Genomic DNA, 55,606 nt, shown 5'->3' with positions numbered 1-55,606 from the left:
CTTGAATGTCCACAGGTAGGTCTCGCGAAACCGCTGCGCGTCGACGAAGCGCATGGCCTGCGTCATCAGCTGACGCCCGACGCCCGACCCGCGCAACGCCTCGTTCACGATGAACCATCGCAGGTGTGCGACGCCGGTCGCCGTGTCTGCGTCGATCGCGAGCGACGCGAGCGTCCGTCCGTCCTCCTGACAGAGCCAGAGCGCCTTGCCGTCGGCCGGCAGCGCCGCTGCGAATTCGGCAAGCTCGGTTGCCACCCGCTTTTCGAAAAAGGCGCCGAATCCCCAGTGCTCCGAATAAAAGCGTGCGTGCAGGCTGGCGATATCGCCAATGCAGCCCGGCTGGTAGCCTTCGCGGATCGGCAGCGGGGCGCCGGGTACGGCGGCGGGCGCCTTGGCGGCGTTGTCTTGCGCGAGCGCATCGGCATAGAGCGCGAGAGAACGGAGCAGCGCCTGCTGGTCGGCGGGAATCATGCGGCGCAGCGCATTCGACACCTGATCCGTCGCGAACGTGTCGATTCTTTTCTGGAGCTTTTTACCGGCGGCGGTCAGGTACAGCTCGGTCGCGCGCGCATCGTCGCTCGACACGCGCCGTTCCACGACACCGGCTGCTTCGAGCCGCGAGAGTTGCCGGCTCGTGTTCGATTTGTCCAGCCGCAGGATGTTGCCCAGATCGCGGGCGTTGATGCCGGGCGCCATCCCGATCTCGAGGATCGCGTGAACGGCCGAAGGCGCCCAGTCGCTGTCGGCCAGCGTCGCGCGCATGAAGCCGAGCTCGCGAACCAGTTTGCGGGAGAAGTCGCGCAGCTCGAGGATGGTTGCGTCGCGAGGCTTGGCGGGAGCATCGATGAGGTCCATGGTCGGCCCGGAAAGGTTGCGTATCGCAATCAATAATAGTTGCGGGTCGCAACTTGATCAAGGCGGATTTTTCCGGCGAACCGGTTGCCCTGGTATCGCTTCCGGGGCCGACGTTGAAGCGGATCCGGGGGCCAGAAAAAGGTTCATCGCAGATTGCCGGGGAACGCGGGGAGGGCCGTCGGCATTCGGCCAGGAAGCGTCATTGGTTTGCGTCGACGGCGAGACGTTGAGGCGTCCCGGGTGGCTCAGGGAGCGGACACCCAGTCATGCTATGCGACTTTTTCGATCGGCCGTGGCCGACTGTTGGTTGGATAGATCGGAAAATGCAGCGCCTTCTCACCCCACGAAAGATCCGCGTTGGGGCAGGTCCCAACGCGAGCTGGCGGTTGGATTTCGCCGCTGTGTCTGCACAAGCCTACGGCCTGGACTCGTCTATCGACGCTGGTAGACAACGCCCTGAATCGAGACCTGATCTGGCTCCGGCTCCTCGTCAAAACGTTTATGCGCCTCAGCAATGGCGACTTGATTCTCGCTCGCCCAGTTGACCAACGCCATGACAGGCTTCAACAGCGTTCTTCCCATGTCAGTGAGTTCGTAATCGACGCGCGGAGGAATCGTTGGATACATCGTTCGCGTTATCAGTCCGTCGCGTTCCAGTCCGCGCAAGGTCAGTGTCAGCATCCGCTGGGAAATGCCGTCGATGCCGCGCTTCAATTCGTTGAAGCGCCGCGGGCCATTGGCCAGCATAGCGACAATGTAGAGGCTCCACTTGTCGCCGATGCGATCCAGGATTTCACGAGTTGCCAGGCAGCCGCCAGCGTCAGGTGCAGGCATATCGGCAGGTAGCTCGGGGTGACTAAGTGACATGCGTGTGCCTTCTTGTGGGGAAACGGCAGGAACCATACCATCCTTTGTATGAATTGGTAAGTAAGGGTCAACATCTTACTTAGTTCTCTTTTTATACCTTGGAGCCGCCGTGAGCCACACCCTACTTGTCACTTCCAGCCCGCGCGGGGCTGACAGCCTTTCCACCCGCTTTGCCACCGAAATCACCGATGGCATCCAGGCCCGCTCGGGCGGCCCGCTGACCGTGCGCGACCTTGCCGCGAATCCTCCGCCCCATATCGCACCGGCCTACATCCAGGGCCGGATCACGTCGCCCGGAGATCGCACGCCGGAACAGGTCGAGGCGGTGAAGGTCGCGCAAGAGTTGGTCGATGAGTTGAAGGTCGCCGATGTGATCGTGCTCGGTTCGGGCATGATCAACTTCGGTCTGCCCTCGCAGCTAAAGGCTTGGTTCGATCACGTCACCTGGCCGGGCGTCACCTTCGGCTACGGCGATACTGGGCCGAAGGGGCTGCTGACCGGCAAGAAGGTCTATCTCGTTACCGCTACCGGCGGCGTGTTCTCGGAAGGTGCTTGGGCACCGTTCGACTTTCAGACCAACTATTTGCTGCACCTGCTCGGTTTCATCGGCCTGACCGACGTTGAAGCGGTGCGTGTCGAAGGCACGGTCCTCGGCCCCGATGCGGCGAAGGCCGCAATCGCCAACACCGAAACGGCCATCAAAGCCTTGTTGGCGAAGGCTGCGTGACCTCATGGCCGGGAAAAAAACCATCGCGCTGTTCGGTGCGACCGGGCCGACCGGAACGCACATCATCGAGGAAGCCTTGAAGCAGGGCTACAACCTGTCGGTCTATACGCGTGACGCAAAGAAACTCGCGTCGTTCGCGGGAAGGGTCGAAATCGTTGTCGGCGACCTGCAAGACCAAAGCGCCATTGCGAAGTGCGTACAAGGTGCCGATGCGGTCATTAGCGCCCTTGGTCCCAACAGTCTCAAGGTGCAAGGCGATAAGCCGATCATGCACGGCTTGACCAACATCATCGCCGCGATGAAGCACGCAGGTGTGCGCCGTCTTATCCAGATTTCTACGGCTGCCTATCGTGATCCCAAGGATAGCTTTGCCTTCAAAACCCATGCGTTCGCGCTGTTGTTCAAGGTTATCGCGCGCAAGGGGTATGAGGACATCAAGGCGACTGGCGAATTGATCGCCAATTCGGACTTCGACTGGACACTGGTACGCATTCCTAACCTCGAGGATGGCCCCGCCGATGGCAGCGTGGATGTGGGTTGGTATGGAAAGACCAAACTCAGCATGAAGCTCTCCAGAGGCAATCTTGCGAAGTTCTTGGTTGACCAAGTGACCGACAAGAAGTTCGTGCGTGCCGCGCCAGGCATCGCTAACCATTGACCCAGGAACGTCTCGACAAGGTTCACGCCATGAGCGGATTCACCAATGCTGATGTACCCGATCAATCGGGAAAGACCTTTATCGTCACCGGCGCCAACACCGGCATAGGCTTTGAAATAGCGAGTACGTTGGCAACGCGGCGAGCCAGGGTGCTTCTCGCGTGCCGTGACGAGCGGAAAGCGGAAGCAGCTATTAGCCGGATTCGTCTGAAGACATCTGAAGCGAATCTCGCATTCTTGCCGCTTGACCTCGCAGATCTGACGAGCGTGCGGAGCGCAGCAAAACTGGCCGAAAAGGAACCGCGCATCGACGCGCTCATCAATAATGCGGGCGTGCAAGGGCCGAAGCTCAAGCACACGGTGCAAGGCTTCGAGCTGACATTCGGCGTCAATCATCTTGGTTGCTTTGCGTTCACCGCGCTCATGTTGCCCAAGCTCACGGAAACATCCGGGTCGCGCATCGTTGTCACGAGCAGCGGTCTGCACAGGGACGCGAAGATCGAGTGGGACGATCTTAATGCGGAGAAGAGTTACAAGTGGATGCCTCGCTATGCAGCCAGCAAGCTTGCGAATCTGCTTTTTATCTTTGAGTTGGATCGGCGACTGCGAGCGGCGGGTACACCTGTTACGGCAGTGGCCTGCCATCCGGGCCTTGCTGGAACCAACCTTGCGCGCGATAGCTGGTGGGGCAACATCGCAATGTCATTGATCGGCCCGTTTTTCAACACGCCGGCTCAGGGCGCGTGGGGTGCATTGCAAGCGGCGACCGGACAAATAAAGTCCGGCGGCTATTACGGGCCGACGAAAACTTCCGAATTGCGAGGCCCCTCTGGCGAATGCACTCCGTCTCAGGACGCGCGGAATCCAGAACTCGCAAGACGACTGTGGGACGTATCGGTTCAACTGACCGGAATCGATGCCGAACTACCTTCAAATTCATAGCGCGAAGATCAGATCGCCGGAACATGGTCATGCAAATAGACCTCCATACTGAAATCACATGCCCGTGGTGCATCGTCGGGCATCACCGTCTCGATAAAGTGCTGGCGGAGCGTTTCCCCAACCTGGCTGTTGACATTCGGCAGCATCCAGTCCTGCTACTGCCAGATGCGCCGGCAGGCGGCCTCTACATTCCTGATTTGCTGCGCTCGCGCTACGGCATAACCGATCCAAAAATCGCCTTTGCTCGCCCTGAAGGAGAAGCCCGCGCTTCGGGCTTCGACTTGGATCTTGGCCGCCAGCTCTGGACCTATCCGACTCAAGCTGCTCATGCCGTGATTCTGGCAGCCGCTGGGCTTGACACGCAGCACAGGCTCGCAGTTGCAATCACCCATGCTTATTTCATCGCAGCGAAGAACATCGCCGACGCGGACGTGCTGGCCGACATTGCCATCGACTACGGTTTTGACCGCGATCAGGCGCGCGCCATCGCTCTTGATCCTGAACAGCACCATCGCGTCGAAGCGGAAGCGTTCAAGTCGGCCAATGCCGGTGTCCGTTCGGTTCCTCACTTCGTCTTTGGGGGAAGCATTGCCATCAATGGGGGGCGCAGCGAAGACGAGATTGCCGCGGCAATACAAGCAGCTTCCGGCGCAATCTCTCTCTGACGCGGCTTCCTCAAATCCAATGACTCGGAAGTCGGCGTACGCCAAGTCGATAAGGTTCTGCGGAGCTGTTGACTGTGTTGGCCGATGCCCGACCAAAAAGACCGGCCGTCGGATGACCGCAGTACTTCAAGAAGCGACGAAGGGACCGCGATCTTACGACCGACCGCAATGGGTTGCGGATTCAACCCGTCGATGCAACACACTTGAGGCTGCATAGCAGCAAGGAGTGTTGCCATGAAACAGAGACGGCGGATCTACTATACAGACACCCAGAGGGCGTTAATGTGGGAGCGCTGGCGCAAGGGCGAGTCGCTGCCAACATACCGCTCAGAACTCGCGCTAGCTTTGTCGGTCTCGAGCGCGCTCAAGCTCGCGCATCAACTTATGCATTTCATGTTGTCGCCCGAGATGCCAGTCGGTCACGATGTTGAAGATTCCTCGCGTCCACGAAAACGGTGCCCACCGGAACGGGGCGACGATGCGCGGTTGGCGGGCTCGCAGCCCTTTTATGACGGCCTTGGCGACGTCATCCGGTTGTATCGGTCGCCGCAACGGTGCAGGAAACCCTTTTTCAATCAATTTCGTCGCTAGCGCATTTCCGCCAAAGCCGATCTTGGCAATTGCTGTAGCCACCCAACCCGGATAGAGCACGCTCGCGGTGGACCCGGTGCCCCCTAGCTCGGCGCGCAGTGAGCGCGCGAGCATCTCGACTCCGGCTTTGGACGCTGCGTAAGGCGCGTTGACCATGCCGTTCACGAACGCATAGACCGAAGCGGTGACCAGGACCTGGCCTCGATTGCGCACGATCTCCGGCAATGCAGCCTTGATCGTGCGCCAAACACCGAGCAGGTCGACCTCGACGATTCGCTCGAACTCCTGTTCATCGCAGCTGTACACGGTGGCGGGCGCATCGTGCCATGAGATGCCAGCATTGGCGAACGCAATGTCGAGGCGCCCGAATCTATCGACGGCGTGTTGCACGACCGCCTTGGTGGCGGCAGCATCGGTGACATCTAGCGCCAAGGCGAGCGTGCGCTCGGAGTCAAATTCCGCGGCGAGGCGGTCCACTGAAGCCTGCGTCACATCGGTTAGAACGAGTCGTGCTCCACATGCATGCAACGCACGCGCGGTCGCAGCGCCAATGCCGCCTGCAGCACCCGTGATAAGCACGACTTTTCCCTGAAGATCGTAAGCCACTTTGTACTGCTCCTCTGCTATTGGATTTCCATTGCTGCGCAAACAGGGGGCGATGGATGCCGGGCCATCGGCTCCGCTGATCACGCGAAGCCGATCGGTTCCTGCGACCACCGGATGCCATTCATTTCGCTGGAGCGTACGCAGCCGAGTCGTTCCAGCCAGTTGCCGACGCCAGACTGATGGCGCGTTCAATGTCCTCGCTGCGAAAGCCAGCGCGTTCGACGAAGCGCCTGAAGAAGCCGGGTGCCTTGGCCACGATGGTGTTGATCTTTGGTACGACGATCATGTCCGCGCGCCGCTCAATGCCTGCCACGATATCCCGCACGACCTGCTCTCGCGGGATCATCTTCCAGAAGCCTCGATCGTTGCCTCGCCACAATGCCCGGCCGGCAGGATCGGCAACGACATCGTCCATCAGGGGCGTCGGGAAGAACGTCGGATGCGCGCTGCCGACCCCGATTCCCAGATGACGAAGCTCCAGACGGATGCTGTCGCACATCGCCCAGACGCCCGCCTTGCTGGCCGTATAGGACGCCTGTAGCGGCGAATGCACAAACGCGGCCATTGACGAAATCGCCAGCATGTACCCGCGCTGTTGCTGGACGTATGGCAAGCCGGCTCGGAACGTACGCCACACGCCGTTGAGGTTGATGTCGATGACACGATCAAACGCGGCCGGGTCGATGGTGGCCATTGGGGCCATGGTGTCAATGCCCGCGTTTGCGATGACCACATCGATTTGACCGAAGTGATCCGCCGCATTCGCCATTGCGGCTTCCAGGCTTTCGAAATCGCGGACGTCGGCGGTCCAGCCAAGAACGTCAGAAGGGTGGCCGAAGCTGCGAGTTTGCGCCGTGAGCCTGTCTGCCTCGAGATCGAAAAGTGCGAGGCGCGCCCCCCGTGCGTGCAGCGCTTCGGCCAAGGCCGATCCCAGGCCTCCGGTGGAACCGGTAATGGCCACCACCTTGTTCGCCAGCTTATAAGTTGACATGCGCGCCTCCTTGCTTCGTTGGAACGTGACGGTGGAGAAATGCCAGCTGGTCGGCGACCACCTGTTCGAAGTCCTTGCCCACATAGATGTCGAAGTGGCCGGCCCGATACACGCGCACTTCCCCTTTGGGCGCGCGCCTGGCATACCGTTTCGTCGGCCCCGCCGGAGCGACGGAGTCGGCTTCGCAAACGCAAAACAGAATCGGACAGGAAATGTCGCCTGCTTTGCGACCGGGGCGGTGCCGAACGATGTTCAGGCCGAAGCGTGCCGCGACCTGATTGCGAAATGCGGTACCGTCAGGCACAAGCGCGAGATAACCGTCCAGCGCATCGCGCGCGGTCATCAATGCGGCAGAACCGGGCGGACCTGCTGTCGCCAACATCACCGGCGCCATGCCGACGAGGGATAGCAGTACATCGCATAGAGCGAGCGCGGTAACCTTGAGCGCGCTACGCCAGTTCAACGCGAACAACGACGCGACCCCGTCCGTGAACGGGCATTGCGCGATGGCAGCGGCGATAGTCCGGTCGCGTGCTGCGGAGAAAATCACATGACCGCCGCCGAAGGATGTTCCCCACAAGACCACTTGATCCGGACGCAGGTTGCGGTTCTCGCGTGCAAAAGCAATCGCACTCGACCAGTCCTCCAATTGACGATTGATATCGAGTAATTGACGAGGGGAGCCGTCGCTCGTGCCGAAATGTCGATAGTCAAACACGAGGCACGCGTAGCCGCCCGCGCAAAAACGCTGCGCATAGGCGTCGAGCCGCATCTCCTTGATCCCGCCCAGGCCGTGCGCCATCACGATGACGGGAAACGGGCCAGTCCCGGGAGGCTCGTACAGCCAGCCACGGCAACGTTCACCGCGATCGCCCGCCACGAACTCCACGTTTGTTCGTCCCGCCATGTGTCCCTCCAAGGTGTGAGAGAATGGATTTAAATCCATTGTTGTAACGCATTCTATATTTGGAATGCATTCCATTTTATGAGGGAAAACCCCGCATGGAATCGAGAACTCAGCGCCGGACAGCCGCGACCCGGCTGGCGATCCTGCAAGCCGCCGAGGCTTTGCTGATGGAGGGCGGGCTGGCCGCGGTCACGCCTGAAGCGGTTGCGACCCGGGCGGATGTCGCGGTGCAGACGCTCTACAACCGTGTAGGTGGCCGTTCCGCGTTGCTCATTGCCGTAGCGGAGCGCGCATTGGAAGAGAACCGCCAGTACATGGACGCCGCCTATGCATCCGATGGTGATGTGGAGAAGAAGCTACGTTGTGTGGCAGTTGCTTATGCGAGGTTCGCCAAGGAGCGCCCTCATCAATTCCGTATTCTTATCGAACCACCTGATGAGCCGGAGGCGCTCACGCGCATTGCTGCCTTGATCAGGCAACAAAACGCCAAATTGGCAGTCTTGCTCAGACGAGGCATCGACGAAGGATGGGTGCATGCCGACGTTGAACCGGAACATGCCTCAACGGCGCTGTGGGCGATGATGAATGGCGTTATCAGCCTGATGTGGCGCCCCGACAGCCTTCGACTGGATGTCGATCACATCGACGATCTACTGCGTACCGCGATCTCTTTGTTGACCGGCGGTATTAAGAGGCGGGGCGATTGACGCTTTGGGCCCAGGGAACTCTGGCGACTGCAAAAGCGTCAAGCAGTTCTCAACTGGTCTGCCGTCAGGCGGCCTTCCAAGGTGCCCGCACGCCAAGGGCTTCGGCTCGGAAGTTGGGGAATTATCACGAACGCGTGAACCGCAGGTAAGGACCCAACTTCCGCCGGTGTGGACGATGGCGGAAATAGCCGGTGTACCGCGCAAGCCGCCGTTGATTCAGGCGGCGTCGAAGGGCTGCAGTGGGTCGGCAAGCGACCTCCACGGAATCCACGAAGAACCCAAAAAAGGCCGGCGGGATCTGCCCGTGAGGGGGGCCGGTGAGCGGTATTGGCGCGGATGGCGGAGCGCGGTGACGTGGACGCATACTTGGCGTATCCGGCCGACCTGCGTGCAGTGACGTCGGCCGATCATCGATCCAGGTCCACGGATCACGGAGACCACCATGAACAGGCTGTTGCCGATGACGATCGCGTTGCTTGCCGGGTGCGGCATCAGCACGGGACCGCTCTACGCTGCCGGCAGCATGGATGCGCCGCCCTGCAGCGCGGCGCATGCGGCGGACCAGGGCGGCAACGCCGCGATGCCGGGCATGTCGGTCCGCAGCTTCTCGACCGCCGGTTGCTCGGGCGCGGTGCTGCAGGGCGAACGGGCCACCGCGACGGTCAACGGCGACCGGGTCGAACTGCGGGACGGCGTCGTCTATGTGAACGGCCGGTCGTATGGCGCCGTCACGCCGGCGCAGACGGTCGAATACGAGGCCGCGCACGACAGGCGCACGCTGAAGGTCGACGGAAAAATCCGCACGCCGCTGCGCTGACAAATACCGACGAATACCGACGAATACCGATGAGTACCGATTCCGGCACGTGGCAGCCGCGGCGCGCCGCGCCTACTCGACCAGCGTCAGCCGGCCGTCGCTGAGCCGCACTTCGCGCCCGATCCACGCCGCATCGACGCGCGGCAGCACGGCCGACGGCTTGCGCAATTCGCGCAGCAGCGTCGCGCCGTGCGACAGCCGGCCGCCCATGCGGGCGATCACGGCGCGCGCGGCCTGGTACTGCGCATGCCGGCCCGGGTCGAGCGTGTCTTCCAGCAGGATGTCGTGGCCGAGCACGCCCTGCGTGTGGCCCGGATAGATCATGAAGCCGGTCGCCTCGTCGGTGCCTTCGCTGCCGTCCTGCCAGAAGCTGCCGTTGCGTTCGCGGCGCTCGGGATGGGGCGCGAACCACGCGTCGCGGTCGGCGGCCGGCATCGCATGATGCAGGCGGAAGAACACGCGCATCAGGTTGTCGCGATACCACTCGCGTACCTGCAGATACCAGCCGCGCATGCCGGGCGCGCCGAGCGTGTGGAGCACGCGGATCGGCAGCGGCCAGTCGGGAAACGCCTGCAGCGGCAGGTCCGTGGCCGCGGGTCGCACGGTGCCCGGATCGGTTTCCCACGGCAAGCGGTGCGGGCTGTCGTCGAGCCGGCCGTACACGGTCGGCGGACGCCCCCATAGTGCGCCGCCGCTGCTGGCCAGCGAGGCCGCGATGCACAGGTTGCCCTGCACGACGAACACGTAGAAGCGCGTGAACCAGTCGGCCAATTGCCGGCCGTCGGCGCGCTGTTCGACGAGCGTCGCGAGTTCCCGGTCGAAGCGCTGCAAGCCGCGCTCGAGCGTCGTCAGGTGAGCGCGCGCGACCCGCAGCATGCGCCAGAACACCGGCAGCGAACGCAGCAGCCGCAGCGGGCGCCAGCGCAGCGGCGGCGTCGCGCCGCCGATCTCGCCGCTGTAGTTGCCGGCCGATACGCCCCAGTCGGCCAGACGGGCCAGGAACAGGTCGTTGTTGATGTACGACGCGCCGCCGTACAGCGCGGTGAACGGTTCGTTATCCCGCAGCACGCGCGCATCCCAGCGCGCCATGATGGCCGGGATGCTGCCGGCCGCGCGCCGTTGCGCATACTCGACCAGCCGGCTGGGTTGCGGCGGCAGGATCTCGGCGATGTTCGCGGCGGTCAGGTGCCGGTGCCAGCCGTAGCTGCTGATCGGGCGGTACTGCAGCAGCCATAGCCGGTGGCCGTCCCACGCCCATTCGACATCGCCCGGCACGTAATGGAACGCGCGCAGCACGCGTTGCAGGAAGGTCCACAGCTGCTGCGCGGTCAGGCCGTGCGCGGCCGGGAACGTGCCGCTCTGCCAGGGCTCGCCGAGCCGCGACAGGATCGCGCGTTGCGGGCTCGCCTGACCGTCGGCGAGCGTTTCGAGGTGGCCCTGCACCCATTCGACTTCGACCGCGAGATGCCGCACGAACGCGATGCCGGACAGCACGGGCGTGATGAAGCGCTGCACGACCGCCTCCTCGAGGCCGCCATCGAGCAGCTCGGCCACGCGCGCGGCCGCCTGCGACGCCGGCTCGCGCAGGAACGTGGTGTGCAGGCCGGCATTGGCCGCATCGGCCTGGTCTTCACCGTGGCTCGACGAGCGGATCGCCCACACGGCGTCCGGCTGGCTCGCGAGGAAGCCGGGCAGGCGCGGATCGTCGGCGCGGGTCAGCGACAGCGCGGGCGGCACGGGCAGCCCGGCCATCGCGGCCAGCGCCAGGCGCCCGCCTTTCGTGTGCGCGACGAAGCCGGCGTCGCCTGCCTCGAGCCACTGCGCGAAAGTTGCAGGCGCATCGATCCACGGATAGTGCCCCCAGCCGGCCTGCAGCGTGACCGTGAGATCGGCGCGCGCGAGGATCGCCGACCACGCGGCGGCCTGGCGCACGCCGAGCACGTTGTCCTGGTCGCCCCATACGAGTTCGATGCGATCGGTGACCCACTCGAGCAGCGGCAGCGCGGTATCGGCGCGCACGAGATCCCAGTGCGGCAGGAACGCGCGGCAGCGCGCATAGCCGGCGCCCATGCGGCGGTATTGCGCGCGCGTCCAGGTCAGGTTCGAGAACTTGCGGGCGAACAGCGCCGGGTAGTGCACGAGCAGCCAGTGGATGGTCTTGCGCAGCGGCTTCGGCGCCATCAGCTTCGGCAGGCGCCGTTCCCACAGGAACGCGCCGACCGGTGCGAGCAGCACGCTGCGGGCGAAGTGGCTGGGGCGCCGCTGCAACGCGTGCAGCACCAGCAGCGCATTCACGCCGACCGCCATGATCGCGTGGCCCGGTTCGGTCGCGTCCAGCAGCGCTTGCGCGTATGTGGCGAGGTCTTCGCAGGGCGGCGCGGGATTGTCGCCGAAGCCCGGCAGTTCCAGCGGCACGGGTTGGTAGTGCCGGAAGTGGGGCAACGCATCGTCCCACCAGTCGGCCGCGCTGCCGTTGCCGGCGAGGAGGTACAGGATCGGTTTGCTCATGGATGCTTCGTCGGTCGACGTTCGCCCGGCCAGGCGACGACGTCAGCAACTGCCACGGTTACCGATTTTTTGCGCTGCGTCGTCGCAAGTCGTATCGACTGTGTCGGCAGACGCCTCTCGAATGGAGAGTGGAATCGGCAAGCGGCCGCGGCCCTGTTCTGGTTGATTTGATGCGGGCATTCTACGCGAGTCGATTCGCATGCATGATGCGCAAGCGAAGAACATAGAATCATGCGACCGGATTTCCCCGGCGAAACTCAACAGAAACGGGTCATGGACCACGTGTGCAAGAAGTCGTGATGCCGATTGCACACCGTCCGGGAACGCGGCCCGCTCCCCGGACAGGTCCGGCACCTGGCGCGTGAGCCGTCGCGCCCTCGTGTCAATGCATGGCGGCCGTGGCGACCGTATCGGCAGGACTGCCGGGCGGCTGGCCCGTTTGCCGGCGCGAGCGGCCCGAGCTCAGGTAGGCGGCGATCGAGTCTTGCGTGATCTCGCCGAGCCAGATGCCGTCGGGATCGAGCACGGGCATCCACGACGCACTGTACTGATACATCTTCGACAGCACGATGCGCAGGTTGTCGTCCGCCGCGACGCCGGCCGGGAAGGGCGTCACGCGCTCGCCGCACACGCCGCCGCCGGTGCGGGCCGCCCGGCGCGTCACGTAGCCGAGCGCCCGGCCCGCGTCGTCGAGCACGGTCAGGTAGCGGCAGTCGGCTTCGTCCATCACCGCGAACGCATGCGCGAGCGGCGTATCGACCCGCGCCGTTTCGGGTTGCGTGGCGGCGTCGCCGGCCTTCACGAGCAGGAGGCGCTTGAGCGTGCTGTCCTGGCCCACGAACTGCGCGACGAATTCGTCGCGCGGGCGCGCGAGCAGCGTATCGGGGTGATCGTATTGAACGAGCTGGCCGCGCCGGAACACGGCGATGCGATCGCCCAGCTTGATCGCTTCGTCGATATCGTGGCTCACCATGATCACGGTTTTATTCAGTTGCCGCTGCATCTGGAAAAACTCGTTCTGGATCGATTCGCGATTGATCGGATCGACCGCGCCGAACGGCTCGTCCATCAGCAGCACGGGCGGATCGGCGGCCAGCGCGCGAATCACGCCGATGCGCTGCTGCTGCCCGCCCGAGAGCTCGCGCGGATAGCGTTTCAGGTACAGCTTCGGATCGAGCGCGACCATCGACATCAGGTCGCGCGCGCGCTCGGCGCAGCGCTTCTTGTCCCAGCCCAGCAGGCGCGGCACGACGGTGATGTTCTCTTCGATCGTCATGTTCGGGAACAGCCCGATCTGCTGGATCACGTAGCCGATATGGCGCCGCAGGTCGACCGCATCGAGCTGCGCCGTATCCTCGCCGTTGATGAGCACGCGGCCCGAGGTGGCGGCGATGAGCCGGTTGATCATCTTCAGCGTGGTGGTCTTGCCGCAGCCCGACGGGCCGAGGAACACGCAGATTTCCCCCTCGGCCACCGACAGGCTCACGGAGTCGACGGCGCGCACGGCCTGGCCGTCCTTGCGCGTGAAGGTCTTGGTCAGTTTGTCGAGTTCGATCATGTCTTCTGCACTCCCTTCGGTGTCAATGCACGCTGCAGCATCTGCAGGAGCTGGTCGGCGACGATCGCGAGCAGGCTCACGAGCGCGGCGCCCACCAGCAGTTTCATCATGCTGCTCTGCCCGATGGCGCGCAGGATCAGCGTGCCGAGGCCGCCTGCGCCGATCACGGCGGCGATCGTCATCACGCCGATGTTCATCACGACCGCGGTGCGCACGCCCGCGAGAATCACGGGCACCGCCAGCGGCAATTCGACGAGACGCAGGCGCTGCCACGAGGTCATGCCGATGCCGGTGCCGGCTTCCCTGATTCCCGCATCCACGTTGTGCAGCGCCAGGTAGGTGTTGCGCATGATCGGCAGCAGCGAATAGAGGAACACGGCCGTGATCGCGGGCGCCGCGCCGATGCCCTGGCCGAAGCGCGAGAAGAACGGGATCATCAGGCCGAACAGCGCGATGGACGGCAGCGTGAGCACGATGGTGGCGACGCCGAGCAGCGGCCCGGCGAGCCAGTCATGGCGATTGATGAGGATGCCGAGCGGCACGCCCGCCACGATCGCGCAGCCCACGGCGATGCCGACCAGCCATACGTGCTGCAGCGTGAGCTGCAGCAGTTCGGGCCAGCTCGATGCGAGATAGTCGAATACGTTCATCGGTTCTCCTTCAGGGCAGCGGGTGCGTGCGCAGGAATGCGTCGGCGACGTCGCGCGGCGATTTGCCGTCGAGGTCGACCGCCTTGGCCATGGCCTGCATCACGTCGTTGTCGAGCGCGGCCGACAACGCGTTGAGCTGCGTCGCGAGCTTCGGATTGCGCGCGAGCGCGTCCTTGCGCACCACGGGCGTCGCGTTGTACGGCGGGAAGAAGTGCTTGTCGTCCTCGAGCGGCACGATGCCGAAGCCCTTCACGCGCCCGTCGGTCGTATAGACCAGGCCGATCTTCAGCTGGTTGTTGTGCAGTGCCGTGTAGACGAGCCCCGGATCCATCTGCTTCATCTGCGCGCGGCTGAACTGCATGTCGTAGGCAGCGAGCAGCGGCTTGAGGCCATCGGGGCGATTCGCGAATTCCGCGTCCATGCCGAACATGTAGTGCTTCGCGGCCGGATCGGTCTTCAGGTGCTCGGCGAGCTGCGACACGGTGCGGATGCCGGTGGCCTGCGCGAACTGGCTGGGCAGGCCGATCGCGTAAGTGTCGTTGAGCGGCGACGCATCGAGCCACACGAGCCCGCGCGGCACGTCGAGCGCCTTGACGCGCCGGTACATCTCTTCGGGCGAGAGCTTGTCGTGGATCTTGTTGTAGACGAGCGCCGCCGTTCCCGTGTAATCCCACATCAGGTCGAACTGGCCGTTCTCCAGCGCGCTGCGCGCGAGCGTACTGCCGAGCCCGGAGCGGACTTCCACGTCATAGCCGCGCGAACGCAGGTATTGCGAGGTGACTTCCGCCAGCACGTATTGCTCGGTGAAGTTCTTCGCGCCCAGCACGAGCTTCGCGGCGAATGCCGGTGTGCCGGCCGCCATGCACAACGCGCCGGCGGCGCACAGGCGTGCGAGCGATCGAATGGTGCGGTGGAGCATCATGCGGTTCCCCCGTGGCGTGCGAGCCAGTGGCGGCTGCCGGCCGCGACGATGCCGTCCAGCACGAGCGCGAGTATCGCGGTGAGCGACGCGCCGAGCAGCAGCAGCGGCTGGTTGTCGAGGTAGATGCCGGGGAAGATCAGCGAGCCGAGACTGTCGGCGCCGATCAGGTACGCGAGCGGTGCCGTCCCGACGTTGATCGCGAGCGCGGTGCGCACGCCGCCGACGATGATCGGCAGCGCATCGGGCAACTCCACGCGCGCGAGCGATTGCCAGCCCGTCATGCCGATGCCCTTGGCGGCTTCGCGCAGCGCGGCCGGCACGTTTTTCATGCCTTCATAGGTGTTGCGCGTGATGGGCAGCAACGACGCGAGAAACAGCGCGACGATGGCCGGCACGTTGCCGATGCCGAAGATGCCGAGCGCGATGGCAAGCACGGCGAGCGAGGGGATCGTGTTGCCGATGTTGAAGAGCTGCATGAAGCGCTCGGCCTGATGCTGAAATCGCGGCCGGCTCAGCAGCACGCCGGACGGCACGCCCACGACGATCGCGAGTGTCATCGAATAGACGACCAGCAGCATGTGCTGGCCCGCGTAGTAGGCGAGATCGTCCGCGCGCTGATTGAACGTGTCGGCGCTGATGCCGCGCGCCAATGCCCATCCGACGACGATGATTGCCACCAGGCTGCCCATCAGCTGGACAGTGCGTCGAGTCATGAAGATACGCCTCCTCAATCCCAATGCGGCACGCGCGCAGGCACGCGCCGCGATGACGCCGGATGGCGTCGCGATGGAAGTTCGTGATCCCGGCATGGCCGCGATTGAACTGACGAAAACAGTTCTGCCGGCCACAACGATATGCGGCTGGCGGTCGGGTGAACGCAACGATGCGTTCGTCTGATTGTCATGTTCAGCCCGGCGGCGCCGTAACGGCGAGGCGCGTTCGAGCAGGGCACCGTCCTGCGAAGACGGCATGGATGCGGATGGCTCGGAGCCGACCGCTGGGGCCGGTGGCCCCTTTTGACGTGGCGAAACGGATGCATGCGCAACGAAGTGCGAAATTGCATCACGTTGCGCACGAGATCATGCATTTTGTGATGAAGTTGGGCCGAGTATAGAGCAATCGACGGATCGCGTCTACCTTGGGGCGGCCGCGACAATGCATCGTCGATCGTGCGGCGGCGGCGCAGGCGATCAGGCCCTCGTCGTGCGGAAAAATGCTTCGAATTCCGAATCGGTCGGCGTGGCCGCCGTTTCGAAGCGGATTGCGTGAGCGGTTTTGCCGCAGGTGTCGTGGAAGCGCCAGCGTTCGGCAGGCGCTTCACCGCACGCGATATTTGCAGCGTCATGCGTCATGCGCCGCACGCTCGTCGACAGCATGACGAGCGCGTCGATCGATGCGGCCGGCCTCGCGTTCGTGCCGGTCGACACGATCCCGCCGCGCCGTAGCGTGTCCGGCTTATGCGTCGACGTCCGGGTCGGCGCGCGGCGTCCTGCCGGTCCAGCGCCGGTACGCGTGACGGAAGCTGCGCGGCTCGCTGTAGCCGAGACGTTCGGCGATCGCCGCGACCGTCAGCGTGTGATCGTCGAGCATCCGCACCGCCTCGTCGCGCCGCACCTCGTCGAGCAGCGACTGAAACGTGATGCCGTCCTTGTCGAGCCGCCTGCGCAGCGTGCGCTCCGTCAGGTGCAGCGCGTTCGCGAGCGATGTCATCGACTTGAAGCGCGCGAGGTCGCGCGCCATCAGCTCCTTCGCGCGATCGGCGAAGCGCGTGCCGACCGACGCGGCCCACTGCCGTTCGAGCGCCTCGCACTGGCCGTGCAGCGCGTTGAAGCTGACTTCGTTCGCGAGGCGCGGCGCTTCCGTGCCGTTCACGGACGCGAACACGAGACGGTTGTCGCCCGCATTGAACGCGACCTGGCAGCCGAAGTGGCGCGCGTAGTCGGCCGCGTTGCGCGGCGTGCGGCGCGCGAGCTGCAACTGCTGGGGCCAGACCGGCTTGCCGACGAGATCGGACACGATCAGGCGCAGGCTCGACAGGCACATGTCGACCTGGAACACCTCGAGATCGGGCTCGCCGTTGTAGCGGCTGATGGTTACGCTCATGCCGCCGGCGTGCGCGTCGATGCGCACGTCGAAATACAGCCCCATGAACAACGGAAACTGGCTCATGCACCGGAATGCCTGCATCACGGAGCCGCTGATCAGCATCGCGTAGCCGGCGAGGCCGAGCGTCGACACGTGCAGCCGCGCGCCGATCGACAGCCCGATCGACGGCACGCCGCTGCAGTGCAGCAGGTTGCGGAAGCAACGTTGCTCCTGAGCGCGATTCACGTGCAGGTTCGGCGACGCGACTTCGTCCGCGCCGAGCCCGGTGCCTTCGAGCAGCGCGACGCCGTCGATGTGCCGCACGCGGCACTCGTCCAGCGCGACCGCGATCGCGTGGACGGTGGCGGGAATGTCCTCCTGGCGTCCGGCCGGACGCGCGAGTCCGAGCGACGAACGCAGGCTGTGCTCGGCCCGGCTCTGGTTTCGATGGGAGCGGCTGTCCATGGTGCTGATGCGGCGACGGGGTCGCGTAGAACATAGCCGGAATGTCCGGAAAACGCCAGTGCGGCACAGCACCATTCACGGCCGGTCGTCGCGATGCGCGGCGGTATGTCCGGAAATATCCCCCGATTACGTCCGCTTTTCTCATTCGTCCTCGATTTTTTGACGCACCACACTTTCTTCCAATCGTGCCCCGCCGGCAGCGCCGGGCGAACGAGTGTTGAAGTCATGGACGCCACCCACGTGAGGACAGCATGGACAACGACAGGCCAGGTCGAACCGCATCAGCCGCCGCGACGCATGACTTCGGGCCGCACGCGCATCGAGGCGACGCGGACGAACGCCGCAAGCCGCACCTGCTCGGACTCTCGACGCTGGTGATCTTCGGCCTCGCGTACATGCTGCCGATGACGGTGTTCACGACCTACGGGCTCGTCACGAGCGAGACGAACGGGCACCTGACGGCCGCGTATGCGGTCACGCTGGTCGCGATGCTGTTCACCGCGCGCAGCTACGGCCACATGGCGCGGCTGATGCCGAGCGCCGGGTCGGCCTATACGTTCGCGAGCCGCAATTTCGGCACGTCGGCCGGCTTCATGGTCGGCTGGGCGTTGCTGATGGACTACCTGTTCATCCCGATGATCAGCTACCTCGCGATCGGCATCTACATGAAACAGATTTTTCCGGCGGTGCCGGCCAGCGTGTGGATCGTCGGCAGCATCGCGCTGGTCACCGGGCTGAACATCGTCGGCATCCGGCTCGTCAATCGCGTGAACCTGATCCTGATCGCGAGCCAGCTCGTGTTCATCGCGATCTTCGTCATCGCATCGGCGCAGGTCGCGGCCGGCGAAGGGCTGTCGATGGCCGTCGCGCTGCCGTCGTCGGGCGATGCGCGCGCGATCTTCGCCGGCTCCGCGATCCTGTGCCTGTCGTTCCTCGGCTTCGATGCAGTCACCACGCTGTCGGAGGAAACGCGCGAGCCGCGGCGCACGGTACCGCTCGCGATCCTGCTCTGCACGCTCGCGAGCGGCCTGCTGTTCATGCTGATCGCGTACGCCGGGCAAGTGGTGTTTCCCGACTGGCGCGCGTTCAGGGATCTCGATTCGGCCAGCCTCGAACTGATGCGGCGCATCGGCGGCGGCACGCTGTCGGCATTCTTCGTCGCGGTGTACGTGGCCGGCTGCTTCGCGAGCGCGATGGCCGGGCAGGCGAGCGTGACGCGCGTGCTGTTCGCGATGGGCCGCGACCGGGTGCTGCCCGAGCGCGTATTCGGCCACCTGCATGCGCGGCTGCGCACGCCGGTGCGCGCGACGCTCGCGGTCGGCGTCGTGTCGCTGTCCGCGCTGTTCATCACGCTCGATCTCGCGTCGACGATGATCAGCTTCGGCGCGCTCGTCGCGTTCGCGATCGTGAACCTGTGCGTGATGCGCAGCTACCTGAGCCGGCCCGAGCATCGTCATGCCGCCGGCTGGATCGCGTTCGGCGTGATGCCGGCGCTCGGCTTCGCGATGAACGTGTGGCTCTGGTCGGGGCTGTCGCGCCAGACGTTCTACGTCGGCATCGGCTGGCTCGTGCTCGGACTCTGCCAGCTCGTGTGGCTGACGCGCGGCTTCACGCGTCCGGCGCCGACGCTGTCGATCAACTGAATGACCGGCTGCGCGTTGCCGGCTTTGAAACCCTGAAGGAGGAGTGACCCATGAACGCTGTTGACGTCAATCTCGATGTGGACCTGCAGGCGCTCGGCAAGCGCCACCTGCTGATGCACTTCACGCATGCCGACGCATACCGCGAGAACGCGCTGACCGTGTTCGATCGCGGCGAAGGCTGCTGGCTCGTCGACCGCAACGGCAAGCGCTATTTCGATGCGCTGGCCGGGCTGTACTGCGTGCAGGTCGGCTACAGCCACGGCGCGGAAATCGGCGATGCGATCCGCGAGCAGATGGTGCGGCTGCCGTTCGCGACCAACTGGGGCTATGGCCACGAACCGGCGATCCGGCTCGCGCACCAGCTCGCGGCGCTCGCGCCGGACGGCCTGAACCGCGTGTTCTTCACGTCGAGCGGCTCGGAGTCGAACGAGGCGGCGATCAAGCTGGTGCGCCAGTACCACCAGTCGCGCGGCGAACCGCAGCGGCGCAAGTTCATCGCGCGGCGCGTCGCGTATCACGGCACATCGTTCGGCGCGCTCGCGCTGAACGGGATGACGAACTTCCGCAAGCATTTCGAGCCGCTGATGTCGGGCGTGCGGCACGTGGGCAACACGAAGCGCTACGGCCGCCCGGCGGGCGAGACGGAAGCGCAGTTCACGCGCCACCTGCTCGACGAGATCGAATCGCTGATCGTGCAGGAAGGGCCGGACACCGTCGCCGCGATCGTCGTCGAGCCGCTGCAGAACGCGGGCGGCAGCCTGACGCCGCCGGCCGGCTACGCGGCCGGGTTGCGCGACATCTGCGACCGGCACGGCGTGCTGCTCGTCGCGGACGAGGTGATTTGCGGGTTCGGTCGGCTCGGCGAATATTTCGGGTCGGCGCGCTACGGGCTGAAGCCGGACATCATCACGTTCGCGAAAGGCATCGCGTCGGGCTATGTGCCGCTCGGCGGCGTGATCGCGAGCGACGCGGTCGTCGAGTCGGTGCTCGACGGGCCGCAGCAGATGTTCCTGCACGGCGCGACCTACGGCGGCCACCCGGTCGCGTGCACGGCCGCGCTCGCGAACCTCGCGATCATGGAACGCGAAGGCGTGCTCGCGAACGTCCGCGACAACGAAGCGGTGTTCCGCCAGACGCTCGACGGCCTGCTCGAATTGCCGTGCGTCGGCGACGTGCGCGGCGACGGCTACCACTACTCGCTCGAACTCGTGACCGACAAGGCCGCGCGCCGCTGGGCGGCCGGGATCGGCGCGCAGGCATTCGTGTCGACGCTGCTCGCACCCGCGCTCTTCGACGCGGGGCTGCTGTGCCGCGCGGGCGTCGATCACGAAGGCACGCCGATCGTGCAGTTCTCGCCGCCGCTCGTGATGTCGCGCGACGAGATCGTGTGGTTCGTCGCGCAGATCCGCGACATCCTCGTCGATACCTATGCGCGTGCGACGCGCTGAGCGCGGCATCCTTCATTTCAGGAGCATTCGATGCGAACGTCACAACAGTCCCATATCGACGGCCAGTGGCTCGATCCGGCCGATGCGCGATCGATCGACGTGATCGACCCGGCCACCGCGCGGCCGTATGCGCAGCTCAGGATCGGCGGCACGGCCGACGTCGACCGTGCGGTCGGCGCGGCGAAGCAGGCTTTCGACACCTACTCGCGCTGGCCGGTCGACGAACGTGTCGCGCTGCTGCGACGCGTGCTCGAGATCTACCAGCGCCGCTACGAAGAAGTCGCGCAGACGATCAGCCGGGAGATGGGCGCGCCGATCGCGTTCGCGCGCGCGATGCAGGCCGCGGTCGGCACCGCGCACCTCGAACAGACGATCCGCGCGCTGCAGTCGTTCCGGTTCAGCACGCAGACCGATTCGCTGCTGGTGTCGCACGAGCCGATCGGCGTGTGCGCGCTGATCACGCCGTGGAACTGGCCGATCAACCAGATCGTGTGCAAGGTCGCGCCGGCGCTCGCGGCCGGCTGCACGATGGTGCTCAAGCCGAGCGAGATCGCGCCGTTCAGCGCGATCCTGTTCGCGGAGATCCTGCACGAGGCCGGCGTGCCGCCCGGCGTGTTCAACCTCGTGCACGGCTACGGGCATGAAGTGGGCGACGCGCTGTCGCGGCACCCGGATGTCGACATGGTGTCGTTCACGGGCTCGACGCGCGCGGGCGTCGAGGTCGCGAAGGCGGCTGCCGACACGGTGAAGCGCGTGCACCAGGAGCTCGGCAGCAAGAGCCCGAACCTGATCCTGCCCGACGCCGACATCGAGGATGCGGTCACGCGCGGCGTGCGCAGCTGTTTCAGCAACAGCGGCCAGTCGTGCAATGCGCCGACCCGCATGCTCGTGCATGCCGATCATCTGGCGCTGGCCGAACAGGCCGCGCGCCGCGAGGCGGAACGCACCGTCGTCGGCGATCCGCGATCGCCGGAAACCGGCATCGGGCCGGTGGTCAGCCGCACGCAGTTCGACCGCATCCAGCATTTCATCCGGCTCGGGATCGACGAAGGCGCGACGCTCGTCGCCGGCGGCCCCGGGCGGCCGGACGGGCTCGGCGACGGCTTCTACGTGCGGCCGACGGTGTTCTCGAATGTCACGCCCGGCATGACGATTGCACGCGAGGAGATCTTCGGGCCGGTGCTGTCGATCATGACCTACCGGACCGAGGACGAGGCCGTCGCGCTCGCGAACGATTCGGTCTACGGGCTCGCGGCCTACGTGCAGTCGAAGGATCTCGAGCGTGCTCGCAGGGTTGCGGCGCGGCTGCGGGTCGGCAACGTCCACATCAACTACCCGGCGTGGAACCCGGCCGCGCCGTTCGGCGGCTACAAGCGCTCGGGCAACGGACGCGAGTACGCGGAGTTCGGCCTCGTCGAGTATCTGGAGACGAAGGGCACGACGGGGTACGCTTGAGCGGTGCGCGATGAAGGTCCTGGCGGCCCGGGTGACCCAGGAGACGAATCCGTGTTCGCCGGTGCCGACGCCGCTCGCGGCGTTCGGCCGCAGCGGCCGGCCCGGGGCGTCACCGGCATCCGTGGCGCGGTAGTGGCATTCAGGCGCCGCGAAGCAGGCGGCGTCGAGCCGCCGCCGCGTTTGCCGACAATCAGCGCTCTTCGGGATCCGTCGCGGCCGCATCGGTGCCCGCAACGGGCGCGGCGGCTCGCCTGCGGATCTCGGAGTCGAGGATCAAACGCCCGCGCAGCTTGCCTTTCATCCGCTTCACATGCTTGGGCGCCTCGGTCATGTGCTCGACCATCAGCGCACGGACGCGCTCGGCATCGCGCTCGCGCGCGGCCTGCAGGATCGCCTTGTGGATCGACACGTTCGCTTCGCCGAAGCGCTTGTGCTCCACGAGCGGCGTATCGTTCCGGAACTCGATCAACTGCCGGATCATCTCGTTGATCAGCTCGCAGCTGAATCGCAGGAAGGGGTTCGGGTTCGCGGCCGCGAGGATGTCGTGGAACGTCGTGTCCTCCTGCCGCTGGCGCAGCATGTGGCCGCGGTCGTGCACGCCCGACGCGCCGTCGCAGCACGCGATGTTCGCCTCCAGTGCAGCGAAGTCGCGCTCGGTCAGGTGCGGCACGGCACCCGCCGCCAGCTCGGGTTCGAGCATCTGTCGCACCGTGTAGATGTCGTCGATCGTCACGTCCTTGAAGAACAGGTAGTTCTGCAGGAGCTGCAGCGTGCGGTCGAGCGGCACCTCGACGACCATCCCGCCACCCGACGGCCCCGTCGTGACCTTGATGAGCCCCTGCACCTCGAGCGACTTCAGCGCCTCGCGGATCGTGCTCTTGCTCACCGCATAGAGCTGCTGCAGCTCGGCTTCGCGCGGCAGGCGGTCGCCCGGCTTCAGGTCCTTCTCGGTGATCAGCCGCTTGATCTCCTCGGCGACGAGGTCGCCTCGCTTCGGCTGCTTGATTTCGACCGCGAGGCCCGCCCTGGCTCGGTCCATGACCATCTTCAAGACTCCTTTGTCTGACTGCGCGCCGCGTCATCGTCGACGATCCGTTCCGGCGCGGGTACGGAATTTTGCCTGATTGACACCAATTTTGATCAACTCTAGCATCATGTTCATTCTATTTATCATGATAAATAGGATAAACCGGCGGCGCGCATCCTGCAGGGCGTGGGCACGGTTTGGCAGTCGGTCGCATCGCGTGTGTCCCCCCTTTATCAGGAGCGTCAACTTGAATCGCCGAGAACTGTTGAAACTGGCCGCGCTGTCGGCCGTGCCGGGTGCGATCGGCAGCATGTCGTCCCGTGCCGCGTTCGCGCAGGGTTCATCCATCCAGCTGGCGTGCCCGGTGCCGATGTCGGGGCCGTTCGCCGCCAACGGCAAGTACGCCGATCTCGGCATGCAGCTCGTCGTCCAGCAATACGGCAAGGTGCTCGGCGCGCCGCTCGCCTATACGGCGCTCGACACCGAGGGCAAGCCCGCGACCGCCGTGCGGCGCGTGCAGGAGATCGCACAGCAGAAGGGCGTGCGCTTCTTCGCGGGCGGCATCCTGTCGTCCGAATCGCTTGCGATGGGCAAGGAAGTCCAGAAGGCGGGCGGCGTGTTCATCACGACGGCCGGCGCGGACGAGATCACCGGCAAGGATTGCAATGCGGCGACGTTCCGCTGGTCGGTGCCGACCTTCGGCGCGATCGAGCAGACGGTGCGCCCGTTGACCCGGATGCTGCCGAAGGCGAAGCGCTGGTACACGATCACGCCGCAATACGTGTTCGGCGAGGGCCTGCTGTCGGCCGCGAAGGCGGTCTTCAAGGAGAAGGGCATCGAGCATGTCGGCAACAGCTACCACTCGCTCGCCGAGAAGGAGTTCAGCGGCTACCTGACGAACGCGGCGGCTGCGCAGCCGGATGTGCTGCTGATCCTGAACTTCGGCTCGCAATCGTCGGACACGCTGCGCCAGGCCGTCAGCTTCGGGATGAAGCGCAACTGCACGATCCTGCTCGCGTGGGCCTCGGGCCTCGAGCAGTTCGAGGCGCTCGGGCCCGACATCTGCGACGGCGTGTATTTCGGCGCGCAGTACTGGCACGGCATCGATTCGCCGCTGAACCGCGATCTGGTGAAGCGCGCGAACGCCGCGTTCAAGGCGAACCCGAACTACAGCCTCGCGGGTTCGTACATCTGCTCGAAGATCCTGATCGACGCGATGGTGAAGGCCGGCAGCGCCGATCCGAAGAAGGTCGTCGCGGCGATGGAAGGCATGAAGTACGACGGCCTCACGGGCCCGGAGGAAATCCGCAAGGGCGACCACCAGGTACTGAAGAACTACTACCTGCTGAAGGGCAAGCCGAAGAGCCGGATGAAGAACGCGGACGACTATGCCGACATCGTCAGCTCGGGCCAGTCGTTCCTGCCGGTCGACAAGACGAGCTGCAAGCTCGCGTGACGCTGTGCACGCGTCCGCGGCCGTCGTGCGCCGCGGACCTTCGTTACCTTCCTTTCTGACACGGAAGCCATGAACGTCTATCTGCTGCAGATCGTCAACGGCATTGGCGTGGGCATGCTGTACTTCCTGCTCGCCGTCGGCTTGTCGATCGTGTTCGGCCTGCTGCGCTTCGTGAATTTCGCTCACGGCGCGTTCTACCTGCTCGGCGCGTATCTCTGCTACCAGGCGCTGCAATGGTCGGCGAATTTCTGGGTCGCGCTCGCGGTCGTGCCGCTCGTCGTCGGTGCGTTCGCGTGGGGCGTCGAAAAGCTCGTGCTGCGTCATGTGTACGCGCAGCAGCATGAATTCCACATCCTGGCGACGGTCGGGCTCGCGCTCGTGCTGCAGGAGTGCGCGATCCTCGCATGGGGCCCGCTCGGGGACAACGTGCCGCCGCCCGACGCGCTGAACGGCGTCGTGATCTGGGGCGGCTTCGTCTACCCGAAATACCGGCTGTTCGTGATTGCGTTCACGGCCGTGCTCGCCGCATTGCTGTGGTGGGTGCTCGAAGGCACGCGGCTTGGCAGTACGGTGCGCGCGGGCAGCGAATCGGCGGAGATGGTATCGCTGCTGGGCATCAACGTGACGCGCGTGTTCAGCCTCGTGTTCGCGCTCGGCGCGGCCACGGCTGCGCTCGCGGGCGTGCTCGCCGCGCCGATCCGCGGCGTCGATCCGTTCATGGGCATCGAGGCGCTCGGCGTCGCGTTCGTCGTGGTCGTCGTCGGCGGGATGGGGAATTTTCTCGGGGCGCTCGTCGGCGGGCTGCTGGTCGGCATCGTGCAGAGCCTGATGAGCACGCTGTGGCCGGAAGGCGCGCGATTGATGATCTATGTCGCGATGGCGGCCGTGCTGCTGCTGCGTCCGAACGGGTTGCTGGGGAGGGCTGCATGATCGAATCGTCGAAACCGCTGCCGCCGGGGACGGCGGCCCCGCAACGCCCGCATTTGTGGCGTCGCGCGCTGCAGCGGCCGGAAGGCTGGCTCGCGGTGGCCGTCGTGTGCGTGCTGCCGGTCGCGCTGAGCTCGGGCTCGCTCGCGACCGAAGTGCTGGTGTTCGCGCTCGCCGCGCTCGGCTGCAACCTGTTGCTTGGGCTTACGGGGCTGCTGTCGTTCGGGCAGGGCATCTTCTTCGGGCTCGGCAGCTACGCGGCGGGGCTGGTGCTCACGCACGGCGTCGCGTCGGTGAGCGCCGCGCTGGTCGCGGCCGCCGTGCTCGGTGCCGTCGCGGCCGCGCTCGTCGGCTGGTTCTCGATCCGGCAGCGCGGCACCTATTTCGTGATGCTGACGCTGGCGTTCGGGCAGCTCTTCTACTTTCTCGCCTATACGACGCCGGACGTCACGGGCGGTGACAACGGGCTACTCGACATCCCGCGCCCCGTGCTGTCCGCGTTCGGGCATCCGCTCGTCTCGCTCGATTCGCCGTGGCGCTACTACGGCTTCGTCGCGGTGCTGTTCGTCGCGGTGTTCTGGCTGCTGTTGCGTGTGTCGCGCTCGGTGTTCGGCCGTACGTTGCTTGCGATCCGCGACAACGAGGCGCGCGCGGCGGCGGCCGGCTACGACGTGAAGCGCTTCAAGCTCGCGGTGTTCGTGATCTCGGGCGCGGTCACGGGCCTCGCGGGTGCACTGCACGCGTTGATGACGGGCATCGCGCCGCTATCGAACATCGACTATCACACGAGCGAGATGATCCTCGTGATGACGGTGATCGGCGGCACGGGCAACCTGTTCGCGTCGGTGCTCGGCGCGGCGTTCTACGTGCTGTTCGCGGACTGGCTGTCGACGCTTTGGCCGCGCTGGCTGCTGCTGCTCGGTCTCGTGCTGATCGCGGTCAGCCTGTTCATGCAGCGCGGGTTGTGGGGATTGGGTGAACGCGTCGTGGCGTCGCTGCGGCGCGCCGGCCGCACGGCGGCCACGGCCGAGGAGCAGCAATGAGCGAAGCGATTCTCGAGGCGCGCGGCGTCGTCAAGCGCTACGGCAAGTTCACGGCGCTGGGCGGCGTCGATCTGCGGATCATGCCGCGCACCGTTCATTCGGTGATCGGGCCGAACGGTGCGGGCAAGACGACGCTGTTCCATACGCTGACGGGCACGTTGCCGATCACGTCGGGCTCGATCCTGTTCGACGGTCACGACGTGTCGCGCGAACCCGATCACAAACGCGTGCGGCGCGGTATCGCACGCTCGTTCCAGGTGACGAGCCTGTTTCCGAACCTGAGTGTGCGCGAGAACCTGCGTGTTGCCGCGCAGGGCGTCGAATCGCGGCGCGCGCTGAATCCGTGGACGCCGCCGCGCGGCGCGCTCGCGCACGCCGGCATCGTCGACGATGTGCTCGAGCGGCTCGGCCTGCAGCGCTTCGCCGACACGGCGGCCGGCGTGCTGTCGCACGGCCAGCAGCGCCGGCTCGAGGTCGGGATGGCGCTTGCGGCGCGGCCGCGCGCGATCTTTCTCGATGAGCCGACGTCGGGCATGGGGATCGACGATCTCGGCGACATGAAGGCGCTGATCCGCGGCCTGCGCGACGACTACACGGTCGTGCTGATCGAACACAACATGGGAATCGTGATGGACATCTCGGACACGATCACGGTGATGCAGCAAGGGCGCGTTCTGGTCGAAGGCAAGCCTGATGCGATTCGCGGCGACGAGCGCGTGCGCAGCGCGTATCTCGGCAACATGATCACGGGAGGCCGCGCATGATGCTCGACGTGAAGGAGGTCCATGCCTGCTACGGCAAGAGCCATATCCTGCAGGGCATCTCGCTGAACGTGAATGAAGGCGAGACGGTGACGCTGCTCGGCCGCAACGGCGCGGGCAAGTCGACGACGCTCAAGACGATCGCGGGCGTCGTCGCGCCGACCGGCGGCACGGTGACGTTCGCGGGCCGGCCGGTGTCCGGGCAGCCCGCGCACCGGATCGCCGCGCGCGGCCTGTGCTTCGTGCCCGAGCATCGCGGGATTTTCCGGCTGCTGTCGGTCGAGGAAAACCTGCGGCTCGGTGCGCGCCGCGATTCGCCGTGGCAGCTCGACGACATCTACCGGATCTTTCCGCGCCTGAAGGAGCGCCGCCGCAACGGCGGCGCGCAGCTGTCGGGCGGCGAGCAGCAGATGCTCGCGATCGGCCGCGCGCTGATGAACCACCCGCGGCTGCTGATGCTCGACGAGCCGGTCGAAGGGCTCGCACCGGTGATCGTCGAGGAGATCGTCGAGCAGCTGAAGCAGATCAAGGCGGCCGGCGTCGCGATCCTGCTCGTCGAACAGAACCTCGAAGTGTGCACGCAGATCGCCGACCGCCACTTCGTGATCGAACAGGGCGTGATCGTCTACGAAGGCAGCAACGCGGCGTTCGCGGCCGATCACGAGGTGAAGGACCGTTACCTGGGCGTCGGCGTCGCGTAAGCGCCGAGTCCTTTCATTGCGAGGAATTCCATCGATGCAAGTTCAGGATTCGACACCGGGCGTCGCGGCGTCCGGCTTGCGCGTCGACGGCGCGCGGCTGTGGGACAGCCTGATGCGTCTCGCGCGGATCGGCGCGACCGACAAAGGAGGCGTGTGTCGCCTCGCGCTCACCGAGCTCGATCGCGAAGCACGCGACCTGTTCACCGCCTGGGCGAAGGAAATCGGCTGCACGGTGCGGGTCGACGCGATCGGCAACATCTTCGCGCGGCGCGCGGGCGAACGTGACGACCTGCCGCCCGTGACGACGGGCAGCCATATCGACACGCAGCCGACCGGCGGCAAGTTCGACGGCAACTACGGCGTGCTCGCGGGCCTCGAAGTGCTGCGCACGCTCGACGATGCGGGCGTGCGCACGCGTGCACCGCTGGAGGTCGCGGTCTGGACCAACGAGGAAGGCTCGCGCTTCGTGCCCGTGATGATGGGCTCCGGCGTGTTCGCCGGCGCGTTCACGCTCGACCATGCGCTCGCGCAGTGCGACCGCGACGGCGTGTCGGTGCACGACGCGCTGGCCGCGATCGGCTATGCGGGCGATGCGCGCGACGCGCATCCGGTCGGTGCGTATTTCGAAGCGCATATCGAGCAGGGGCCGGTGCTGGAAGCGCACGACACGACGATCGGCGTGGTCGAGGGCGCGCTCGGGCAGCGCTGGTATGACGTGACCGTACACGGGATGGAGGCGCACGCCGGCCCGACGCCGATGGAGTTGCGACGCGACGCGCTGCTGGTCGCGGCCGATCTCGTGCGCGCGGTGAACGGCATCGCGTGCGCGCATCCGCCGCACGGACGCGGCACGGTCGGCTGGGTCGACGTACACCCGAATTCGCGCAACGTGATTCCGGGCCGCGTGACGCTGACCGTCGACCTGCGCGCGGCCGACGATGCGACGCTCGCGGCGATGGATGCGGAATTGCGCGCGGCATGCGCCGACCTCGGCGCATCGGCCGGCATGCGGATCGACGTCGAGCAGGTCGTGTACTTTCCGCCGCAGCCGTTCGACGCGACGCTGATCGAGCAGGTTCGCGCAGGCGCGAGCGCGCTCGGGCTGTCGTCGATGAACGTGATCAGCGGCGCGGGCCACGACGCCGTGTATCTCGCGCGCGTTGCGCCGACCGCGATGATCTTCGTGCCGTGCAAGGACGGGATCAGCCACAACGAGATCGAGGATGCCGATCCCGCGCATCTGGAGGCCGGCTGCAACGTGTTGCTGCAGGCGATGCTCGGTGCGGCCGCGCTCGCGGAGGGCCGCGCGCGATGAAGATCCTGATTGCCCGGATGAACCACGAGACCAACACGTTCTCGCCGGTGCCGACGCCGCTCGCCGCGTTCGGCCGCAACGGCCCCGACTGGGGCGACGACGCGTATCGCGCGAATCGCGGGATGCGCACCGCGATGGCCGCGTTCATCGACGCGGCCGCGCGCGAAGGCGCTGAAATCGTGACGCCCGTGTCGGCGGCCGCGAACCCGAGCGGGCCCGTCGCGGCGGACGCGTATGCGGCGATCTGCGACGCGATCGTTGCGGCCGCGCCCGGCTGCGATGCGGTGATGCTCGACCTGCATGGCGCGATGGTCGCCGAGCAGAGCGCGGACGGCGAAGGCGACCTGCTCGAGCGCGTGCGTGCGGCGCTGCCCGATGCGCCGATCGCGGTCGCGCTCGACCTGCACGCGAACGTCACGCAGAAGATGATCGACCACGCGGACGTGATCGTCAGTTTCAAGACTTATCCGCACGTGGACATGGTTGAGACGGGCGAGCATGCGGCGCGCGTGCTGCTCGACCGGCTTCACGGCCGCGCCCGGCCGGTGCTCGCGTGGCGGCAGCCGCCGCTGATGGCGTCGACGCTGCGCAGCGCGAGCGCCGAAGGCGCGATGCGGCGCGCGGTGGAGGCCGCGCGCGCGGCCGAGGCCGACGGGATGCTCGCGGTATCGGTATTGCCCGGCTTCTCGCTCGCGGATATTCCCGCGCCGTGCATCAGCGTCGTGGTAGTCGCCGACGGCGACCGTGCCGCGGCCGACGAGGTGGCCGAGCGTATCGCGCGGCAGATCTGGGACGCGCGCGACGATTTCGTTTATCGCAGCGCGCCGCTCGCCGAATCGGTCGCGCAGGCCGCGGCGCTCGCGCGCGGCGCGGACCGCCCGGTGCTGATGCTCGATCACGGCGACAACTGCATGTCGGGCGGCCCGTGCGACACGATGGATTTGCTCGAGGCCGCGCTCGCGCACGGGCTGGACGGGATCGTCAGCGGGCCGTTGTGCGACCCCGAAGCCGTCGCGGCGCTGATCGACGCGGGCGTCGGCGCAACCGTCACGGTGCCGGTCGGCAACCGGATGCCGTCGCACGGCGGCGTGCGGCGCGAGCCGTTTCGCGCGACGGGCGTCGTGCGCGCGCTCACCGACGGCGAATACGTGATCACGGGGCCGACGTACACAGGCCAGCGCGCGTACATGGGCCGCGCGGCCGTGCTCGACATCGGCACGGCGACGCTGGTCGTCACCGAACGCACGCAGGAGCCGTGGGATCTCGGCGTGTTCGAGAGCGTCGGCGTCGATCCGCGCCGCGCGCGCTTCCTGCTGCTGAAGTCGCGGATGTATTGCCGGCCGGTGTTCGTGCCGATCGCGGCCGCGCTGGTCGAATGCGACAGCCGCGGCGTGACGGGTTCGGACTACGGGCTGTTTCGCTACGAGCGGCTCGCGCGGCCGGTGTATCCGCTCGATGACGTCAAGCGGTGGGAGCGGGGCGCGTGACGGACGGCCGGACGGAAACGGGTGCCTGACGCCGGATTCGCGCGCTTTCGGGCATCATGCGATGGCATCGGCCCGTCGAGCAGCAGGGTCGTGCCAAGCATTCATTGCGTCCGCAACCGATCCGGAGAACCGACCGCCATGCATTCGAATCCTTTCCGCCCGCGCAGCGCGCGCCTGCTCGCCGCGCTGACCCTCGCCACGACGGCTGTCGCCGCGCACGCCGCCGACTGGATCGTGTCCGGCAACGACGGCAAGTACCAGCGCGTCGAGGGCCGCGACACCTTCCCGGCCTCGCCGCCCGCCGACACGCTGACGCTGCTCGACGCCAGTACGTTTCCGCCGAAGGTCGCGCTGCAGGTCGATGTCGAGAACGGCATCCAGGGGCCGCCGCAGGCCGTCGCGATCACGCCCGACGCAAAGCTCGCGCTCGTCGGCGCGCCGACGCGCTACGACACGGCCGCGAAGCAGCTCGTGTTCGACACGTTCCTGCAGGTCGTGAATCTCGATACCGCGCCGCCCGCGATCGCGCGCATCGAGCTCGGCGCGCATCCGCAAGGGATCGCGATCGATCGTTCGGGCCGGCTCGCGCTCGTCGCGAACGTCGACGGCAGCGTGTCGATCCTGCGCATCGACGGCACGCACGTGACGCTCGACGGCAACCTGAAGATCGGCAAGAAGCGGCTCGCGGGGATCAGCTTCACGCACGACGGCAAGCATGCGCTCGTGTCGCTGCGCGACGAGCAGGGCGTCGCGGTGCTGAACGTCGACGACGGCAAGGTGACCGACAGCGGCACGCGCCTGAGCACGGGCGTCGCGCCTTACACGATCGACGTGTCGAGCGACAACCGCTGGGCCGTCGTCAGCAACGTCGGGCTTGCGGGGCTGCCGGGCTATACGGGCACGCTCGCGGGCGACGCCGATTCGGTCGCGCTGATCGACGTGTCGCGCGTGCCGTTCCGCACGGTCCAGTACCTGACGGTGCCGTCGCTGCCGGAAGGCGTCGCGATTTCGCCGAACGGGAAGTGGATCGCCGTGCAGGCGATGGACGGCTCGAACCTGACGCCCGACAATCCGGGCCGCCGCAAGCTCGGCAAGGTGCTGCTGTTCGAGATCCGCGACGGGCAGGCCGTCAAGACCAGCGAGGTGCCCGGCGGCGAAGCCGCGCAGGGCATCGTGTTTACCGCCGACAGCCGGCACGTGATCGTGCAGTTCAACGTCGAACGGCAGCTTGCGCTGTATGCGGTGGAAGGCGGCAAGCTGCGCGATACGGGCAAACGGATTGCGCTGACCGGCGGGCCGTCTTCGTTGAGGACGTTGCCGCGCTGACGCATGCATTGGCGCGTACGCCGGCCATTCGTTTGTATCCCTGAGTGAATGTGGCGCCCGGATCGACCGGGCGCCTGTTGATGCACGCCCTTCTCCGGCGCCGCTGCAACGCAACAAATCCCGGCAATTTGTACTCCGCGCCACTTAACTCCCGATTGTTTAGTGAAACAAACTGAAAATTCGGGAAACTTCTCGTAGTGAATAAACAGTCGTTGCGGCACTGTAAGCCCGTGGGAAGCATGTGACATTCCCGGTTGCAGGAGGAGGGTGGCAACGGTCGTCGCGGCAGCGATCGTCGCCGAACCATTCGTTTTAATTAACATTGCTAAACGAAAATGATAAATCCACGACTCTTGATCGTCGCTGCGATGGCTTGTGCAGTACTCGCCGCGTGTGGCGGCGACGACGTGAACAGCGTTCCGACGGTCAGCAATGACGCAGGAGACACACCGTCGACGCTGCCGCCGGCGGCTTCGGGGCCATCGCAACCTTCCCGGCCCGATCAACCGGCCCCGCCCAAGCGTAGCGACATGCAGCTGACGCAGTTCGTCAATCCGCTCATCGGCACGCAGGTCAACGCGGATTCAGGCTATGCGGGCAACGTGAGCCCGGGCGCGATGGTGCCGTTCGGCATGGTGAATTTCGGGCCGAACACGCCGCGCTACAACTTCAACGGTTCGGGTGGCTACCTGTCGTCGGGCGGGTCGGGCGGCACGATCGACTTCTTCAGCGTGACGCACCTGAGCGGCGTCGGCTGTCCGGGGCAGGGCACGGTCGCGATGCTGCCGAGCGACGCGGCGACGGCGGTTGCGTCGGGCGGTCGGCCGACCGGCATCGGGTACAACTATGCGGATGAAACGGCGCAACCCGGGTACTACAAGGTCCGCCTCGCGAACGGCATCGTGACGGAGCTGAGCGCGACCGCGCGCTCCGGCCTCGCGCGCTTCACGTACACGAACAAGGACAAGGGTTTCTTCTCGATCGATGCGAAGCTGAACGGCAACAGCGATTCGGGCAGCACGAAGGTCACCGCGAACAACGTCGCGCTGGCGCTCGCGAGCGACGGCAAGTCGATGAGCGGGCAGGCGGTGGCCCCGGCGTTCTGCACGCCGTACGGCACGGTGTGGAATGCGCCCGTGTATTTCTACGCGACCTTCGACAAGCCGCTGCGCAAGCAAACGGGCACGTCCGCGGTGAACACCGTCAGCAACGGCGCGGCGACGCTGCAGTTCGACCTGACCGATGCGGACCGGACCGTCACCGTGAAAGTCGGGATCTCCTCCGTCAGCATTCGGAATGCCCGGGCCAACCTGAAGGCCGAGGGCGAAAAGCTCGCGTTCGACGATGCGCGCACGAATGCCGCCGGCTTGTGGAACGACCGGCTCAACACGATCCAGATCGACCAGGCCGCGAATCCCGCATCGCTGGACGCGACGCAGAAGGCGAACCTCACGAAGTTCTACACCGCGCTGTACCGCGTGTTCGGCACGCCGACGCTCTACAGCGACACGAACGGTGAATTCCGCAGCATGCGCCAGCCCAGGAACGCGGACGGCAGCTATCCGAAGTCGGTCGACCAGACCGGCACCATCCCGCCGCGCGCGACGGCCAGGGTCGGCGACTACGCGTTCCGGCGCGCCGACGGCTCCGAGGGCGGTGCAGGCAATCACTACACGGGTTTCTCGCTGTGGGATACGTACCGGTCGCAGGCGCAGTTGCTGGCGATGCTCGCGCCGAAGGAATCGAGCGACATGATGCAGTCGCTCGTCGTCGACGGGCTGCAGTGCGGCGCATTCCCGCACTGGGTCGACGGCAGTGACGACTCGACGCCGATGGCGGGCGACAACGCATTGAACGTGATTGCCGGCGCCTACAAGTTCGGCGCGACCGATTTCGATCTGGTGTCGGCCGCGCGGTTGACGAAGCAGTCCGCGTTTGATCCGTCGAGCGCCTGCAACGACCGCACGAGCGCGGCGGGGCTCGCCAATTTCCTGACCGCTCACTACCTGTCGCAGAGCGACGACGGACACTCGTCGTCCGCGACCATCGAGCGCGTGCTGAGCGACCGCTCGGCGGCCGCGTTCCTGCAGGCGCTGCCCGCCAGCGTGCTGAGCGCGCCGTCGGTCGGCGTGACGCCGGACGACATCGGCACGCTGTACACGCGGGCGGGATGGTGGCGCAACATCTTCGACGACACGAACAAGGTGATCGCCGCGCGCAACGCGCCCCCGGCTGGTGCGGCGCCCGGCACGCTGGGCACGCTCGTGCCGGGTTCGTTCCATGAGTCGACGGAGCCGAACTACTTCTGGACCTTCGCGCAGGACTGGACCGCGCTGATCGATGCGATCGGCGGCAAGCAGGCGGCCGTCACGCGGCTGAATCAGCTGTTCTCGATCACGACGCCATACTCGACCGTGCCGACCTCCGGCAACCTGAACGGCGGCGAATCGTCCAATGGCCTCTACATCGGCAACGAACCGTCGTTCCAGTCGCCGTGGGGATACAACTGGGCCGGGCAGCCGAGCGGTGCGCAGTACATCCTGCCGATCATCATGTCGAAGGCGTTCACGACCGGCCGCGACGGGCTGCCGGGCAACGACGACATGGGCGCGACGTCGAGCTGGTACGTGTGGGCGACGCTCGGCATGTTCCCGGTCATTCCGTCGGAAGCCGGGCTCGCGTTGTCCACGCCGCAGTTCAGCGGGATCACCGTCCGGCTCGGCAACGGCAAGACGCTGCGGCTCGACAGCGACAAGCAGGTCGCGATGGACGGGGCGGGTCATCCGTCGTTCGCGTATATCCGGTCGCTGAAGGTCAACGGCGCGGACTACGCGGGTTCATGGCTGCCGCTGGGCAAGATCGCCAACGGCGGGACGATGCGCTACGCGCTGTCCGCAACGCCGACGCAATGGGCGGCCGCCGACAACCTGGCGCCGCCGTCCGGGCCGAACGCGGACTATACGCAGATGACGGCCGGCGTCTCGCCTTCCGCGATGCACATGCGCCAGGCCGGCGCGCGATAACCGAGCTTCGTGTGGCAGATGGACAGCCACGATCTCGACGCGCACTCGTCGTTCGTCGCGGTCCGGCACGGGTGCCGCCGCGTCAACGCGCGATGCGGCGAGCGGGCGATGCGCGCTTACGGACGCAGCAGATCGAACCCGCCGAAGACGACGACACCGCTCAATGCCATCATCGCGACGGAGTGCTGGCCGAAGTAGAGAATCGCGGCGGCAAGCCACGTCGTGATGCAGAAGGCGCCGATGCGGGCCATCGTGTGTACCTCGAATGTGTGATGAAGTGAGCGTGCGCCGCACGGCGTTCGCCGCTCGAACCGGCGAGCGGGGCACGAAGGCGGACGGAAAAGGCGACCCGCGAAGCCGCGACCGCGGCGTCGGCGCGCGTTGCGTGCCGCGCCCGAAACGGCGGGAGTCGAACCCGGCGGCGTTGCGCGATCGAGCCCGGAGGCCGTCGACGCACGAATGCGGCCGGCGAAGTTGCGATTTTACCAGCGTCGTCTCGCCGTCAATCTGTCCCTTTCGCGGCTAAAACACGCGATTTTCCGGGAAATCAGTCCGGCCCCGATACTCAAGTTTCGTGTGACGAATGCCGTAAACGAGTTGGAAGGCGAGCTGGAACGCATTTCCCGCCCCGTCACGATTCACTTACCGACACACGGACCGACACGATGCAGATCGATTTCTCCACGACCGCGCGAGCCCCGCTGGCGGACGGCAGCCTGACCGCGAACACGTCGCCGGGTGCTGCGGCGACATCGTCGGCCGCGCCCGCCGCGACGTCGTCCAGCGACAGTGCAACGGATACCACCGGCACGACCGGCACCACCGGCACGAAGGGTTCGAGCGGCGGCACCGGCGAAACGCTCGGTGCATCGGGCGCGTCGTCGGAAAGCCCGGCGGTCAGCCAGTTGAAGGCGCTGATCGAGCGGCTGCAGAAGCAGCTCGCGACGCTGGAGCGGCAGATGGCGAGTGCGGCCCAGCGCGCGAAGGACGACCCGTCCGCGGCGATCGAACAGCAATCGCTGAGCGCGGAAGCCAGCGCGATCTCCGCAGCGCTCGAGGCCGCGATCTCGCAGCTCGCACAGGCGATCGAGAAGACGGGCGGCTCGTCGTCGGGCGGGCTGGTGTCGACGCAGGCCTGACGGTTCACGGCCGCGTCGGCCGCACGCATTACAATCGCAAGCGCGTCTCCCTCGAAAGGACGGCAGAACGATGAATGCGGAAATCGACGACGACGATCTCGTGCGCTTCGACGCGCACGGCGGCACGCCGCTGCCGGCGGCCAATGCGCAAGGATGGCTGGAACACGACGGCGCGCGCATCTGGCACGCGTCGTTCGGCCACGGGCCGCCGGTCGTGCTGCTGCACGGCGGCCTCGGTCACGGCGGCAACTGGGGCAACCAGGTGCCGGCGCTGCTCGCGGCCGGCTACCGCGCGATCGTGATCGACAGCCGCGGCCACGGCCGCAGCACGCGCGACGATCAACCCTATTCCTACGAACGCATGGCGTCGGACGTGCTCGCCGTCCTCGACGCGCTGCATGTCGACCGTGCGCGCTTCGTCGGCTGGAGCGACGGCGCGTGCATCGCGCTCGTGCTGGCCGCCCGCGCGCCGGAACGCGCGGTCGGCGTGTTCTTCTTCGCATGCAACATGGACCCGGGCGGCACGAAGGAGATGGCGCCGAGCCCGCTGCTCGACCGCTGCTTCGCGCGGCACCGGAAGGACTACGCGCAATTGTCCGCGACGCCGGAGCAGTTCGACGCATTCGTCGCGGCCGTCGGCGAAATGATGCGCACGCAACCGGATTACAGCGCGCAGGATCTCGCGGCGATCGCCGTGCCGGTTGCGATCGTGCAGGGCGAGCACGACGAATTCATCCGGCCCGAGCATGCGGCGTATCTGGCGCGTACGATTCCGGGCGCGACGCTGACGATCCTGCCCGGCGTGAGCCATTTCGCGCCGCTGCAGCGGCCCGCGCGGTTCAACGCGGCGATGCTGGCCTTCCTCGACCGGCTGCCGGGATGAAGTTCGCGTGGGTCGCCCGGCGCGATGGTCCGCGCGCCTGTGATCCCGTGCCCGCTTTCGCGCTAGTTGCAGAGCGGCTTGTCGCTGCCGCCGGCGAGCAACGCGCGGCGTGCCGGCGTTCGCGGATCTGACAAGACTTGTCTATTTTCCATCGATCTTCGATGCGGCGTCATCCGGCGCTTCGCGTATCTCATTAGTTTTTCTTTAGGCTCGCGCAACATATCGTCGATTGTTGGCGGGCGGTTGACAGTGGATAGTCCTGCTTCGACAGGCCGGCCGCCGTGATCTTCGCGCGACGCGCCGAATCTGTTGTCCACGCAACCATACGAAATCAAAGGAACCGCAACCATGCGATTCAACGCGACACGCTTCGCCGCGACCCTGTTCGTCGCCGCGTGCGCTACCGCCACGGCCGGCCGCGCGGCCGCGGTCACGCAGGACGACATCCATGACACCGTGACCCGCCACGTCGCGCCGCTGATGAAGCAGTACGCGATTCCCGGCATGGCGATCGGCATCGTGGCCGACGGCAAGCCTTACGTGTTCGACTACGGCGTGATGTCGACGCAAACCGGCAAGCCCGTCACCGGCGACACGCTGTTCGAGATCGGCTCGGTCAGCAAGACGCTGACCGCGACGCTCGCGGCGGACGCGCAGGAAGGCGGCGAACTGTCGCTCGCGGATCCGGCGGCCAAGTACCTGCCCGCGTTGCAGGGCAAGCCGTTCGGCGTCGTCACGCTGCTCCAGCTCGGCACGCACACGCCCGGCGGGATGCCGCTGCAGGTACCGGACAGCATCCGCGACGACGCGGGCCTGATCCGCTATCTCGACGCGTGGCGGCCCGCATATGCGCCGGGCACGTACCGCACGTATTCGAACGTCGCGATCGGGATGCTCGGGTGGCTGACCGCGAAGGCGATGAACAAGGATTTCTCGGCGCTGATGGAGCAGCGGCTCTTTCCCTCGCTCGGGATGACGCACACGTACATCAACGTGCCCGGCGCGCGCCAGGCCGACTACGCGCAGGGCTATACGCAGGACGGCAAGCCGATCCGGATGACGGGCGGCATGTTGTGGCAGCCGGCGTACGGCGTGCGGACCACGGCGGCGGACCTGCTGCGTTTCGTGCAGGCGAACATGGGGCTGGTCGAAACCGCCCCGCGGCTGAAGCGCGCGATCGAACGCACGCACACCGGCTATTTCCGCGCGGGGCCGCTGACGCAGGACCTGATCTGGGAACAGTATCCGTATCCGGTCGCGCTGCCGACGCTGCTCGAAGGCAACTCGATGAAGATGCTGCGCGACGGGTTACCGGCCACCGCGATCAAGCCGCCGCTCGCGCCGAGCGCGGATACGTGGATCAACAAGACGGGCTCGACCAACGGCTTCAGTACCTATGTCGCGTTCGTCCCCTCGAAGCGGATCGCGATCGTGATGCTCGCGAATCGCAGCTATCCGAACGAGGACCGCGTGAAGGCCGCGTACCGGATTCTCGGGTCGCTCGGCGACGGGCGGTAATGTTTCCGCGCCGCCTGCCGGGACATGCTTATGATGAGCGGGCAATCCGGTGGGCGGCGAGCGAGACACCGGTCGACGAAGGAGAGCCGATTGAGCATCGCATGGGACGGAATCACGGGCGCCGACGTGCTCGGCGACGCGGAGGTCGCGAGCCGGCACGCATTGGCCGACGCCGCGCGGCAGGGCGAATGGGCGACGATGCTCGATCTCGTTGCAAAGCAACCTCGCCTCGTCAACGCGACGCGGCTCGGCGGCACGTCGCTTTTTGCGCCGCTGCATCAGGCGGCTTACGGCGGTGCGCCGCAGGAGGTCGTCGCAGAACTGCTGCGACTCGGTGCATGGCGGATGCTGCGCGATGCGAAACGCGAGCGCGCGATCGATATCGCCGTGCGGCGCGGGCATCGGCATCTGGTTGCGCTGTTGACGCCACAGCCGCGCCGCTTCGTGCCCGACGTCACACTGCTCGCCATCCAGCGCCATTTCCACAACATGATTGGCGGCCGCATCGCACACCTGCGTGTCGACGCACTGCGCCTGCCCGAACTCGAACCGCTGCTCGAACTCGACGCGTCGGCCGAACGCATGTGGTTCGCGGTGCCGGGCATGTACGGCGGGTTCGGCTATGCGCTGCGCACCGACGGCGACGCGGCCGTGCTCGTTGCCGCGAGCTGGAGCCGCGTGGTCGGCGGTTCGGGCCAGCGGCACGAGATCACGGCGAACGGCTGCACGCTGGTCGAAGAGGGCTTCGTGTGACGGGCACGCGCCCGAGCGTCGCCGCTCAGGCGACCGCGGGGTCCGTTGCCGCGATTGCGGCCGCGCCGCGCACGGCCGGAGCCGGCGCTGCCGCAGCGCTCGCCAGCCGCCGATACCGCGCGAGCGCCCACAGCGGGAAGTACGCGGTGTAGCCGTGATACTTCAGGTAGAAGATGCGCGGAAAGCCCGGCGCATTGTGCGAGCGGTGCCACCAGAAGCCGTCGTCCTGCTGCACCGACTGCAGATACGCGATGCCGCGCTTCACCGAATCGGATTCGCAGTCGCCGAACGCCATCTGCGCGAGCAGTGCCCACGCGGTGAAGTTCGACGTGCTCTCGCCGGCATTGGTGCCGGCCAGCTTCGGGTCGATGTAGCTGTCGTTCGTCTCGCCCCAGCCGCCGTCCGCATGCTGTCGTGCGCGGAGCCATTCGAGCGCGCGTGCGATATAGGGTTGCGACTTGTCCTCGCCGGCGAGCGCGAGGCCGGCCAGCACGCTCCACGTGCCGTAGATGTAGTTCGTGCCCCAGCGGCCCCACCAACTGCCGTCGGGTTGCTGCGTGCGCTTCACATAGTCGATGCAGCGCGCGAGCGACGCGTGGTCGTCCGCGCGTTTCGTCACGCCGAAGCACAGCAGCACGCGGCCCGACACGTCCTCGGTCGGCGGGTCGAGCAGCGCGCCGTGATCGGCGAACGGGATCGCGTTCAGGTACATGCGGTCGCAGTCGGCGTCGAACGCCGCGAAGCCGCCGTTGCGCGATTGCAGCCCGCGCATCCAGTCGAGTGCGCGCGCGACGCGCCGCGCATACGGGTGCGTGCCGTCCGCGTTGCGATGCGTACGGCCGCGGCGATCGAGCATCGCGGTGACGACCGCGGTGTCGTCGATGTCGGGGTAGTACGGGTTCGCGTACTGGAATGCCCATCCGCCCGGCGCCGTATCGGCCGGCGCGTTCTCGATCCAGTCGCCGCGCAGGTCGTTCACCTGGCGTTCGGCCAGCCAGTCGTACGCGCGCGCGATGCGTTCGTCGAGTTCGCGCCGCGCGCCGTCCGGCTCGCCGGCTTCCGGCGCCGCCACGCCGCGTGCCTGTTCGAGCGCCATCGTGCTCCATGCGGTATCCCACACCGGCGACAGGCACGGCTGGCAATACACGCTGCCGTCCGGCCGCGTGACCAGCAGCTTTTCCAGCGCGTTTTCGCAATCGCGCCGCAGCGGATGATCGTCCGGGTAGCCGAGCACGTCCATCATCTGATAGCTGTACACGATCGGCGGGAAGATGCCGCCGAGCCCGTCCTCGCCGTTCATGCGTTCCGCGCACCACGCCTCGGCATGCCGGATCGCGCGCTGCCGCAGGCGCTTCGGCATCAGCGGCTCGATATGACGGACCGTGCGGTCGAGCGCGAGGAAGAGCTTGCGCATGCCGCGCGCGGGCGGGAAGTAGCGGCGCTCCTCGTCCGGCGGCGTGACGAACAGCTCGCGGATCGAGATGTTGCGCGGATTGCGCGCGCGCGCCTTCAGCGAGCACAGCACGAGCAGCGGCACCATCGTCGTGCGCGCCCAGTACGCGACCTTGTACATCGAGATCGGCAACCACTTCGGGAACAGCACGAATTCGATCGGCATGAACGGTGCCGCGCGCCACGGCACCTGGCCGAACGTCGCGAGCAGGATGCGCGTGAACACGTTCGAGCGTGCCGCGCCGCCGAGCTTCAGGATCGCGTCGCGCGCGCGGACCATGTGCGGCGCGTGTTCGCTGTCGCCGGCCGCCTTCAGCGCGAAGTACGCCTTCACGCTGCACGACACGTCCGGATCGCCGTCGACGTACAGCGCCCATCCGCCATGCGTGTCGAGCCGCTGGTTCGCGCGCAGGTAACGCGCCATCTTCTCCTGGCGCACGTCGTCGATCCTGTCCATGAAATGCATCATCAGGATGTATTCCGCGGTGATCGTCGCGTCGGATTCGAGTTCGAAACACCAGCTGCCGTCGGGCTGCTGAAGGCGCACGAGCGCGTCGCGTCCACGGGCGATGGCGGTGTCGAGCGCGGACCAGGGGGAGGGGGCGGGTTTGTTCATGCGGCGGATCATACCATCCGGACGGAATGTTTATATCGAGACCCCCGGGTGCTACCATCCGCATCATGAAAAAACGCCTCGAACCTGCGCCGCACGATGTGTCCGCGCCTGTCGAACCGGCTGGAACGGCCGGTGCGCAGGCGCCTGAGGGATCACCGGCGCCGGCGGCTGCCACCGCCGGCGTGCGACGAAAAAAAGCGCCGGATCAGGTGCGCGCGCAGTTGCTGGCCGCCGCGTCGGAGATCGCGACGCATCACGGCGTGGCCGCGTTGACGCTCGATGCGGTGGCCGAGCGTGCCGGCGTGACGAAAGGCGCGCTGCAGTATCACTTCGCGAACAAGCAGGGGCTGCTGGATGCGCTGTTCGGGCAGGCGACCGAGCGGTTCGGCGCGCAGATGGCCGCGCGCATGGCGGCGGATTCCGGCGGCGACGGCGCGGCGGCGCGGGCCTACATGCACGCGGTGCTCGACGAGTCGCATCCGGCGGCGAGTACCGATGTGCTGCGCGTGCTGGTCGCGTCGATGATTACCGAGCAGGACACGCGCGCGCGATGGTCGGTGCCGATGCGCGAGTGGACGCGGGCCGATCCCGTGCCGCTCGGGCAGGCCGCGACGCTGATGATCTGCCGGCTCGCGGCCGACGGGCTGTGGATTTCGGAATTGCTCGACAGCGTCGAGGTATCGGCTGAGTTGCGCGCGGAGATTGTTCGGCAGCTCGATGCGATGAGCAAGGGCGTGTTTCCGGAGGGGCGCAACGGGGCCGCGTGACGCGTGCCGTCTCGAACCCGCTTGCTCACGATCGGGCGGTTGGTTATTCTGATGCGCATGAACCGATCGCAACCCCATTCGATGATTTGCGCCGCAATTTCGCCGGCGGGGTAGTCATCGACTGAATGCATGTCGTCACAACCCGCCCGGAAGGCGGGTTTTTGCTTTCTGGGCTATCGATGGAGAAACCTGGAAATGCAGACTGAGAAGTCGCTTCACACGACAGCATCGAACGACGCGGTATTGCTCCATATGGCATGCGGCAAAATCGCGTCCGGAAAATCGACGCTGGTCGCGCGGCTCGCAAGCGCCGCGCGAACCGTATCGATCAGCGAAGACGTCTGGCTCGCCCACCTCTATCCGGGCGAGATTCTGTCGATCGACGACTATGTCCGATGTGCAACGCGCATCAAGGATGTGATTGCCGATCACGCTCGTGCATTGCTGCAGGCCGGCGTGTCGGTGGTTCTCGATCTTCCGTTCAATACCGTCGCCGCGCGTGCGTGGGGGCGCGACGTTTCGCAGGCCGCCGGCTGCGACCATCGACTCCATTACCTTGACGTCGGCGATGCGGTTTGCAAGGCGCGTCTGCGCGTGCGCAATGCGCGAGGGGAGCATCCGTTCCACGCATCGGAAGCCGAGTTCGAGCAGATCACGCGCTACTTCGTCGCGCCGGATCCGGCGGAAGGATTAAATATCGTGGCCTATGACGAAGCAGGTTCCGTCAGGCTGGAGTCGTAACGGTGCGGCAGAGTGGAGAACATGGAATATCCGTCCGACACGCTTGAGATGCAAATGGTGCAGGTTCCCGCTGGAACGATTGCATTGAGGGACGACAGGATCGGCCGTACATGGAGCGTCAATCTGCAACGCTTTGCGATCGGCCGCTATCCGGTCACTCACGCGCAATATGCCGCGGTAACGGGGCAATGGCCGTCGTCGTGCGTCAGCGCGCAATGCCCGGTGGAGAACGTATCGTGGATGGACGCCATTCGGTTCTGCAACAGGTTGTCGACGGCTGGCGGTCTTCTCGCCTGTTACGAAATCCATGAGGACGGAACGGGCGCCTCCGCGGTTCCCGGCAGCAACGGCTACCGGCTGCCTACCGAAGCGGAATGGGAATACGCGTGCCGCGCCGGAACGAACGGCCCGAGGTATGGCGACCTCGATGCGATCGCGTGGTACCGGGAGAATTCCGGTGGCCGCACGCATGAGATCGGTCAGAAGCAACCGAATGACTGGGGGCTTCATGACACGCTGGGCAATGTGTGGGAGTGGTGCGCGGATCAATACGACCCGGAGGTCTACGGTGCGTATCGCGTGTTTCGCGGCGGGGGGTGGGCCGATGCCGAAAGAGGCTGCCTCGCCACGAATCGCCGGCGCAGTCACCCGACATTTGCAATCGACGATCTTGGTTTTCGCGTTGCCAGGTCGCTCGACGCCGGTCATGCGTGAGCGGATCGGCAATCGTCCCGCCCCGGCTGCAACCGCTGAGGGGCGGGACGGCAGGTGATTGCAGCCGACGTTTCGACGTCGGCGATCAGGTGAGTTCCCGGGTGATGAACTGCGCACGCCCCCGACCAAACGACCAGTCCGCGTCGCCGTTTTCGACGATGGACACGATTGCGTCGTCCGGAGAAATGCCGCATTTCGTTTGCAGGTTCTCGACGAGCAGACAATAGAACGCGATTTCCTGCGGCTCGGTGCGCTTGCGGCTCACTGCGGTCAGAAGCACGACGTCCCGGGACCGCGGATACCGGAGACCGGTATCTTCCACCACGCGCTCGCCGGGGCGATGCTCGGCCCTTTTGCGTCATCGACGAAAACAGATGGGCGGGATAGCGCACCGGAACTGTGTGTGTCGAAAGATGCGCTTTGTCTCTAGAATGGGCGTCGAGAAGATTGAGCTCCGGAAGACTTCATCGCACACGGCCGCCGACGGGCTTCCATACTTTGGGGAAAATACGATGCACCACCGTCCGAAAGCAGTCCCGACGCAGCAGGTATTGAACGAGCGCGTGATCGTCACCGAATGGCGATTTGCACCCGGTGCCGAGACCGGCTGGCATATCCATCAACATGACTATGTCGTCGTGCCGCAAACGGACGGTCAGCTTCTCCTCGAGACCAAGCAGGGCAACCGCGAGTCGCAACTGCGCGCCGGGAGCAGCTATGCGGGGTTGAAGGGCGTCGAACACAACGTCGTCAACGCGACTGACCGCGAAGTGGTGTTTGTCGAAGTGGAGATTCTCTGAGGCGTACGTTGAAAAAGAGCCGCGGGCAAATTTCATGGCTCGATCGAAATGCGCCGGCATCGTATTCGGGGCCGCCGTCCTGGTGCTCGCGATAGCCACGCGAGCAACGCTGTGTCAGGGAGTTGAATGATGAAAATGACCGACATCCCGTTTGGGACGACCGACTGGGACACGATAGAACCGACCGAATACAGCGGAGAACGCGGGGTTGCCCGCTGGCGCACGCTTCAATTCGGGGATATCCGGGTCAGGCATGTCGAGTATTCGGCCGATTACGTAGCCGATCACTGGTGCGTGAAAGGACATATCCTTTATTGCCTTGAAGGCGAATTGCTGACGGAGCTCGACGATGGGCGGCAGTTCACCCTTCGGCCGGGTATGAGCTACCAGGTCGCCGACAATGCGGAAGCGCACCGGTCGTCCACCCGGACAGGGGCGAAATTGTTCATCGTTGATTGAAGCGGCTGCCGCCGGACGCGGGCGACCGTTTGCAGACCTCCGGTGCCCGGAGGACAATACCCCGAAAATCTCTTCGGAGGCTGCCCGATATGGCCAAGTTCCAGCCTGATGGATGGCATACCGTCACGCCCCGGATTGTCGTACCGGATCCGGACGACCTGGGTCGACCTGGGGCGGTCCTTGCAGGCTGCCAAGATCTGTCGTTCATTGTTGTTGCGTGAGTTTACCGGCCCCCTTTTGCCTCACTCGAACTTGCCGAAATCGACTGCTTCCTTCACAAACTCCCCTGTCAACAGAAGCGCTCGCTCGATATCCGCGACGATGGCCGAGTTGTTGACTGACGCGGTGACGAACAATCCCCAGATATCGTCGTCTATTTCATAGTCACCCTGAGCATACGTCCAATAGCTGAAATATCGATCCTGAGACAATGCGACCTGCTGGTCATCAACGCCGTCCGGATGCGGCACGCGGACAGAATGCAGCGCACCCTGCAGGATCGCAGCGATGCTCGGAAATTCGACTGCACGATGGTCTTCAAGTATCTCGACCAGAAGATCGCTGCCGTGATATACCGGCCGAACCCGGAATCGAATCAGGTTTGTCATGGCTCGTTTTTCTGTTTCGAAAGCGCGCGGCAAGCATGCCGATTGACCGCCGATTCCTGCACGAACGCCGAAATCGCTTCCACCACGTCGTTTGCCAGAGGACGGCGCGGATCCGAATACGCGGCAAGGTTTTCGTCCCGAGCCTCCGTATGGACGGCTTTGAGGACATGATTGGCATTCGCGACAAGCGCCAGTTCAGCGCGAGGATTGGCATCCTTCAAAAGTTGCGCGTCCTGCAGGCCAACCTGAATATCCCGAGTGCCCTGAATGATCAGCACCGGCTTCGTATAACCCGCCAGGAGGGCCGCCGGATCGACGGTCAATTCGCTCATCAGAAACCGCTGAACCTGCGGCCTGAACAACGGCATCAGTGCAGGATCGATCCCGGCAGCGTCTACCGTCTTTCCGGCATCGAGCGATTCGAGTATCGACAGGGCGTTGCCCAGAACAGGGGCATTTGCCGGGTTCGACTGCAGTTGCTGCTTCAATACTTGCCCGAGCGGTCGTCCTGCCGTGGCCACCAGGATCAAACCGCAAATGTCGGCGGTTTGCCGTGCAGCCGACAACGCCACCCATCCTCCCTCGCTATGCCCCAGCACCCATACGCAGGACGCACCAGTCTGCCTCCGGATGGTCGTCACCCACGAGTGGACGTCCGCCGCATAGTCGTCGATCGTGACGTCATCCGCGTCCGCTATCGCCGACACGCTACCGTACATGCCGCGCTTGTCGATTCGAACCGACGCGATACCGTTATCAAGCAATCCTTCGGCTAGCAACCGGTAGGTCGATGCCTGAATGCCGTATGGATTGTTGCCATTCCGGTCGGTCGGACCCGATCCCGGCACGATCAGCACCACCGGAGCGTCGCCCGCAGCCGGAGATAACAGCGTGCCTCGCAGTGGGCCGGCCGGCCCCGGTGCTTCGATGTCTGTCTGCATCATGTGTAAAGGACTTCCCGAATGAAGGGCTGCCGCCATGGCGATACCTGCGAGAATCGTCATCGACATTCTCACGGACGGATGACTGTCCTGCGATGACCCTCAGCCACGGCATCAAGACGCCAACCCCCCGGCCTCGCCAAGCATCCATTCCGCAAACGCCTGCATCGGCGCCTCGCTCAATTCGATCGGCTCGGGAAGCACGAGGCAGAAGTTCTTGGTAATCGCTTTGCCATCGGGCCAGGGCGCGACCAAACGGCCTTGTTCAAGCTCTGCCCCAATATAAAGACGCGGCACCAGTGCCACACCCAGGCCGGCCAGCGCCGCCTCGATCAGCATGGCATGGAGATCGTATCGCGGGCCGACCGCCGAATTGGTCAGCACGATGCCCGACTCCTGCGCATAAATCTGCCACGCATCCGGATTCTGTCGCCGGTGAAGGCGCGGCAGCTCATCCAGCGACGGGTTCGCACCGACGCCCTCGAGGAGCGCCGGACTGCAGACGGGCACCAGCACCTCCTCCAGCAAGCGATGCAGATGCATGCCCGTCCATGCCGGATGCTCGAAATGAATGGCTGCGTCGAAACCGCTGCCCGCAAGGAGGAAGGGTTCCATCCGCTCGGCGATATGCACGGTGATGTTCGGGTGCCGATCCTGAAAGCGCTTCAGCCGGGGGATCAGCCAGCGGGTGGCGAAGGTCGGAATCGCGGCGATGTCGATGCTCGCGCCCTCGACGGGCTGCCCCATCAAATACAGGCTGTCCCGTTCCAGCCGATCCAGAATCTCGCGCACCTGCACCGCGTATCGCGTGCCGTTCGGTGCAAGCCGTACCCGGTTCCCGACGCGCTCGAACAGCGTCACACCCAGAAACGCCTCCAGCCGGCCAATCTGGCGACTGACGGCGCCCTCGGTGCGTGCCAGCTCGTCGGCGGCGCGCGCGAAGCTGCCGTGTCGGGCCGCCGCCTCGAAGGCCAGGAGCGCGGAATTGCTCGGAATCTTGCGTCGCATCGGAGTCTCGCCGGTCGGAATGCGTTCGACGTCAGCTTGATCAAATATCACTGAAGGCTGACTTTAAGTCGATATATACGCGGGAAACAGCAGATTAGCATTACGTCACTGCACTGAACATCAAGCGTTCGAAGAGCAGGATGCTCATCCGTCACGAAGGACAATCCGATGATCTACACCGTGGAATGCAGCTTCGCCGACCCTGGCAGCGAAGCCGAATGGAACGACTTCTACAGCCTTGAAAAGCTGCCGGCCCTCATCTCGGTGACGGGCTTTCACACGTCGCAGCGTTTCAGGTCGATAAGCGAGGGTTGCCCCGTTTATCTGGCCGTCCACACGATCGACGGTCTCGACGTGCTGACCGGGGAGGAATATCGGCGGAAAGGTGGCGGCAATTTCGCGAGGTGGCAGCAACACATCACCGACTGGCACCGCAATCTCTACAGCGATATCGGTCTTGCGCCGTCGGTCGAGTCCGACGAACTTCTCGTGCTCTGCGCAAGCGGCCCCGATGCGCTGATCGGGATCGGCTTGAAACCGCTGGCGATGCAGGCCGTTGCGCTGGAGAAGTTTCCGGAACGCCGTTGGCTCGCCGTGCTTCCGCGAAGCGACGCCCGGCTTGTCGAGAACGTTCCGGAAGGCGTTTACCTTTACTCGCCGATGACGGAACAACTGACAAAGTAGGCCTCCGATGCCGAACGTGACTTTCCATATCGATGCGGAGCACATGCCATCTGACGAGGGGCTCGTCGAGCTTTCCGGCGACTGCATCGAACTCTGTACGCATGTCCTTCAGGCAGAGCTCAAGAACGTCCACGTCATTTACGTGAGTGTTCGGCACGGACACGGGCATCCCGTTTTCGCGGAAGTCCAGTATCGCGTCGAGTCGTTTCGCCCGCCCGCGGTCATGAATGCGTTCATGGAGGCGTTGGATCACGCCATCGTTCGCCGCACCGGCCTGACGGCGCGCATCCGTTGCTTTGGTCATGTCGTGCCGAACATTCACGCCCGAAACTAGCCGGTCAGGAGAAAAACCGTGTCCACCGTTACCTTTCCAAGTCAGCAAGTCGGGGATTTCAAGATTACCGCGATAAGCGATGGCTACCTCACTGCCAGCCTCGACTTCCTGTCGAATATCGACGTATCCGAGGCATCCGGGATGCAGCGTGCGGCAGGGCAGAATGAGCCTTCTGCAGTCCATATCAACTGCTACGTGGTATGCGGAGCGGGCCGCACCATTCTCATCGACGCCGGGGCCGGCGGCATCAAGCAATGGGGCGGTCGCCTGAAAGCCAATTTACTGCTTGCCGGCATCGAACCTGCCGCGATCGACACCATCCTGCTTACGCACGCCCATCCCGACCACGTCGGCGGGCTGGTGAATGCTGCCGGACAAGCGGCGTTTCCGAATGTGGAGCTGGTTGCTCATCAGCGAGAGGTCAAATTTTGGCGGGACGATGGAAACCTGAGCCGTGCCAGCGAGCGGGCACGCGGCAACTTCCAGATCGCGCGTCAGGTGTTCGACGGCTATAGCGACGCGCTCCGGACTTTCGACGCAGGAGAGGTGCTTCCGGGAATCAGCGCAATGCCGCTACCGGGGCACACCGACGGACACACCGGGTATGTCCTCGAATCCGGCGATCAGGGCCTGCTTGTGTGGGGCGATATCGTTCATTTTCCGCACATCCAGATCAAACGGCCGGACGTATCGATTGCGTTCGATCAGGATTCGTCGCAGGCAGCGGTCACGCGATCCCGGCTGCTGGACAGGGTCAGCTCGGAAGGACTGTTGATCGCCGGCATGCATCTGGGAGAACCCGGTTTCGCGCGAATCCAGCGAACGAAGGGCGAATACGGCCTGATTTACGAGGCCGAGTCGTGAGACCGCGAGTGGAAACGTTCGTGGTCTGATACCGCGCGCTCGTTTGCAGACCTCCCGCGCCGGGTGACGGATGCGTGGGGAAACGTTTGGCAGATTGCCACGCACCAGCGCGACCTGTCGGCTGACGAGATTCGCTCCAGGCTCCGCGACAGCGCGTAGCCGCACGTCTTCCGCCAACCCCGTCTGTCGCAATCGTCAAGATTCGCGTCGCGTACAGATAAAACCCGCCCGTTCCTCCCGCCGTTAACCCGTTCGCAGCCCCCCGCGCCACGTGTTGCGACGTGGCGCTCGTCGTTCGTGATCCGGCATCCATATCCGCCGCTGGCCGAGCCCGGCCAGCGCAAGGGAACGTCATGCGAAAACAACTCACAATCCGCGGTGGACTCGTTGCGACCATCGCCGGCTATACCGTGCTGCTCGTGCTGGTGGTCGGTGCGTGCATCGCGGCCCTCTATGTGGGCAACGGTTCGCTCGAGGCGATGTACCGCGACGACACCGCGTCGCTGCTGCACCTGAAGACCAGCTCCGAGCGGATGCTCGTGCTGCGCGAACGCATGAGCGACGTCGCGCAGGTCATCAGCGCCGGCCAGTCGGGCAAGGAGGGAATCGCGCAACTCCACACGCTCCTCAAGCAGAGCAACGACGAACTGGACGCTTACACGCGCCTGCATGCGCGCGACGCCAGCGAGCAGGCGCTGTTCGACACGCTGCAGAACCGCCGCCGCGCACTGCTCGACCGCGTGTTCCTGAAGGCGCTGTCGCAGCTCGACGGCGACGACGCGTTCAACTTCCTCGACACGCAGCGCACGGCACCGCCTGCGTTGTTTGCCGCCTACCAGGAGGCGATCGACGCGCTCGAAGCGTTTCAGGTCGCGCGCCAGAAGGCCCGCTACGATGCGGCCGGTGAGCATTTCCACCGCATCGTGTGGGGGATGGGGGCGGTCGCGGTGCTGGCGCTCGTCGTCGGTTTCTTTGCGCAGCGCCTGCTCGCGAAGGCGATCATCGAACCGATCAATCTCGCGGTCGGCCAGTTCGACAAAATCTCGAAAGGCGACCTGACCGGAACCGTCGTCATCCCGGGCAAAAACGAAATGGCCTATCTGCTGAATGCGCTGAAGCGAATGCAGGACGGCCTCGTCGATACCGTGAGCCAGGTACGCGCGAGCACCGAGACGATCGTCGGCGACGTGCGCACGATCGCGAGCGGCAACGTCGACCTGTCCGCGCGCACCGAGCAGCAGGCCGTGTCGCTGCAGCAGGCGGCCGCGAGCGTCGAGCAACTGACAGCGGCCGTGCGCCAGAACGCGGACAATGCGCGCGACGCACGCACTTACGTCGAGGGCGCGGCCGGCATCGCGTCGCGCGGTGGCGAGGCGATGCAGCGCGTCGTCGAGACGATGTCCGAGATCTCGCACAGCTCCGCGCGGATCTCCGGCATCGTCGGCGTGATCGAGAGCATCGCGTTTCAGACGAACATCCTCGCGTTGAACGCCGCGGTCGAGGCCGCGCGAGCAGGCGAGCAGGGGCGCGGCTTCGCGGTCGTCGCGACCGAGGTTCGCGGGCTCGCGCAGCGCAGCGCGTCGGCGGCGAAGGAAATCCGCGACCTGATCGGCAATTCCGCACGGCGCGTCGAGGACGGCAGCGGTCTCGTCGCACGGGCCGGCTCGGCGATGGCCGAACTCGTCGCTGCGGTCGAGCGTGTCACCGCGATCATGAGCGAAACCAGCAACGCATTCGAAGAGCAGTCTTCGGGCATCGAGCAGGTGAACGCCGCGGTGATCCAGATGGAGCAGACGATGCAACGCAATGCCGCGCTGGTCGAGGAGGCGGCGGCCGCGGCGCTGTCGCTCGACGAACAGGGCTCACGGCTGAGCGCGGCGGTCGCGCAGTTCCGTCTGCGTGACGCGGCTGTCGCGTGACGCACGCGTACTTGCGGGCGCAGCCGGAGCGTCGATGGAGAATGTTTCGGTGACGCGCCGATGAATGGCGCGCGAGCGACTGGAACGCGTCACCGCCCCTGGTCGGCGACACGATGAAGCCGCCGCATCCAGGCGAGTCGACTCACTGCGAAGATTCCGGCAACGCGTAGTCGAAGCTGTACGAATGCTGGCCGTTGTCGATGTGGATGATCATCGAGCCGGACAGCCCCAGCAATTCTCCCGTCCCGGAATCGGGCACGACGGTGATCGACTGCGTCGGCTGCCCACGGGTCATGGTGGAGCTGTGCTGCAGGACGAAGCTGCCTTTATGTCCGCCGAGCACGCCGTGCACGGTTTCCATGGCCACATAGCCCGCGGAGCCCTGGACACTGCTGCGAAACGCGAGCATCTCTCCGTGGCTGACGGCTTCCAGGTCGCCGTGAAATTGCTTGTCCAGCGACATGCGGCCGAGCCCGGTATGTTCCGCGACGCTACTGAGCGACTCCGGATTCAGCTTTACTTCGAACGGACCGTTGGCCAGCAGTTTCATTGTCGCTCTCCTTGTTGAATGGACACTCCGCACTATAAGCCAGCCGGGTTCTGTCGGAGGTAACGATTTGCCTGCCGTGTCGGCGTCGATACCGAATGTGACTGCGATGCGTCATTGACCGGCGAGCACGGCCGCTGCTGCATGCGGTGGATGCACGCACCGACCGCATCGACGCACAACGCATCGCTTCAATCGTCGCCTGTCCGATAAAGCGTTTTCAACTGCGACAACTCTTCGATGAATTGATCCTTGAGCGCCTGCGGCCCGAGGATTTTCACGTGTGCACCGTACCCCAGCAGCTTGCGCGCGCCGTGCTCGATGGATTCGATGGGCATCAGGAACGCTTTCCATCCTGACGGCACCTCCGTGCTATTTGCATCCGGCGAGACCGGCGCGGTTTTGATCCGCGCGTTGGCCAGCCAGGTTTCGCCGCGCGGCGACACGGCGATATGGGCGGTCAGTCGATACAGATCGGTCTCGTACCGGCTCATCGCGTCACGCCAGTGCGTCGCCAGATCGAATCGCGCAGGGCGTTTGAAGCGGCGGCGCGACACGTCGAGTTCGCGGATATTCGCCAGCCGGAAGGTGAGTGCGCCGGGTTTGCCGGCCACCTTGGCAATCAGGTACCACGCGCCACCCTTGAGCACCAGGCCGAGCGGTTCGAGTGCGCGGCGGGACAAACCGCGCCAGCTTTGATACGTCACTTCGATACGGGTCGAGCTCCACACCGCATCGGCGACTTCACGCAGAAACGCCGGCGTTTCCTGTGCCCGATACCAATCCACGGTATCGACGTGCAGCCGGCTGGCAACGCGATCGGCGTGCTCGCGCGAGCCGGGCGGCAGGCTGGCCATCATCTTCAGCCGCGCGGAGGTCGCCATGCCGTCGAGGCCCAGTTCCCTCGCCGGCCCGGGCAAGCCCGCCAGAATCAGCGCGTGCGCTTCGTGCTCGGTGAGCCCCGTGAGATCGGTACTCCAGCCGTCACGTAACTGAAAGCCGCCGTTGCGGCCGCGATCGCCCCAGATGGGCACGCCGGCCGTGGAGAGCTGGTCGATATCGCGCAGGATCGTGCGCTCGGACACCTCCAGCGCTTGGGCCAGCGCCGGCGCGGTCATCCGGCCGCGCGCCTGCAGCATCATCATGATCGACAACAGGCGGCTCGCTTTCATGAGCGACACGTTACCTCAAATACCTGACATAAGGTGTCGTGTTTTTGGACTTATGCTTTGTCGCATCCCTGATCCGTTCCATCGAAGCGAAGACAAACCATGAAGATCATTTCCGGACCGCTGAGCATGTTTGGTGCCAAGGTCGAGATTGCGGCGCACGAGAAGGGCATCGACTTCGAGCGGGTGATGGCGCCGTTCAGCCAGCTGCGCGGCTACGACCCGAAACATCCGGACGTACTGCGCATCAACCCGAAGCGGCAGGTGCCGGTGCTGATCGACGGCGAGCTGGAGATCTTCGATTCCACGCAAATCTTCGAGTATCTCGAAGATGTGAAGCCCGCTCCCGCGTTATGGCCGGCAAGTCCGGCGGCGCGCGCCATCGCGCGTCAGCTCGAACATTGCAGCGATGAAATCTATTTCCCGCACATCATCCGGCTGATGGGGCTTGAAGAGTCGCCGGACGATCCGGCGGCGCAGGCGGCGCGCGCCGCAGCGTCGCAATACTATCGACGCATGGAGGGCGTGCTCGCGGATCGGGAATTTCTGGCCGAGACGTATTCTTACGCCGATATCGCGTTCTACATGGCGCAGTTGTTCGGCGCGCGCAAGGGGGCGCCGATGACGGCGGACACGCCCAATCTGCTGGCGTGGCGTGCGCGGATGTCCGCCCGTCCCGCCGTGCGGACGGTGGCCGGCGCGATGGCGGGATATCTCGTGTCGATCGGAGAAGCGGTTCCCGATTTTCTTCGCGAGCTTGATTAGCGGCCTTCGGCAGTGCGTAGCGGACGGCCTTCAGCCTGCGATTTCAGATGCAGGACTGCTCCGAACGCACGCGCCGGGTGATGGATCGGCCGCGCGATCGCGGCGTGGTGTCGATATGCGGCGAGGGCCGTCGCGCGACCGCCAGACGATTCGAGCACGAAACGATTGTCGGCAAGTCGCGCAAGCGAAGACCGACTTGTTCCTCTATTCGAGTTCTTGACCTTAAAGTCGACTTCAATCCTAGAGTGCCTGCTGACGGCAGCGAATCAGCAGGCTCCGGGTGTTGCCTGCGCAATCGCGCATGGGCGCGACGACGATGATCAATCGCATCGATGGCGAATGGCACCAGACATCGGTGCAGGCCAATACGCTATCGTTTGCCCAGCGCCCGTTGCCGCGCGATGTCGAATTCGTGCGGCACGGCGGCCCGCCGAGCCAGTTGCTCGACGGGCTCGGCGCGTCCATCATCGTGCGTCTCGACGTGGGGAAGGACGCGCAACGGGTCCTGAACCTGCCGACACCCTTGAAGGCCTTCGATGAACCCGGAAAGCAACGCTAACGGTACGGATACCCGCGACACGCTCGCGCCGAAGGAATCGTCCATGACCCAGCCGACCCATGATCTCGTCGTATTTGGCGCCACCAGTTTTGTCGGGCAGATCCTGACCCGCTACCTGTCCGACACCTTGTCGGGCACCGGCGAGACGCTGCGCTGGGCCATCGCCGGCCGGTCAGAAGCGAAGCTCCGGCAGGTCAGGGATTCGCTGGGTGCCGCGGGGCAGTCGTTGCCGATCATCGTCGCCGACGCGGCCGACGAAGCGCAGCTCCAGGCGCTCTGCGCGCAAACGCGGGTGGTCGTGTCCACTGTCGGCCCCTATGCGCTTTACGGGGAGCCGTTGGTCCGGGTCTGCGCGCAAACCGGCACCGACTATTGCGACCTCACCGGCGAGACGCAGTGGATCAAGCGGATGATCGAAAAATACGAGCCCGCGGCCCGGCAATCGGGCGCGCGCATCGTCCATTGCTGCGGCTTCGATTCGGTGCCGTCGGACATGGGCGTTTTCTTCCTGCAGCAACAGGCGCGGCAGCAGTGGGGCGCGCCGGCCGGACAGGTGAAGATGCGCGTCAGAACGCTGAAGGGCGGCGCGTCGGGCGGCACGGTGGCGAGCGTGATCAACGTCGTGCGGGAGGCCGCGGCCGATCCCGCATTGCGCAGGGAACTGCTCGATCCTTATTCGCTGTGTCCGAAAGGGCATGGCTTCACGGTGCGGCAGCACGCGGTCAGGTCGGCCGAATTCGATCGCGACTGCGACGCGTGGATCGCGCCTTTCGTGATGGCGGCCGTCAACGAGCGCGTCGTGCACCGCTCCAATGCGCTGGCCGGCAATGCCTATGGCAGCCGCTTCACCTATGACGAAGCCGTGATGACGGGCACGGGCTTCAAGGGCCGCCTGGCCGCGCTGACGATGGTGGCCGGCCTCGGCGCGTTCATGGTGGGTGTCGTCATCAAGCCGGTGCGCAGCCTGATGGAGCGCTTCCTGCTGCCGAAGCCCGGCGAGGGGCCGAGCGTCGAGGCCCAACTGGCCGGTCGCTACGATTTGCGTTTCTTTGGCCGTGCCGACGACGGACGGACCTTGCGCGTGAAAGTCACCGGCGACCGCGACCCGGGCTACGGCTCCACCGGCAAGATGCTCGGCCAGGCCGCGATCAGTCTCGCGCTGGATTGCGGCGGCGCCGGCAACAAGACCGGACGCGGCGGCGGCTTCTGGACGCCCGCGACGATGTTCGACGAA

54 protein-coding genes and 2 pseudogenes (2 of these 56 running past the window's edge) are annotated in these 55,606 nt (G+C 65.6%); 35 read left to right on the top strand and 21 right to left on the bottom strand.

Annotated features, from left to right (window positions below; translation table 11 throughout):
* Both BFF94_RS15705 and BFF94_RS15700 read right to left on the bottom strand, forming a co-directional pair.
* Nucleotides 1-855, bottom strand: partial view of a bifunctional helix-turn-helix transcriptional regulator/GNAT family N-acetyltransferase gene (locus BFF94_RS15705; RefSeq protein ID WP_128842730.1) — the 5' portion only. It extends 129 nt beyond the left edge of the window; 855 of the gene's 984 nt are visible here — the first part of the coding sequence; its start codon is at nt 853-855; its stop codon lies off the left edge, out of view.
* Nucleotides 856-1,287: 432 nt separating this feature from the next.
* On the bottom strand, nt 1,288-1,722 hold the full coding sequence (locus BFF94_RS15700; RefSeq protein WP_042302855.1) for a winged helix-turn-helix transcriptional regulator: 435 nt from the start codon (nt 1,720-1,722) through the stop codon (nt 1,288-1,290).
* Between the two features lie 109 nt (nt 1,723-1,831).
* On the opposite strand from BFF94_RS15700, the gene BFF94_RS15695 reads away from it, so the two are divergent.
* Genes BFF94_RS15695 through BFF94_RS15680 form a run of 4 tightly spaced genes read left to right on the top strand, consistent with a single transcriptional unit; the run spans nt 1,832 to nt 4,713 of the window.
* Nucleotides 1,832-2,449, top strand: a complete 618-nt coding sequence (locus BFF94_RS15695) for an FMN-dependent NADH-azoreductase (protein ID WP_128842731.1) — start codon at nt 1,832-1,834, stop codon at nt 2,447-2,449.
* Between the two features lie 4 nt (nt 2,450-2,453).
* Nucleotides 2,454-3,107, top strand: coding sequence for an NAD(P)-dependent oxidoreductase (locus tag BFF94_RS15690; RefSeq protein WP_128842732.1), 654 nt, complete (start codon nt 2,454-2,456; stop codon nt 3,105-3,107).
* A 29-nt stretch (nt 3,108-3,136) separates the two neighbouring features.
* Nucleotides 3,137-4,048 carry an oxidoreductase gene (locus tag BFF94_RS15685; RefSeq protein ID WP_128842733.1) on the top strand — a complete coding sequence of 304 codons (912 nt, stop codon included), beginning with the start codon at nt 3,137-3,139 and terminating at the stop codon, nt 4,046-4,048.
* A gap of 29 nt (nt 4,049-4,077) precedes the next feature.
* A complete protein-coding gene (locus BFF94_RS15680; protein WP_246637325.1) occupies nt 4,078-4,713 on the top strand; it encodes a DsbA family oxidoreductase in 636 nt (211 codons plus the stop codon).
* 339 nt (nt 4,714-5,052) lie between these two features.
* Here BFF94_RS15680 and BFF94_RS15675 read toward each other — a convergent pair whose 3' ends face one another.
* From BFF94_RS15675 to BFF94_RS15665, 3 genes are all read right to left on the bottom strand, one after another.
* Nucleotides 5,053-5,910, bottom strand: coding sequence for an SDR family NAD(P)-dependent oxidoreductase (locus BFF94_RS15675; RefSeq protein WP_128842735.1), 858 nt, complete (start codon nt 5,908-5,910; stop codon nt 5,053-5,055).
* Between the two features lie 121 nt (nt 5,911-6,031).
* The gene (locus BFF94_RS15670) at nt 6,032-6,901 is read right to left on the bottom strand and encodes an SDR family NAD(P)-dependent oxidoreductase (protein ID WP_128842736.1); all 870 of its coding nucleotides are present in this window, start codon (nt 6,899-6,901) and stop codon (nt 6,032-6,034) included.
* Complete coding sequence (locus BFF94_RS15665) at nt 6,888-7,808, bottom strand: alpha/beta hydrolase (RefSeq protein ID WP_128842737.1); 921 nt, start codon at nt 7,806-7,808, stop codon at nt 6,888-6,890. The genes BFF94_RS15670 and BFF94_RS15665 overlap by 14 nt, the downstream gene beginning before the upstream one ends.
* A 95-nt stretch (nt 7,809-7,903) precedes the next feature.
* On the opposite strand from BFF94_RS15665, the gene BFF94_RS15660 reads away from it, so the two are divergent.
* Both BFF94_RS15660 and BFF94_RS15655 read left to right on the top strand, forming a co-directional pair.
* Nucleotides 7,904-8,515, top strand: a complete 612-nt coding sequence (locus BFF94_RS15660) for a TetR/AcrR family transcriptional regulator (protein ID WP_128842738.1) — start codon at nt 7,904-7,906, stop codon at nt 8,513-8,515.
* A 442-nt stretch (nt 8,516-8,957) separates the two neighbouring features.
* A complete protein-coding gene (locus BFF94_RS15655; RefSeq protein ID WP_128842739.1) occupies nt 8,958-9,332 on the top strand; it encodes a S26 family signal peptidase in 375 nt (124 codons plus the stop codon).
* A gap of 72 nt (nt 9,333-9,404) precedes the next feature.
* On the opposite strand, the gene BFF94_RS15650 is transcribed toward BFF94_RS15655, so the two are convergent.
* From BFF94_RS15650 to BFF94_RS15630, 5 genes are all read right to left on the bottom strand, one after another.
* The gene (locus BFF94_RS15650; protein ID WP_219139522.1) at nt 9,405-11,840 is read right to left on the bottom strand and encodes a PEP-utilizing enzyme; all 2,436 of its coding nucleotides are present in this window, start codon (nt 11,838-11,840) and stop codon (nt 9,405-9,407) included.
* Nucleotides 11,841-12,222: 382 nt separating this feature from the next.
* On the bottom strand, nt 12,223-13,398 hold the full coding sequence (locus BFF94_RS15645) for an osmoprotectant ABC transporter ATP-binding protein OsmV (RefSeq protein ID WP_219139521.1): 1,176 nt from the start codon (nt 13,396-13,398) through the stop codon (nt 12,223-12,225).
* Nucleotides 13,395-14,048, bottom strand: a complete 654-nt coding sequence (locus BFF94_RS15640) for an ABC transporter permease (RefSeq protein ID WP_128851575.1) — start codon at nt 14,046-14,048, stop codon at nt 13,395-13,397. Before BFF94_RS15640 ends, BFF94_RS15645 begins: the two co-directional genes overlap by 4 nt.
* Nucleotides 14,049-14,058: 10 nt before the next feature.
* Nucleotides 14,059-14,970, bottom strand: a complete 912-nt coding sequence (locus BFF94_RS15635; RefSeq protein ID WP_128851573.1) for a glycine betaine ABC transporter substrate-binding protein — start codon at nt 14,968-14,970, stop codon at nt 14,059-14,061.
* Nucleotides 14,967-15,683: an ABC transporter permease gene (locus BFF94_RS15630; protein ID WP_128851570.1), complete on the bottom strand. Its 717-nt coding sequence runs from the start codon at nt 15,681-15,683 to the stop codon at nt 14,967-14,969. The genes BFF94_RS15635 and BFF94_RS15630 overlap by 4 nt, the downstream gene beginning before the upstream one ends.
* Here BFF94_RS15630 and BFF94_RS15625 point away from each other — a divergent pair.
* Nucleotides 15,682-15,867: a hypothetical protein gene (locus BFF94_RS15625; protein WP_128851592.1), complete on the top strand. Its 186-nt coding sequence runs from the start codon at nt 15,682-15,684 to the stop codon at nt 15,865-15,867. The two genes, BFF94_RS15630 and BFF94_RS15625, sit on opposite strands and share 2 nt — an antisense overlap.
* Before the next feature lie 293 nt (nt 15,868-16,160).
* Here BFF94_RS15625 and BFF94_RS15620 read toward each other — a convergent pair whose 3' ends face one another.
* Together BFF94_RS15620 and BFF94_RS15615 are read right to left on the bottom strand one after the other, a co-directional pair.
* Nucleotides 16,161-16,397 carry a hypothetical protein gene (locus BFF94_RS15620; RefSeq protein WP_158062167.1) on the bottom strand — a complete coding sequence of 79 codons (237 nt, stop codon included), beginning with the start codon at nt 16,395-16,397 and terminating at the stop codon, nt 16,161-16,163.
* 28 nt (nt 16,398-16,425) lie between these two features.
* Nucleotides 16,426-17,520: an AraC family transcriptional regulator gene (locus BFF94_RS15615; protein WP_128851567.1), complete on the bottom strand. Its 1,095-nt coding sequence runs from the start codon at nt 17,518-17,520 to the stop codon at nt 16,426-16,428.
* Between the two features lie 251 nt (nt 17,521-17,771).
* Between BFF94_RS15615 and BFF94_RS15610 the strand changes: the two genes are divergently transcribed.
* Genes BFF94_RS15610 through BFF94_RS15600 form a run of 3 tightly spaced genes read left to right on the top strand, consistent with a single transcriptional unit; the run spans nt 17,772 to nt 22,066 of the window.
* On the top strand, nt 17,772-19,163 hold the full coding sequence (locus tag BFF94_RS15610; RefSeq protein WP_128851565.1) for an APC family permease: 1,392 nt from the start codon (nt 17,772-17,774) through the stop codon (nt 19,161-19,163).
* Nucleotides 19,164-19,213: 50 nt separating this feature from the next.
* On the top strand, nt 19,214-20,611 hold the full coding sequence (locus BFF94_RS15605; protein WP_128851562.1) for an aspartate aminotransferase family protein: 1,398 nt from the start codon (nt 19,214-19,216) through the stop codon (nt 20,609-20,611).
* Between the two features lie 30 nt (nt 20,612-20,641).
* Nucleotides 20,642-22,066, top strand: a complete 1,425-nt coding sequence (locus BFF94_RS15600; RefSeq protein WP_128851560.1) for an aldehyde dehydrogenase family protein — start codon at nt 20,642-20,644, stop codon at nt 22,064-22,066.
* A gap of 190 nt (nt 22,067-22,256) precedes the next feature.
* Here the strand turns inward: BFF94_RS15600 and BFF94_RS15595 are convergent, their stop codons facing one another.
* Nucleotides 22,257-23,111 (bottom strand): FadR/GntR family transcriptional regulator, encoded by an 855-nt coding sequence (locus BFF94_RS15595; RefSeq protein ID WP_128851557.1) that lies wholly within the window; start codon nt 23,109-23,111, stop codon nt 22,257-22,259.
* A 229-nt stretch (nt 23,112-23,340) separates the two neighbouring features.
* On the opposite strand from BFF94_RS15595, the gene BFF94_RS15590 reads away from it, so the two are divergent.
* The 9 genes from BFF94_RS15590 to BFF94_RS15550 all read left to right on the top strand — a co-directional run bounded on the left by BFF94_RS15590 (nt 23,341) and on the right by BFF94_RS15550 (nt 35,132).
* Complete coding sequence (locus tag BFF94_RS15590) at nt 23,341-24,549, top strand: ABC transporter substrate-binding protein (RefSeq protein WP_128851555.1); 1,209 nt, start codon at nt 23,341-23,343, stop codon at nt 24,547-24,549.
* A gap of 69 nt (nt 24,550-24,618) precedes the next feature.
* Nucleotides 24,619-25,479, top strand: coding sequence for a branched-chain amino acid ABC transporter permease (locus BFF94_RS15585; RefSeq protein WP_128851552.1), 861 nt, complete (start codon nt 24,619-24,621; stop codon nt 25,477-25,479).
* Nucleotides 25,476-26,519, top strand: coding sequence for a branched-chain amino acid ABC transporter permease (locus BFF94_RS15580; RefSeq protein ID WP_128851549.1), 1,044 nt, complete (start codon nt 25,476-25,478; stop codon nt 26,517-26,519). The genes BFF94_RS15585 and BFF94_RS15580 overlap by 4 nt, the downstream gene beginning before the upstream one ends.
* The gene (locus BFF94_RS15575; RefSeq protein WP_219139520.1) at nt 26,516-27,283 is read left to right on the top strand and encodes an ABC transporter ATP-binding protein; all 768 of its coding nucleotides are present in this window, start codon (nt 26,516-26,518) and stop codon (nt 27,281-27,283) included. The genes BFF94_RS15580 and BFF94_RS15575 overlap by 4 nt, the downstream gene beginning before the upstream one ends.
* Nucleotides 27,280-27,981, top strand: a complete 702-nt coding sequence (locus tag BFF94_RS15570; protein WP_128851544.1) for an ABC transporter ATP-binding protein — start codon at nt 27,280-27,282, stop codon at nt 27,979-27,981. The genes BFF94_RS15575 and BFF94_RS15570 overlap by 4 nt, the downstream gene beginning before the upstream one ends.
* A gap of 34 nt (nt 27,982-28,015) precedes the next feature.
* Nucleotides 28,016-29,296, top strand: a complete 1,281-nt coding sequence (locus BFF94_RS15565; RefSeq protein ID WP_128851542.1) for a Zn-dependent hydrolase — start codon at nt 28,016-28,018, stop codon at nt 29,294-29,296.
* On the top strand, nt 29,293-30,783 hold the full coding sequence (locus BFF94_RS15560) for a M81 family metallopeptidase (protein WP_219139519.1): 1,491 nt from the start codon (nt 29,293-29,295) through the stop codon (nt 30,781-30,783). The genes BFF94_RS15565 and BFF94_RS15560 overlap by 4 nt, the downstream gene beginning before the upstream one ends.
* A 138-nt stretch (nt 30,784-30,921) precedes the next feature.
* On the top strand, nt 30,922-32,109 hold the full coding sequence (locus BFF94_RS15555; protein WP_128851539.1) for a YncE family protein: 1,188 nt from the start codon (nt 30,922-30,924) through the stop codon (nt 32,107-32,109).
* Between the two features lie 530 nt (nt 32,110-32,639).
* On the top strand, nt 32,640-35,132 hold the full coding sequence (locus BFF94_RS15550) for a GH92 family glycosyl hydrolase (protein WP_201260500.1): 2,493 nt from the start codon (nt 32,640-32,642) through the stop codon (nt 35,130-35,132).
* Between the two features lie 116 nt (nt 35,133-35,248).
* Here the strand turns inward: BFF94_RS15550 and BFF94_RS38215 are convergent, their stop codons facing one another.
* Nucleotides 35,249-35,383, bottom strand: coding sequence for a hypothetical protein (locus BFF94_RS38215; RefSeq protein WP_128851533.1), 135 nt, complete (start codon nt 35,381-35,383; stop codon nt 35,249-35,251).
* Between the two features lie 414 nt (nt 35,384-35,797).
* On the opposite strand from BFF94_RS38215, the gene BFF94_RS15545 reads away from it, so the two are divergent.
* The 4 genes from BFF94_RS15545 to BFF94_RS15530 all read left to right on the top strand — a co-directional run bounded on the left by BFF94_RS15545 (nt 35,798) and on the right by BFF94_RS15530 (nt 39,425).
* Nucleotides 35,798-36,271 carry a hypothetical protein gene (locus BFF94_RS15545; protein WP_128851531.1) on the top strand — a complete coding sequence of 158 codons (474 nt, stop codon included), beginning with the start codon at nt 35,798-35,800 and terminating at the stop codon, nt 36,269-36,271.
* Between the two features lie 70 nt (nt 36,272-36,341).
* Nucleotides 36,342-37,154, top strand: a complete 813-nt coding sequence (locus tag BFF94_RS15540) for an alpha/beta fold hydrolase (RefSeq protein WP_128851528.1) — start codon at nt 36,342-36,344, stop codon at nt 37,152-37,154.
* A 348-nt stretch (nt 37,155-37,502) separates the two neighbouring features.
* A complete protein-coding gene (gene ampC, locus BFF94_RS15535) occupies nt 37,503-38,672 on the top strand; it encodes a class C beta-lactamase (protein ID WP_128851525.1) in 1,170 nt (389 codons plus the stop codon).
* A gap of 90 nt (nt 38,673-38,762) precedes the next feature.
* Complete coding sequence (locus BFF94_RS15530; protein ID WP_128851523.1) at nt 38,763-39,425, top strand: ankyrin repeat domain-containing protein; 663 nt, start codon at nt 38,763-38,765, stop codon at nt 39,423-39,425.
* Nucleotides 39,426-39,450: 25 nt separating this feature from the next.
* On the opposite strand, the gene shc is transcribed toward BFF94_RS15530, so the two are convergent.
* Nucleotides 39,451-41,505: a squalene--hopene cyclase gene (gene shc, locus BFF94_RS15525; protein ID WP_128851520.1), complete on the bottom strand. Its 2,055-nt coding sequence runs from the start codon at nt 41,503-41,505 to the stop codon at nt 39,451-39,453.
* 53 nt (nt 41,506-41,558) lie between these two features.
* Between shc and BFF94_RS15520 the strand changes: the two genes are divergently transcribed.
* From BFF94_RS15520 to BFF94_RS15510, 3 genes are all read left to right on the top strand, one after another.
* Nucleotides 41,559-42,260: a TetR/AcrR family transcriptional regulator gene (locus tag BFF94_RS15520; protein WP_219139518.1), complete on the top strand. Its 702-nt coding sequence runs from the start codon at nt 41,559-41,561 to the stop codon at nt 42,258-42,260.
* Nucleotides 42,261-42,455: 195 nt separating this feature from the next.
* Nucleotides 42,456-43,001, top strand: coding sequence for a P-loop nucleotide/nucleoside kinase family protein (locus BFF94_RS15515; RefSeq protein ID WP_128851587.1), 546 nt, complete (start codon nt 42,456-42,458; stop codon nt 42,999-43,001).
* A 21-nt stretch (nt 43,002-43,022) separates the two neighbouring features.
* Nucleotides 43,023-43,715 (top strand): formylglycine-generating enzyme family protein, encoded by a 693-nt coding sequence (locus BFF94_RS15510; protein ID WP_246637324.1) that lies wholly within the window; start codon nt 43,023-43,025, stop codon nt 43,713-43,715.
* Between the two features lie 85 nt (nt 43,716-43,800).
* Here BFF94_RS15510 and BFF94_RS15505 read toward each other — a convergent pair.
* A pseudogene (locus BFF94_RS15505) lies at nt 43,801-44,049 on the bottom strand (tautomerase family protein); the annotation flags it as partial.
* 178 nt (nt 44,050-44,227) lie between these two features.
* Between BFF94_RS15505 and BFF94_RS15500 the strand changes: the two are divergent.
* Complete coding sequence (locus BFF94_RS15500; RefSeq protein WP_128851515.1) at nt 44,228-44,515, top strand: cupin domain-containing protein; 288 nt, start codon at nt 44,228-44,230, stop codon at nt 44,513-44,515.
* Between the two features lie 129 nt (nt 44,516-44,644).
* Nucleotides 44,645-44,974, top strand: a complete 330-nt coding sequence (locus BFF94_RS15495; RefSeq protein WP_128851512.1) for a DHCW motif cupin fold protein — start codon at nt 44,645-44,647, stop codon at nt 44,972-44,974.
* Between the two features lie 242 nt (nt 44,975-45,216).
* On the opposite strand, the gene BFF94_RS15490 is transcribed toward BFF94_RS15495, so the two are convergent.
* The 3 genes from BFF94_RS15490 to BFF94_RS15480 form a co-directional block, all read right to left on the bottom strand.
* The gene (locus BFF94_RS15490) at nt 45,217-45,582 is read right to left on the bottom strand and encodes a hypothetical protein (RefSeq protein WP_128851510.1); all 366 of its coding nucleotides are present in this window, start codon (nt 45,580-45,582) and stop codon (nt 45,217-45,219) included.
* Entirely contained in the window at nt 45,579-46,526 is a 948-nt protein-coding gene (locus BFF94_RS15485) for an alpha/beta hydrolase (protein WP_128851584.1), read from the bottom strand. Before BFF94_RS15485 ends, BFF94_RS15490 begins: the two co-directional genes overlap by 4 nt.
* Nucleotides 46,527-46,637: 111 nt before the next feature.
* Nucleotides 46,638-47,531, bottom strand: coding sequence for a LysR substrate-binding domain-containing protein (locus tag BFF94_RS15480; protein WP_128851507.1), 894 nt, complete (start codon nt 47,529-47,531; stop codon nt 46,638-46,640).
* 168 nt (nt 47,532-47,699) lie between these two features.
* Between BFF94_RS15480 and BFF94_RS15475 the strand changes: the two genes are divergently transcribed.
* The 4 genes from BFF94_RS15475 to BFF94_RS15460 all read left to right on the top strand — a co-directional run bounded on the left by BFF94_RS15475 (nt 47,700) and on the right by BFF94_RS15460 (nt 51,332).
* Entirely contained in the window at nt 47,700-48,215 is a 516-nt protein-coding gene (locus BFF94_RS15475; RefSeq protein ID WP_128851505.1) for a sugar ABC transporter, read from the top strand.
* Between the two features lie 7 nt (nt 48,216-48,222).
* Nucleotides 48,223-48,549 carry a hypothetical protein gene (locus BFF94_RS15470; RefSeq protein ID WP_128851502.1) on the top strand — a complete coding sequence of 109 codons (327 nt, stop codon included), beginning with the start codon at nt 48,223-48,225 and terminating at the stop codon, nt 48,547-48,549.
* 18 nt (nt 48,550-48,567) lie between these two features.
* Nucleotides 48,568-49,413 (top strand): MBL fold metallo-hydrolase, encoded by an 846-nt coding sequence (locus BFF94_RS15465; protein WP_128851499.1) that lies wholly within the window; start codon nt 48,568-48,570, stop codon nt 49,411-49,413.
* A gap of 353 nt (nt 49,414-49,766) precedes the next feature.
* Nucleotides 49,767-51,332, top strand: a complete 1,566-nt coding sequence (locus tag BFF94_RS15460; protein WP_128851497.1) for a methyl-accepting chemotaxis protein — start codon at nt 49,767-49,769, stop codon at nt 51,330-51,332.
* A 142-nt stretch (nt 51,333-51,474) separates the two neighbouring features.
* Here BFF94_RS15460 and BFF94_RS15455 read toward each other — a convergent pair whose 3' ends face one another.
* Both BFF94_RS15455 and BFF94_RS15450 read right to left on the bottom strand, forming a co-directional pair.
* Nucleotides 51,475-51,882 carry a DUF3224 domain-containing protein gene (locus BFF94_RS15455; RefSeq protein ID WP_128851495.1) on the bottom strand — a complete coding sequence of 136 codons (408 nt, stop codon included), beginning with the start codon at nt 51,880-51,882 and terminating at the stop codon, nt 51,475-51,477.
* 188 nt (nt 51,883-52,070) lie between these two features.
* Nucleotides 52,071-53,051: a helix-turn-helix transcriptional regulator gene (locus BFF94_RS15450; protein ID WP_128851494.1), complete on the bottom strand. Its 981-nt coding sequence runs from the start codon at nt 53,049-53,051 to the stop codon at nt 52,071-52,073.
* A 99-nt stretch (nt 53,052-53,150) separates the two neighbouring features.
* Between BFF94_RS15450 and BFF94_RS15445 the strand changes: the two genes are divergently transcribed.
* The 3 genes and pseudogenes from BFF94_RS15445 to BFF94_RS15435 all read left to right on the top strand — a co-directional run.
* Complete coding sequence (locus tag BFF94_RS15445) at nt 53,151-53,813, top strand: glutathione S-transferase family protein (RefSeq protein ID WP_128851493.1); 663 nt, start codon at nt 53,151-53,153, stop codon at nt 53,811-53,813.
* 274 nt (nt 53,814-54,087) lie between these two features.
* Nucleotides 54,088-54,372, top strand: a pseudogene (locus BFF94_RS15440) (acetoacetate decarboxylase); the annotation flags it as partial.
* 43 nt (nt 54,373-54,415) lie between these two features.
* A protein-coding gene (locus BFF94_RS15435; RefSeq protein WP_128851492.1) for a saccharopine dehydrogenase family protein crosses the window boundary here: on the top strand, nt 54,416-55,606 show its 5' portion. It continues 54 nt past the right edge of the window; the window shows 1,191 of its 1,245 coding nt (coding positions 1-1,191); its start codon is at nt 54,416-54,418; the stop codon falls past the right edge of the window.

This window comes from Burkholderia catarinensis (genome assembly GCF_001883705.2).
Lineage (GTDB): Bacteria > Pseudomonadota > Gammaproteobacteria > Burkholderiales > Burkholderiaceae > Burkholderia > Burkholderia catarinensis.
This window is presented reverse-complemented; position numbering and strand designations above follow the sequence as displayed.

Bases quoted from the DNA above. Each gene is read 5' to 3' on its own strand.
- BFF94_RS15625 (WP_128851592.1), top strand. From the start codon at position 15,682: ATGAAGATACGCCTCCTCAATCCCAATGCGGCACGCGCGCAGGCACGC.
- ampC (WP_128851525.1), top strand. From the start codon at position 37,503: ATGCGATTCAACGCGACACGCTTCGCCGCGACCCTGTTCGTCGCCGCG.
- BFF94_RS15560 (WP_219139519.1), top strand. From the start codon at position 29,293: ATGAAGATCCTGATTGCCCGGATGAACCACGAGACCAACACGTTCTCG.
- BFF94_RS15690 (WP_128842732.1), top strand. From the start codon at position 2,454: ATGGCCGGGAAAAAAACCATCGCGCTGTTCGGTGCGACCGGGCCGACC.
- BFF94_RS15520 (WP_219139518.1), top strand. From the start codon at position 41,559: ATGAAAAAACGCCTCGAACCTGCGCCGCACGATGTGTCCGCGCCTGTC.
- BFF94_RS15455 (WP_128851495.1), bottom strand. From the start codon at position 51,882: ATGAAACTGCTGGCCAACGGTCCGTTCGAAGTAAAGCTGAATCCGGAG.
- BFF94_RS15570 (WP_128851544.1), top strand. From the start codon at position 27,280: ATGATGCTCGACGTGAAGGAGGTCCATGCCTGCTACGGCAAGAGCCAT.
- BFF94_RS15670 (WP_128842736.1), bottom strand. From the start codon at position 6,901: ATGTCAACTTATAAGCTGGCGAACAAGGTGGTGGCCATTACCGGTTCC.
- BFF94_RS15680 (WP_246637325.1), top strand. From the start codon at position 4,078: ATGCAAATAGACCTCCATACTGAAATCACATGCCCGTGGTGCATCGTC.
- BFF94_RS15630 (WP_128851570.1), bottom strand. From the start codon at position 15,683: ATGACTCGACGCACTGTCCAGCTGATGGGCAGCCTGGTGGCAATCATC.
- BFF94_RS15510 (WP_246637324.1), top strand. From the start codon at position 43,023: ATGGAATATCCGTCCGACACGCTTGAGATGCAAATGGTGCAGGTTCCC.
- BFF94_RS15470 (WP_128851502.1), top strand. From the start codon at position 48,223: ATGCCGAACGTGACTTTCCATATCGATGCGGAGCACATGCCATCTGAC.
- BFF94_RS15500 (WP_128851515.1), top strand. From the start codon at position 44,228: ATGCACCACCGTCCGAAAGCAGTCCCGACGCAGCAGGTATTGAACGAG.
- BFF94_RS15445 (WP_128851493.1), top strand. From the start codon at position 53,151: ATGAAGATCATTTCCGGACCGCTGAGCATGTTTGGTGCCAAGGTCGAG.
- BFF94_RS15665 (WP_128842737.1), bottom strand. From the start codon at position 7,808: ATGGCGGGACGAACAAACGTGGAGTTCGTGGCGGGCGATCGCGGTGAA.
- BFF94_RS38215 (WP_128851533.1), bottom strand. From the start codon at position 35,383: ATGGCCCGCATCGGCGCCTTCTGCATCACGACGTGGCTTGCCGCCGCG.
- BFF94_RS15550 (WP_201260500.1), top strand. From the start codon at position 32,640: ATGCAGCTGACGCAGTTCGTCAATCCGCTCATCGGCACGCAGGTCAAC.
- BFF94_RS15685 (WP_128842733.1), top strand. From the start codon at position 3,137: ATGAGCGGATTCACCAATGCTGATGTACCCGATCAATCGGGAAAGACC.
- BFF94_RS15645 (WP_219139521.1), bottom strand. From the start codon at position 13,398: ATGATCGAACTCGACAAACTGACCAAGACCTTCACGCGCAAGGACGGC.
- BFF94_RS15545 (WP_128851531.1), top strand. From the start codon at position 35,798: ATGCAGATCGATTTCTCCACGACCGCGCGAGCCCCGCTGGCGGACGGC.
- BFF94_RS15635 (WP_128851573.1), bottom strand. From the start codon at position 14,970: ATGATGCTCCACCGCACCATTCGATCGCTCGCACGCCTGTGCGCCGCC.
- BFF94_RS15615 (WP_128851567.1), bottom strand. From the start codon at position 17,520: ATGGACAGCCGCTCCCATCGAAACCAGAGCCGGGCCGAGCACAGCCTG.
- BFF94_RS15540 (WP_128851528.1), top strand. From the start codon at position 36,342: ATGAATGCGGAAATCGACGACGACGATCTCGTGCGCTTCGACGCGCAC.
- BFF94_RS15610 (WP_128851565.1), top strand. From the start codon at position 17,772: ATGGACAACGACAGGCCAGGTCGAACCGCATCAGCCGCCGCGACGCAT.
- BFF94_RS15700 (WP_042302855.1), bottom strand. From the start codon at position 1,722: ATGTCACTTAGTCACCCCGAGCTACCTGCCGATATGCCTGCACCTGAC.
- BFF94_RS15515 (WP_128851587.1), top strand. From the start codon at position 42,456: ATGCAGACTGAGAAGTCGCTTCACACGACAGCATCGAACGACGCGGTA.
- BFF94_RS15595 (WP_128851557.1), bottom strand. From the start codon at position 23,111: ATGGTCATGGACCGAGCCAGGGCGGGCCTCGCGGTCGAAATCAAGCAG.
- BFF94_RS15555 (WP_128851539.1), top strand. From the start codon at position 30,922: ATGCATTCGAATCCTTTCCGCCCGCGCAGCGCGCGCCTGCTCGCCGCG.
- BFF94_RS15640 (WP_128851575.1), bottom strand. From the start codon at position 14,048: ATGAACGTATTCGACTATCTCGCATCGAGCTGGCCCGAACTGCTGCAG.
- BFF94_RS15475 (WP_128851505.1), top strand. From the start codon at position 47,700: ATGATCTACACCGTGGAATGCAGCTTCGCCGACCCTGGCAGCGAAGCC.
- BFF94_RS15600 (WP_128851560.1), top strand. From the start codon at position 20,642: ATGCGAACGTCACAACAGTCCCATATCGACGGCCAGTGGCTCGATCCG.
- BFF94_RS15485 (WP_128851584.1), bottom strand. From the start codon at position 46,526: ATGATGCAGACAGACATCGAAGCACCGGGGCCGGCCGGCCCACTGCGA.
- BFF94_RS15460 (WP_128851497.1), top strand. From the start codon at position 49,767: ATGCGAAAACAACTCACAATCCGCGGTGGACTCGTTGCGACCATCGCC.
- BFF94_RS15655 (WP_128842739.1), top strand. From the start codon at position 8,958: ATGAACAGGCTGTTGCCGATGACGATCGCGTTGCTTGCCGGGTGCGGC.
- BFF94_RS15605 (WP_128851562.1), top strand. From the start codon at position 19,214: ATGAACGCTGTTGACGTCAATCTCGATGTGGACCTGCAGGCGCTCGGC.
- BFF94_RS15650 (WP_219139522.1), bottom strand. From the start codon at position 11,840: ATGAGCAAACCGATCCTGTACCTCCTCGCCGGCAACGGCAGCGCGGCC.
- BFF94_RS15495 (WP_128851512.1), top strand. From the start codon at position 44,645: ATGAAAATGACCGACATCCCGTTTGGGACGACCGACTGGGACACGATA.
- BFF94_RS15580 (WP_128851549.1), top strand. From the start codon at position 25,476: ATGATCGAATCGTCGAAACCGCTGCCGCCGGGGACGGCGGCCCCGCAA.
- shc (WP_128851520.1), bottom strand. From the start codon at position 41,505: ATGATCCGCCGCATGAACAAACCCGCCCCCTCCCCCTGGTCCGCGCTC.
- BFF94_RS15480 (WP_128851507.1), bottom strand. From the start codon at position 47,531: ATGCGACGCAAGATTCCGAGCAATTCCGCGCTCCTGGCCTTCGAGGCG.
- BFF94_RS15450 (WP_128851494.1), bottom strand. From the start codon at position 53,051: ATGAAAGCGAGCCGCCTGTTGTCGATCATGATGATGCTGCAGGCGCGC.
- BFF94_RS15490 (WP_128851510.1), bottom strand. From the start codon at position 45,582: ATGACAAACCTGATTCGATTCCGGGTTCGGCCGGTATATCACGGCAGC.
- BFF94_RS15575 (WP_219139520.1), top strand. From the start codon at position 26,516: ATGAGCGAAGCGATTCTCGAGGCGCGCGGCGTCGTCAAGCGCTACGGC.
- BFF94_RS15585 (WP_128851552.1), top strand. From the start codon at position 24,619: ATGAACGTCTATCTGCTGCAGATCGTCAACGGCATTGGCGTGGGCATG.
- BFF94_RS15565 (WP_128851542.1), top strand. From the start codon at position 28,016: ATGCAAGTTCAGGATTCGACACCGGGCGTCGCGGCGTCCGGCTTGCGC.
- BFF94_RS15660 (WP_128842738.1), top strand. From the start codon at position 7,904: ATGGAATCGAGAACTCAGCGCCGGACAGCCGCGACCCGGCTGGCGATC.